The organism is Microcoleus sp. S36b_A4, assembly GCF_036700645.1.
In the GTDB taxonomy this organism is placed as follows: Bacteria; Cyanobacteriota; Cyanobacteriia; order Cyanobacteriales; family Microcoleaceae; genus Microcoleus.
In genome coordinates, this window is the sequence record NZ_JAUBPI010000057.1 from 1 (window position 1) to 41,126 (window position 41,126).

The following is a 41,126-nucleotide window of genomic DNA, read 5'->3' on the forward strand; positions in this document are numbered from 1 at the left end:
TCTGACCAGTTTTTTTTCAACAATTCTCTAAAAGCCTCTTGACAAAAGACTTACAGTCTTAACTTGTCACCAATGCTTGGTAAGGGGAGGGTTGGGGTGGGGTAAAAAAATTACGATTCCTACAATAATTGCTATATAAATATTTTTTTTACGAACCGCGAAGGCGCTAATAAAGCGAAGAGAATTAAGAGGGAACTTGACAATTACTAGCTAGGTTTTCCAATCAACGAAACGGGCGTAAATATAAGCAATAATTTCTCCGATCACAGTCCGAAAACCTTCGCTCGATTTCCACCATTCTTGTGGGTTGTAATCTTGCGATTCAGCAGCTATAATCCCGACTTTAATGCCAGGATTCAGGACTTCTTGGAAAACAATCCAACTTCTGCGGGCGTGAGGGCCAAAAGAATAAAGATTAATTGATTCAACTTTTATGGCAGAAGCAGCCAGCCAATCGCGAAGTGCGATCGCCGAAGCAGCAGTGCGGTGTTTGACAACACTCGCTGCTGGTACTGCTACTACTTGGTTTGTATCAAATCCTAGCGCAATAAAAGTCGCGGCAGTTAGTTCGGCATAATTTTTATATTCAGCAAGATAGAAGCCTTTACTTAAAGGAACTCCTGTGGTAATTAATTGGCGGTATTCGCCTTTTTTGAATTCGGCGATCGCACTTTCGATCGCATAATCCGGCAACCACCCTTCGACAACCAAGATATCTGCTTTAATCGGCGCATTTACCGCCAAAAACGGATGGATATTTGTGAGAATTAAGATCATTGCAATTATTAATCCCATCAGAGCAATTACCCAACCTTCCTTGGTAACTGCCCACATTTCTCGGCGGCGGATTAGACGAATTCTCATTTTAACTCGATCTAAATGTTTTCTTCGGGTATGGAGACCGATTCGGCGAGACTGGGGAAGAGGGAAATAGTGGGAAAGTAATAGAATTTCCCAATGCCCAATGCCCCATTCCCAATGCCCCATTCCCAAATTATTGGTGTTTAAGATACTCAAAAACGCTTTTATCCCCAATATCCTGCGGCATCGGTTGAAAAAACTTGCGTACAGCAAAGATAATAAACAAAGCCGCCCAAACTGCCAGCAAAAATTGTTCATTTTCGGCTGACAAAAATCCAAAAATATGTCCTAAAATTAACAAAGGAACTCCCGGAGTCAAAAACTTAGTTTCGAGGCGATTAAAGCAGAATGCTTCCTTAAAATAAATGCCATTTAAGGCTGCAAAAGTAAAGCCAATTCCCCACAACGTCGCGGGATGTTCGTACACTGCTAAAGCTAGAGGTTGGCTGCTTTGTAGGGCCACAAACAATGCTGCCGCGCCGCCGATCGCCCAAAACGCCTGTAGTGTTCGGTGCAGCGCAATCATGTAAATGTGAATAGTTGCCAAGCTGACGCCTAAAGCGATCCAGAAACAAGCAAAAACAGGCGTTACAGCTTGGATTGCCATCGGGTTATCGCCCTGTTGTAGCACCAGAGTAGTGCCGATCGCAAAACACAGCGCCGCCACCCCCAATCCAGCGCGGTAAATCAACACTCCCGTGCGATCGTTTTGAGTAATCGTAAATTCGCCGAATTGTCCTTGATAGACTGGCGATTCATCAGGTGATTTCAGTAGTTGCATTACAGCTTCCTCCTATCAGACACGAATGTACTTCTGCCAAGATATACTTTATTGATAAACCGATCCAGCGAGACCGAGCGATGCCTAAATTTAACAAGCCTAAAGTTAACCAGCCTAAAGTTAACAAGTCTAAAGTTAACAAGTCTAAAGTGGACGATCGCCTAGAGCAAAGCAAATCCCTTTCTTCACAATCCGAACTTCCTCCAGTTCAGCTTGATGAAACCATTGTAGCAGGCAGAAGACCGAAACCGGTCAACGACTTTCAGAGCCTGCTGGAGGAATTATCCGAATTGAGAGCGGGGTTCGATCCAGAAATGTTAGCGCATCTCGATAAAAATATGCCATTTAATACCAAGCAATTTGAAACTAAAATCAGTAAGATTTTGGGATCAAAAAATATTGATTTCAACCTAAAAAATTCACTCAAATATCTAGATTACATCAAGGAAAATATTCAACTCCCCTGCCACGTTACTGGCATAGAAGAGTTTGAATGGGAAGAAGAATATACAATGGGTTCGGGCAGCAAAAAAGAATATGCACGGCTCAAAAAAACTCAACCTTCTTATACTGATAGATTCACAATTAATCGGTTGGAGGATTTGGTGCTTCAGGAAGAAGGCATATTTGTGGAAGTGCAGCGCGTCAGCGATCGCCAAAAGTTTATGTTGCCTTTATCAGAGTTAGAATCAGTTGATGTAACCTCCCGAAACAATCAGTTATTAGATGATTATGCCATGTGGTTTATCAATTATTAAGGAAGAGTGAAAAAGTGGAAAACTGGAGGAGGGGAAGAGGGGAAGAGGGGAAGAGTGGGGATGGGAAAAATCTCCCTTCTTCCTTCTTCCGGACATCCGTTACAGAATCCGTTGCCGAACTTCCTTCTTCCTTCTTCCGGACATCCGTTACATCCGTTACAGAATCCGTTGCCGAACTTCCTTCTTAATTAAATTGAAGCTGGCAAGTGCGATCGCGAAACCAAAGCCAAAGCTTCAACCAAACTGCGAACAGCCGCAATCATCGCCACTTCGCTATTCAGTTGGCTGACAGCAGAACCGACACCAACACCTGCAGCACCGGCTCCAATAGCGAGCGGTGCGGTGACGCTGGAGATACCGGAAGCGCAGAGTACGGGGACGGATACGGCGCGGGAAATTTCAAAGGCTGCAGCCAAAGTAGGCGCTGCTTTTTCAATTAATCCCAATGTGCCGGCGTGAATTGGTTGAGCGCTTGTGCCACCTTCGGTTTGAATGATGTTAGCCCCAGCTTTGACTAATTCAATTGCTAACTGCACTTGTTTGTCGAGTGCCAAAATGTGGGGAACTGTTACAGAAAGAGTGATGTTTGGAAACAGCGATCGAGTTTCGCGAGTCAACTGCAAAACTTCCTCAGCTTCAAAGCGGCGGCCTACTGCGTAGAAAGCATCAAAGTTACCAATTTCAATCAAATCAGCGCCAGCTTCTACCGCAGGCACAAACTTTTCTGGTTCCACAGCCGATACACAAATTGGCAAATTTGTCAACTGTTTTGCCATCAATACCAAATCGCGATCGGCAGCAATATCAACAAAGGAAGCACCGCCGAGATCCGCTGCTTTGACGACAGCCGCAACGTTGGCGGCGTCAAAATTATTTAAACCGCTGATAATTTTCAGGGCGCGACCTTGCTCAAATGCGCGCTGCAATTTAGAATTTACACTCATCGTTAGTTTTCCAACTCAAAAAATTTCTTAGACTCATTTTGACACGAATTAGAAAAATTTTTGGTTTTTAATTCTTAATTTTTAATTACTACGCGGCTGGCGAAATTTGTAAACATCTTTGATAACTTGTGCCCAGCCGTCAGAGAGAGATTCGAGAATACGAGATCCCTTTTCTTTCGTCGCCACCGTCGCATCGCCCAACACACCGCTTTCAGTCAACTCTCGCGTCAGCCAAGCAAAAGGCAAATTCCCTTCCATACTCAGCAAACTGTCTGTTGGTAAACCCTGCGGGTATTCGCAAATAGCCAGTTCCATTTTCACCTGTTCGGGCAAAATTGACAACATCAAACTCGTTTCTGCATCGCCCGCGTGAATTCCAAACTCCAATTCCTTTGCAGTTAATAATTCAGCAGCCACATTCGGAACGCCCCAAACAAACAGCGGAAAAACAGAAAAATCCTGATATTTATGATGAATATCCCGCGCCGCAATTTCCATTACCTGTGGCTGTCCGCCGTGACCATTCATTAACACGAATTTTCTAAATCCAGCTTGATAAATACTGTCCGCAATTTCACTGATTACTGCTAAAACAGTCTGAGCACTGAGCATAATTGTACCGGGAAAATGGCAGTGTTCGTTCGACTTGCCATAGTACAAAGGTGGCAAAGCATAGGCGGGAATATTTGCCTCTAACTTTGCCAGGGCTTTGCCTGTCACCGCTGTGCTAATTGCCGCATCTACAATTAAAGGCAAATGGGGGCCGTGCTGTTCGATCGCACCTAGCGGCAGAATTATCACAGTATTTTCCTTATCCGGCATAGACTGAATTTCTCTCCAAGTCAGATAGGGAAAAAAGCGCGATTCTGGAATGAAATTGTGCATATTGTGGCGACAATAGTAAAAGTAAGCAAGGCAATCAATTAACCTGAAAACTAAAAATAAATTCCCTAGATAGCTAGTAGAGAAATGATGCTGTCTCTCCGTAGATGCTATAATTTATAGCAGATGCTTTAAGAGGGCGCTGATGTACGCTCGCCAGCTCAGACCGAAAGACATAGATACCACTAATTGATGGAAGCTTGGCCAACCCCACAAACTAATTTAACCGACATTCCGATCGCCGAGGAACTGTCGCGCCGCATCCCTCGATCGCACGATCACAAAGCAGAAAACCGAGCGCTGCAAACGCTGGCCCGACAATTGGCAACCTCACCCCACAGGCTGCTCAAAACACTGGTGGCGATCGCGAAAGATTTGTGCGGCGCAGGAAGTGTCGGAGTCTGCTTACTAGAAGAAAATGCCCGTTCCGAACAAATCTTTCGGTGGGAGGCATTGGCGGGCGCGTGGGAAGCAGCAGAAGATACAAACACACCCCGCAAATTGCGTTTGTCGGGAACCCCGATCGATCGCCAAACTCCTCAGCTTTACTTCGCTCCCGAACAATATTTTACCGACTTACAGCAGCTAGAATTGCCGATCGCCGAAGCGTTAGTCGTGCCACTGGAAGCAGAAAATCAACCGCTGGGGGCAATATGGATTGTATCTCACGATTCCGCTCGCCAATTCGATGCCGAAGACTTGCGGATCGCGATCGCCCTAGCAGACTTTGCCGTTGCCGCCGTACAAATCGATCGCGCCCATCAAACCAAAGAAGCTTTGCGAGAAAGCGAAGAACGCTGGCAGCTAGCCTGTGCCGGCAACAACGACGGCATTTGGGATCAGAACCTGAAAACGAATTGCCAGATCCTGAGCGATCGCTGTTTAGAGATTTTGGAACGTCGGCCCGAAGAAGTCAAAAACTTCAGCCAATATTTGAGCTACATTCATCCCGATGATTTGGAGATGATGCAAAGCAATTGGCAGCAGCACTTGCATCGAGAAACCTCACATTACTGCTGCGAGTACCGCGTTCGTTGTCCCGACGGCCGCTACAAATGGATTTTAGCCAGAGGGCGAGCAATTTGGGACGAGTCAGGCAATCCCGTGCGGGCTGTGGGTTCCGTGACAGATATCACGGATCGCAAACAAACTGAAATTGCCTTGAAACAAAGCGAAGAACGTTTGAGCGTCGCCATCGAAGGCTCAGGCATGGCAACCTGGGATTTAGACGTGCGAACAAATCGAGTAATTTGGTCGGCGACCCATTTCAGCATTTTGGGCTGCGAACCAGTACCAGACGGCGAAGTAAGCGTAGCTGTGTGGGAAAACTGCGTGCATCCAGACGACTTAAAGCAAGTCATGGAAGCAGCCAAAACAGCTCGGCAAACGAGATCGCTCTACTCCCCGGAATACCGGATCATCCGGGCCGACACACGAGAAATCCGCTGGTTGAGAGCGTTCGGGCGCTATCTCTACGACGCCGCAGGCGAAGCAGTGCGGTTTATCGGAGTATTATTTGATGCTACCGATCGCAAAAAGGCCGAACTCGCCCTACAAGAAAGCGAGCAAACCGTGCGCCGTCAACTTGTAGAGATAGAGTCGCTCTACCAAACAACTCCCGTGGGTTTGGCTGTTTTAGACACAGATTTGCGGTTCGTGCGGCTCAACCAGCGGTTTGCCCAAATGAACGGCTTGGCCGTAGAAATGCACATCGGTCATACCCTGCGCGAAATTGTCCCCGACTGGGCAGACACAGCCGAACCTTTGTTGGGCCACCTTCTAGACACCGGAGAACCGATCCGAAATTTTGAACTCACGGGTGAAACCAGGGATCAACCCACTGTTGTTCGCACTTGGCTCCAGAATTGGTGGCCACTCAGAGACAGGGGCCCAGAGATTGTCGGAATTCATATGGTGGTACAGGAAATTACCGCTCGCAAAATGGCCGAACTCGCCTTGCAAGAAAGCTACAACCGTTTCCAATCAGCTACAAGGGCGATCGACGGCATGGTGTTTGAGTGGGATTTGGCAGCAAACTCAGTTTACCGTTCCCAGGGACTGTGCTCGATCGTCGGTGTCTACCCAGAGGATGCACCCGCCACAGCAGAGTGGTGGAGAGAACGCATCCATCCCGTCGATTTGGCACGTATCCAAGCCGGGGGGCAATCAATCTTGAATATTCCCGATCGCTATGAAATCGAGTACCGAGTCCGGCACCAAGACGGGCGCTGGATCGATGTTTCGGAACGCGGCTGTTTAATCCGCAACCAGCAAGGCGAAGCAACCAAAATAGTCGGCTTCACCAGCAACATTACCCAGCGCAAACAAGCAGAAGCAGCACTGCGCGATCGTGAAACCCACCTACAGTTGATTCTCGACAGCGCCAAAGACTACGCCATCTTCACCATCGACACCGACGGACAGGTTACCAGTTGGAACGCAGGCGCCCAGAGATTGCTGGGCTATACCGAAGCTGAAATCCTCGGCCTGGACGGACGCATCATCTTTACTCCAGAAGACTCAGCAGCCCGAATGCCGGAAGCAGAAATGCACATCGCCCTGACTCAGGGAAAGGCAGAAAACGAGCGCTGGCACCTCCGCAAAGACGGCAGCCGCTTGTGGGGCAGCGGGCTGGTGATGCCCCTGCGCGACGCAGACGGCGAGGTGCAAGGTTTCCTGAAAATTATGCAGGACAAAACCGAGCGCCGGCAAATAGAAGAAGCACTGCGGCACAGCGAAAATCTCTATCGCACCCTCGCCGATGGTGTCCCGGAATTAATGTGGATCAACACCGCCGACGGCAGGTTAGAGTTTTGCAACCAACACTGGAAAAGCTACACCGGGATGATGCCAGAATTGCCGATGCTTGCGCCGGTGCTGCAATTATTTCATCCTGATGATCTGCCAACAGTTGTCGCCACGCGCACTCCTGCGATTGAAGCAGGGGAAGCCTACGAATTCGAGTGTCGGGTACGCAGGTTTGATGGTAATTACCGCTGGCATCTAGCGCGACTTGTACCCGTCAAAGATAGGAAGGGAAAGGTGTTGCAATGGGCTGGTATCGGCATTGATATTGACGATCGCAAACGAGCCGAAGAAAGCTTAGCAGAAAGCGACCGCCGCTTCCGCTTTCTGGCTGAGTCGTTGCCTCACCTGATTTGGAACGTAAGCTCAGCCAGGGAAATTCGCTTTACCAATAAACAAAGATGGTTGGAATATCTGGGGATGTCTTACGAGGAAGCCGCTCAAAGCAATTGGGAATCCCTAGTCCCGCCCTCGGATTTGGCAGAATCTTGGGCCCGCTGGGAAGAATGTCTAATCAGCGGAGAAGTTTATCAAGTTGAGCTGCGCCTCCGGCGGGCAGCAGACCAAATGGAACGCTGGCATTTGTCCCGCGCGGTGCCAATTCGCGACGCAGGAGGCCAGATTGTCGAGTGGATCGGTACGAATACTGATATTCACGATCGCAAACAAGCCCAACTTAACGAGCAGTTTCTCTCTGATCTCGAAGTCCGCTTGCGACAGCGCATCAACCCCGCAGAAATGTTGTCGGAAGCGATGAACAGTCTGGGAGAATATTTAAAGGTCGATCGCTGCATCTGGCACGAAATCGATGTAGAAGCCGATCGGGCAATTGTCCACCAAGACTGGCATCAGTCCGACCTTGCCAGCGCCGTCGGCACTTATCAAATCTCAGACTTTAAGACCCCAGAACTGAAAGCTCTGTCTATGGCTGGTCAAACACTTGTCATCTCAGATATCGCTAATGATCCGCATACAGCGCATTTATTCGATAACTACGGTGCCGTGTCGATTCGTGCTTTGGTCGATGTTCCCTGCCTTCAGGAAGGGCGCTGGGTGGCTCTTTTGGTGGTGACATCAAAGGTGGTTCGGCACTGGCGGCCCGATGAAGTTTGGCTGATGCAAGAAGTGGTGGCTCGCCTCTGGACGGTGATCCTGCACGCGCGAGCCCTGCATGAGCTGCACGAAAGCGAGGCTCGGTTCCGCGCTCTAGCTGACAACATCGCTCAGTTGGCCTGGATGACAGATCCCACTGGCGCGAGCTTATGGTATAATCAGCGCTGGTTTGACTACACGGGCACAACCCTAGAAGAAATGCGAGGCTGGGGCTGGCAACTGTTACACCACCCGGAACACCTCGAGCGCGTTGTCGAAAAATTTAGGCGCTGCATTGAAACAGGCGAACTCTGGGAAGATACTTTCCCCTTGCGCGGCAAAGACGGATCGTACCGCTGGTTTCTCTCGTGCGCCGTGCCGATTCGCGACGATCAAGGCAACGTGCTGCGCTGGTGTGGCACTAACACCGATATTACCGATCAAAAAGTTGCAGAAGCGGAACGGGAACTCCTTCTAGCGCGGGAAAAGGCAGCGCGGGAAGAAGCAGAACAGGCTAACCGCGTCAAAGACGAATTTTTGGCTGTTTTGTCTCACGAATTGCGGACTCCCTTAAACCCGATTATGGGCTGGGCGAAGCTGCTGCAATCGAATCTTCTGACACCGGAAAAGCAGCGTTATGCCTTAGAGACGATCGAGCGCAACGCCAAACTACAAACTCAGCTTATCGAAGATTTGCTTGACGTGTCGGGGATTCTGCAAGGTAAGGTTAGCTTGAATATTGCACCTGTGGATTTAGCTGGGGTAATCAGCGCCGCCATTGAAACGATGCGTCTGGCGGCGGAAGTCAAGTCGATTCAAATCAGCACTCAATTTGCACCGCATCTGGGCCCGGTGTTGGGCGATGCGGGCAGACTTCAGCAGGTAGTCTGGAATTTACTGTCAAATGCCGTCAAGTTCACCCCGCCCGGAGGCAAAATTGAAGTCGTTCTCGATCGGGTGGACACCTTGGCCCAAATTACTGTAACTGATACGGGAAAAGGTATCGAACCTGATTTTCTGCCCTATGTATTCGACTACTTCCGGCAAGCTGACAGCTCGATAACGCGCAAGTTTGGCGGATTGGGTTTAGGATTGGCGATCGTCCGCCATCTCGTCGAACTCCACGGTGGCACGGTAAAATCCGACAGTCCGGGCGAAGGAAAAGGTGCAACCTTGACCGTCAGGATACCTCTGATGCCCGTGCCCTCTCAGACCAGCCCTGCGGGAACTGCGTCGCGGGACGAGTCCTTCAATTTGAGCGGTATCAGGGTGTTAGCGGTGGATGATGAGGCCGATGCGCTAGATTTAGTGGTTTTTCTGCTTGAGGAGTGTGGGGCAAGTGTTACAGCAGTTGCTAACGCGGCCGATGCCTTGGCGGTTTTAACTGAGTCTGTGCCGGATTTGCTGTTGAGCGATATTGGAATGCCCGACACGGACGGTTATATGTTGATGCGACAGGTTCGGGCTCTGGCGCCCGACAAAGGGGGACGGATTCCGGCGATCGCCCTCACGGCTTATGCTGGAGAGATTGACTATCAGCAGGCCATGGCTGCGGGGTTCTGGCGCCACATTTCCAAGCCTTTAGATCCCGACAAGTTGGTGCAGGCGATTTGGGAGGTACTCGATCGATCGGGCAAAAACCTTATTTAAAGTGTTTTTGTGTCGGAAAAGTCTTTATTTAACGAACCGCGAAGATGCAAAGAACGCGGTCGGCGAAGCCGTTCCCGAAGGGTAGGAGGAAGGGAAGAAGATAGGAAGAAGTTAATAATCTCAATTCCGCTTATATCTGAGATATTGCACCCTTTTCAATCAGCGTTTTATTGACTGGCTAGGAGCAATGGCGCACAATAAAATTAACTTTTTGTGGAACAGGCATCTTGCCTGTTCATAAAAAGCTTATTGAAAATGGTGTAACATCCCAGATGTAACCAATTTTATTGTCGTTTGCTCGCGCATCATCTCAAACAAAAAAACCTCACAGATGGAGGTTTTTTGATTATTTTTGGTGCTAGTCGGACAGGTTAAAACATCCTGTCCCTGCATAATGCCCACAGCCCTAAGACTCGATTCTTAGCGGTAGTCACTTCGCACGGCTGGCTCGCGATCACTCGTTGTAGTTGTATAGCGGACATTTTCTTCGCGTTTGCGGGGAATCAAACCCAACAAACCAGACAAGCCTAGCAATCCCAACCATCCCCAATCAAAATCGCGATCGGTCTCAGCATTGTAGACATCGGAGCGAGGAGTTGTGGTGGTTGTAGTGCTGTTAGTACCGGAAGTAGTACCGCCCGTTGTATCTGTCTGAGCTGAAGCAGGGAGATGAGCTGGTGCTAGGGCTAAACCAGCAGCTATAATACCTGCACCGATTGCTTTGGATAAATCAGAACGTTTCATAATTCAAATGCTCTCTGTTGGCTAAAATCTTTAACTATCAAAACTATATCAATGGGCTTTTAAAGTTAAATCCATCTCTAGCAGTAAAGATGGTTATGTTCCACCTATAACTACAGATTGATATCCAATTTTTAGCAGACACACAAAATGAAATATTGCTCGCGGAGGCACTCCGGTACTAGACATAGGGGGTCTGGCACCTCAGTCGGTTATGAGGCACTCCGGCAGTCCCGACAATAGACAAGGTGTTGTTTACAAAAAAAGGTAAACTCAGATATTGCACAGATAAGTGTTGGAACTCGATCGACGGAGATCAAAACTTTTGGGTATAGAGTTACGCAGCTACGTATTTCTAGACAACTTGCAGCCACAGCACGCAGCATACATCGGCACAGTCGCCGCCGGATTCTTGCCGCTGCCAGGGGATGCGTCGCTGTGGATAGAAATCTCGCCCGGTATCGAAATTAACCGAATTACCGATGTCGCCCTCAAATCTGCCTCCGTGCGCCCAGGGGTGCAGATAGTCGAGCGCTTGTACGGTCTTCTGGAAGTACACTCGAGTCAGCAGGGGGAAACGCGGGCAGCAGGCAAAGCAATTCTAGAATTCATCGGAGTCCGCAGAGAAGAATGTATCAAACCGCGAGTGATTTCCAGTCAAATTATTCGCAATATTGATGCCCACCAAACACAATTAATCAACCGCACCCGGCGCGGACAGTTGCTGCTGGCGGGACAAACGCTTTACGTCTTGGAAGTAGAACCGGCGGCCTATGCAGCGCTGGCGGCTAATGAAGCAGAAAAAGGCGCATCTATTAACATCTTAGAGGTTCAGGCTGTAGGTAGTTTCGGACGGCTTTACCTCGGCGGCGCAGAACGAGATATTATAGCAGGTTCCCAGGCAGCAATTGCGGCGGTGGAAAGCGTGACGGGTCGAGAAAATCCAGCAATTTTTGGTCGCAAGGAATAGCCGTTAAAGGAGATGCAATTATGGCAAATACACAGCATTTAGCGCTGTTAAAAAAAGGTGCAGTCACTTGGATTAAATGGAGAAGTCTCAACCCAAATATAGAACCGGATCTCAGCGAAGCTAACCTCGCGGAAGCAAATCTCAGAGGTGCACATCTTTGGCGATCGAACCTTTTTAAAACAGATTTGTTTAAGGCTAAATTAATTGCGGCAAACCTGGCAGAATCTAATTTTAGTTTAGCAAATCTTGCGGGAGCGCAACTGCTGGAATCTAATTTAATTAAAGCTAATTTAACGGGAACCAACCTGCAAGCGGCTGACATCAGGGGATCTGATTTGAGCGGTGCTAATTTAATTGGGGCTGACCTCACCGCTGCTAATCTCCAAGAAACAGATTTCGGTGATGCGAATTTAATCGGTGCGGTGATGTCTGGAGTTAATGCGATGGGCGCGAACCTCAACTGTGCTAATCTCTGTCAAGCTAATCTCACTCAAGCCGAATTGATTGAAGCACATTGCTATGCAGCTAATTTCTCTAAAGCTAACCTCGGAGAAGCTCACTTCACTGGAGCATATCTTTTCCGGGCAAATCTATGTTTTGCACAGTTGATTGCGGCAGATTTCCGGTGGACAAACCTTGGCAAAGCTGATTTGAGAGGGGCTAATTTGACCGGGGCAAATCTCAGGGGAGCGAACTTGGCGGGAGCTAATTTGGGTGAAGCTATTTTGAAAGGAACAATCATGCCTGATGGCAGCATTGTTTGATAAATATTGGATAATATTTAGTCCTGTGAAATAACGGCGATAGTTAAAAAAAGCGAGTTGCGGGTTTACCGAAAGGATTGCCAAAACATGAGCTTTTGGGGCGGGTTGAGGCTTTCTCTCGAATATAACAAAGCCGAGATTGAGTAAACTCGCCTCGGCTCAAAACTCGCAACTGTCGATCGATTAATTTTGGCCAGGGGGCGATATTTGATAAAGTCCTCTAACGGGCCCTGGATCACTCGGTGAATTTTGCTGCTGCGTTGGAAGTGTAAACTGATCTTGGAGTCCGGCGGGAGTGGGGAAACAGCCGCTTGGTTGAGGTCCTAGCTGGCAAGCTGCAGGCAGTGCCATGATTGAGGCATCGAAGGGATTGACGGCATCTGGCACGCGCAGAATCGGGTCGCTGGAAACTTGCCGCTGCATTACTCGGCGGTAGAAGCCGTTGACGCGACTAGCATCCCGCTCAATTTCTTTTTCGGGAAAGGCAACGACGCCGCTGGGGGAACCGATGCCTAAATAGTCGCCCAAGTAACCTTGCAAGCTGACGTTGTGGTAAAAGTCTCCTGAAGCTTGAAAAAATTGTCGGTTGAAGTCGTCGGCAATCGGGTGAAATCGCTCTGTTTGTGCTTGAGCTGGTTTGACCGATGCCAGTGCGGCAGAGGCGACAGCGAGAATTAATGCGCCGCTCAGGCTTTTTAACTTTTGACTCATATATTTGGGCCTTTTTAATTAATTCCGATTCCACTATAAACTGATTATCGACGGATTATTTGTGTTTTTTACACGGTGTGAGTTATGGATGCTGCGGATTTAAAGGTGTTGCGCGATCGACTTCTAGATTTGTTGTGCGAGTTTGCTTATCGTGAAGGCGATTTTGTGCTGTCTTCGGGCCAGAAAAGTTCTTATTACATTAACTGCAAACCGGTGACGCTGCACGCTGAAGGTGCTTTGGCAACGGGACGTTTGCTGTTGTCGATGTTGTCGTCGGATGTGCAAGCTGTAGGTGGTTTGACATTGGGCGCTGACCCGATTGTAACTGCGGTGAGCGTAGTTTCGGCTTTGGGCGATCGACCTATACCAGCTTTAATTGTCAGAAAGGAGACGAAGGGACACGGGACAATGGCGTATATTGAGGGGCCGCTGTTGCCAGAGGGGACGAATGTGGCGGTTTTGGAGGATGTGGTGACGACGGGTAAGTCGGCGATGCAGGCGGTGGAACGGTTGCGGGCGGCTGGTTATAAAGTCGATCGTATTTTGTCGCTGATTGACAGAGAGCAAGGTGGAGGGGAATTATATCGCGAGGCCGGATTGGATTTTCAAGCCATTTTTACCATTCAGGATCTTAAGGAATGGATTAGTAGCAAAAAATAACCGGGCGCGCATCTAATTGTGACAATCCTATTTCTTGAAACTCTTTCTTGTGCGCTGGGCTAGAAGCCAACCCCGAAAAGTCCTCTCGTTTCTCTCGTCTCTGGTTACCAGGTTCTCTCGTTACCAGGTTCTACCTGGTAACAAAGATCCAGAGGCTCTGCCTCATGTTAACAATGGTGCAAGATATCAATCTTAACAAGCCAGTTTAAGGCTATGAAAACCATCCGTTTTATTGACTTATTCTCAGGAATAGGCGGCATGAGATTAGCCTTTGAATCCGCCGCTCGTTCCTTGAATCTGGAAACAGAATGCGTATTAAGCAGCGAAATCAATCCCGACGCTCAGTTAGTTTACCAGAAAAACTTTGCCGACACACCTTTAGGCGACATCCGATTAATTGACAAACTGCCTGAACATGAAATTTTACTAGCGGGATTTCCTTGTCAGTCTTTCTCCTATGCTGGCAAAAAAGAGGGCTTTGGAGACACCAGAGGCACCCTATTTTTTGAGATTGCAAGGTTAATTGATACCTTTAAACCTCAAGCATTTATTTTCGAGAACGTGCGGGGGCTTGTCAGCCACGACGGCGGCAGAACCCTCGAAACTATTAAGGGCGAAATCAAAAGCCGAGGTTACAGCTTCGATTATTTCTTGCTTAACAGCTCTAACTTTAGCTTACCTCAGAACCGTGTCCGAGTTTACCTAGTAGGAATTTTAAATGCTTCGCCCCAATTTGGCTTAATTTCTGACTTAGGCCCAAAAGATTCGCATTCCTCTAGTCATCAACAGCTATCGTTCTTTTCCCCCTTAAGTCAACCTGTCACAGTTGCAGATATTTTGGAAGACAATCCCGATCCAAAATATGATTGTTCGCCAGAATTTGTTAATGCCTTGAAACAAATAGTTAACAATGATTTTAGCCGACTGCACGGTAGGCGGCTAATTGACTATCGTGGTGGTAATTCGATTCATTCTTGGGAACTGGGTTTGCGAGGCGAGTGCAGTTTAGACGAAATTGAATTAATGAATCTTTTTATCTTGAAAAGGCGCAATAAAGAATTTGGAGCTGACCAAGATGGCAAGCTATTAACTAAAGAGCAAATAGGTACTTTTTTTGCTCATCCCAATCTCGATGAAATTCTGGATTCCTTGGTAACAAAAAAGTACCTGCAACGGAACAACAATCAATACAAACCTGTATCAGGTAACTTTTCCTTTGAAGTCTATAAATTTCTCGATCCGCAGAAAATTTCTGTAACAATTGTTGCCAGTGATGCTAATAGATTAGGAGTTTACTATCATAACCGAGTTCGCAGGATTACTCCCCGCGAGGCGGCGCGGTTACAAGGTTTTTCCGATAGTTTTATGCTGCATCCTAATGATGATAAAGCTTATCATCAACTAGGTAATAGTGTAAGTATTAATGTAGTTAAAGCGGTTGCTCTAGAAGTTATCCAGAATGTTTTGTGTTCTACCAAACAAAAAGTTAGCTCCTGGTGAATTGGGAAGGGTGAGCCGAGTATTTACCCCCCCCGATCAATTAGCTTTGCGCTACAGGTTCCTTAGCCAAAAACTTCTCTAATTCCGCCAAAGCATCGCCATCAACCTTAGATCGGTGTTTTATTGGGTGGCATTAGAAACTATGCCTGCTCTAATTTTATCAAAATCAGCTTAGGCACTGGGATCACAAAGGAAAATAAAGTTTTCGGTGCTAAACAAGCGCAAGCTTTCAGGTTCAAAATCTATACCAATCGGCTGATTTTAGCAGAGGCAAATTATAACCTGAGTGAGACATTAACTAGAGAAGACTATTCTAAGATGTTAGATGACGCGCAAGGAGAAGCAGTAATGATTTTACCTGCATCTGTTAAAAAGAAATGGAAACTACTGGCAACAGCCTTTATTTGTCCTCTAACACTAATTGGTGTTGGCATTCAGCAACAACCGCTTCAAGCACAACAAAATCCATCTAAGACTAATGTTGCTGCTTTGCCAGATGGTATTTACCTGTACGGAGATTCGCCACAGCCCAACCAAGTTCTTCAAAACTATATCGTGTTTCAACGCCAGAACGATCGCGTCGTTGGTGCAATCTACGCGCCGCGATCGGATTTTGCGTGCTTCACTGGTAAAATTCAGGGAAATACACTGTACGGGAAGGCAATCTCAGCCGGAAAAGTTCAAACAGTTGAACTCAATACTCAGTTAACAAATCTGCATTCTATCCGCACAATTAGCTCAAACGATCGGCGCATTCTTTCAACGTGCCAACAGACAGCGCGAGCTAACATCTCCAGGTAAATCTTTTACTTAGCTAAAATGGTGCATGAGGCTGGCGGTGCGTTAAACTGCGTTAACCCACCCTACGAATTGAAAATTTCTCGTTTCTCGTTACCAGGCAGAGCCTGGTAATGAAGATCTAGAGGCTCTGCCTCCATTAAAAAATAGTACAAAATATGAGTTTTTACCGCCAACTTAAGGGCGCTGAAAAAAATCCGTTTGATTGACTTATTCTCAGGAAGAGGCGGCATGAGATTAGCCTTTGAATCCGCGGCTGGTTCCTTGAATCTGGAAACAGAATGCCTCTTAAGCAGCGAAATCAATCCCGACGCTCAGTTAGTTTACCAGTACAGGGTAGGTGGCTAATTGACTATCGCGGTGGCAATTCGATTCATTCTTGGGTACTGGGTTTGCGAGGCGAGTGCAGTTTATACGAAATTGAGTTGATGAAGAGTTTTATATTGAAAAGGCGAAATAAATAATTTGGCCATGACGCAGATGGCAAGCTATTAACTAAAGAGCAAATAGCTACTTTTTTTGCTCATCCCAATCTCGATAAAATTCTGGATTCCTGGGTAACAAAAAAGTACCTGCAGGGGAACATCGCAATTCTCCTTTTCGGAAACTCCTTTTAATATAACCTTAAGTAAGGTACGCCATCAGCACCCTAGTTTTGGGCGGGCATCCTGCCCGCCCCACAAGAAGCCAAACAGCTTTACGATAAAGTAAGATGAGCAATGCCCACCCTACTAATATTAGCTTTGGGCTACAGGTTCCTTAGCCAAAAACTTCTCTAATTCCGTCAAAGCATCGGCATCAACCTTAGTCTGCATCGGACAGAACTTAGGCCCGCACATTGAACAGAATTCAGCAGTTTTGTAGATATCCGCCGGCAAAGTTTCGTCGTGATATTCCTTTGCCCGTTCTGGATCTAATGACAGCTCAAATTGACGGTTCCAATCGAAGTTGTAACGCGCTTTCGAGAGTTCATCATCGCGATCGCGCGCACCCGGACGGCCCCGTGCAATATCTGCAGCGTGAGCCGCGATTTTGTAAGCAATCAGCCCGTTTCGGACATCCTCAGCATTCGGCAATCCTAAGTGTTCCTTCGGCGTCACGTAACACAGCATTGCAGTACCGTACCAACCAGCCATCGCCGCCCCAATTGCTGAGGTAATGTGGTCGTATCCAGGCGCAATATCTGTCACCAACGGCCCCAAAACATAGAAGGGTGCTTCCGAACACTCCTCCATTTGTTTCTTGACATTAAACTCAATTTGATCCATCGGCACGTGGCCCGGGCCTTCCACCATTACCTGCACGTCATGTTCCCAAGCTTTGCGAGTTAATTGTCCCAAAGTTTTGAGTTCAGCTAATTGAGCCTCATCCGACGCATCGTGAGTGCAACCGGGGCGCAGAGAATCTCCCAAACTAAACGAAACATCGTATTTTTTGAAGATTTCAATGATGTCGTTAAAGTGAGTGTAGAGGGGATTTTGTTTGTGGTGATGCAGCATCCACCGCGCCAAAATGCCGCCGCCACGAGAAACAATTCCAGTGAGTCTATTTTTTACCAACGGCAAATGCTCAATCAAAATTCCGGCGTGAATGGTTTGGTAATCAACACCTTGTTGAGCGTGTTTGTCAATGATGTGAAGAAAGTCATTCGCTGTCAGACTTTCCATATTACCGTGAACACTTTCTAGTGCTTGGTAAATTGGTACAGTACCGATCGGCACTGGTGAAGCTTTGATAATCGTAGTGCGAATTTCATCCAAATTGCCGCCGCCGGTGGACAAGTCCATCACGGTATCGGCGCCGTATTTCACTGCTAGTTTAAGCTTGTCAACTTCTTCTTCCATATTGGAAGAGTTGGGAGATGCACCGATATTAGCATTGACTTTGCATTTAGAGGCAATACCGATCGCCATCGGTTCTAAATTCGTGTGATTGATATTAGCCGGAATAATCATCCGTCCCCGCGCTACTTCGGCGCGGATAAGTTCTGGCGGGAGATTTTCTCGCTTAGCAACAAAGTGCATTTCCTCAGTAATTACACCTTGGCGGGCGTAGTGCATTTGAGATACATTGGTGTGCCCCTGACGCTTAGCGATCCATTCGGTACGCATATTTAATTTCCTTGATAAACAGCTTCCCTCCGCTGGTATTACCCAGACTCAGGTTCTAAGGGTGTTTTCTCAGCCCGGATATTCGGGCACCCCTAGCTAAGCTGTTGATTGTATCACCGATTTCTGTGCGCCACGGCAGCAACTAAGGAAATCTTAATATTGAGAAATAGATGAGGGGAGCGAGAGCCCTTTTGGGGCTTCTGATATTTTTGATGTTTAAAAAGTGCGATCGTACCCCATTTAATAATCTAAAAATAATCACATTTCAACTGCATCAAAATTAGACAGGACAGTTTTTTTTATTTTGCTACTGCCCATTTTTGCTGTTTTTCACCGCTACAGTAAGCTGGATTTTTAATTTTATTTGGACTTGAGATATTGCCTACTGATGTACTGTCCCATATGATACCTTTACTCCACAACAGCTTGTCAACCATTGATGTACATCTTTATAGCTACAAAATCCTGCTGGTTCTGGCAATTCCTTCTCTAATTTCTCTACAGTTTCACGATTGATTATTCTTGGTCTTCCCGAAGTTGGTTTTTGGGATAATAATTCTTCCCTTCCCCGTGACGATAGCTAGACAATTATCTTTCATTGCAGGCTAAATACGATGTTTCCCGACGCGCAGAGAAGAAAACGATACAGTTTGTACCGTTTGGGTTTTGGGCAAATACAGAGATTGCTGTTGTTCTTGTCGGTGAGCATTTTTAACTCTGAGCGAGCAGAGCTTTCAGTTCAGATTCTGTTTTCCCCATTTGAATCTTGACAACTCCTGACATTTTCGCTCTTTATATTTGGGTAATAACTCACAAAAATGACATCTACTAACTGTAGCAGTTTTTTAGAAAGTTGGTTAATTTATGAAACTCATTTGAAGCTTTGTCAATTTATTTTTTATGACATTTAAGAATGTTAAATTTTCTTTACTGATTGATACAAAAATATAATTAAATGATATCCGCTTGAGCGCAATCCGATAGAGCCAAGGAGAGTAAAAGCCAATAAATAAATAAATAAATAAATAAATAAATAAATAAATTACACTTTATTAACTTTTAATATGTTTTAAGATTTTTAGGGCATCCTAGATAGATCAGCATAGTTCGCTAAAAGCAAGCATAGCCTTTCTAAGATAGTGAACTTTTGGCTGTAGAAAAAGCCTTTCTGACTCGCTGCCCTGGTATCCTCTACGCTTTGTAGAAAATTCCCGGCAAAAACTGGGCTAACTTTTGTTGAGTAAATTACTATGTTACAATCAACTCTAACAATAATTAAGTTTTAAAACCGGCCTTAACCTTACGCTCAATTCCTTTGCGATCGCTAGAATAACAATGACTATCAACTTAGCTGGCTATCAATTCGTTGAAACCCTCCACAGCGGGATAAGAACTTCAGTCGATCGCGCTCGGAAGGATGCAGACTTTTCCAGCGTGATCGTCAAAAGGCTAAAGGCTGAGTATCCCACTCTTTCTGACATCACCCGCTTGCGACACGAATATCAAATCCTGCACAGCTTGAACGTAGAAGCGATTGTCAAAGCCATTAGTTTAGAAAGCTATAAAAACGGTTTAGCACTGATATTAGAAGATTCAGGCTCCGAGTCTCTCAACGATTGGATGAAGGGTAAAAAACTCACAACCATTCAATTTATTTCTTTGGGTCTCCAGCTTGTCTCTGCCTTAGCAGAGATCCATAAACATAACATTATTCATAAAGATGTAAAGCCACAAAATCTTATCATCAACCCAGCCACTGAAAAAGTTCAAATTATTGATTTCAGCATCGCTTCGCGCCTGGAGCGAGAAAATTCGACCCTCAGCCATCCAGATTTGCTCGAAGGCACCCTCGCCTATATGTCGCCCGAACAAACTGGCCGGATGAATCGGTCAATTGACTACCGCACTGATTTTTATTCACTCGGCGTTACCTTCTATGAAATACTCACAGGTGAGTTGCCCTTTAATTCCACAGACCCGCTGGAATTGGTACACAGCCATATTGCCAAAACTCCCATTCCCCCTCACCAGCTAAATCCTGAAATCCCACCCCAAATTTCAGCGATTGCGATGAAGTTATTAGCTAAAAATGCTGAAGACCGCTACCAAAGCACTGAGGGACTCAAATTTGACTTAGAAACTTGCTTGATAAAGCTACAGGCTAGCGGATATATTTCCAACTTTGTTGTTGGAAGTGCGGATAAAGCAGGGCAATTAAATATACCGCAAAAGCTCTACGGTCGCGACCAAGAAATTGAAATAATTCTAGCAACTTTCGATCGCGTTGCCAGTGGCACTAGCGAATTAATGCTGGTTTCAGGTTATTCCGGGATAGGGAAAACAGTTTTGGTGAATGAAGTTCACAAACCCATTGTGCGGCAACGAGGCTATTTTATTGCGGGGAAATTTGACCAGTTCAAGCGCAATATTCCTTATACTTCTCTGATTCAAGCATTCCAATCCTTAACTCAGCAACTTCTAACCGAAGGCGAAGTAGAAATCCAAACTTGGAAAGAAAAACTGTTATCCGCTTTAGGCGATAACGGACAAGTCATCATTGATGTTATCCCTGAAATCGAATTAATTATTGGCAAACAGCCACCCGTAGCTGAGCTAGGGGCAACTGAAGCTCAAAACCGTTTCAGTCGCGTCTTTAAACAATTCATTGGCGTATTTACAACTATTGACCATCCCTTAGTTATCTTCCTCGATGACTTGCAGTGGGCGGATTCGGCATCGTTGAAATTAATAGAATTGCTAATAACTGATTCTGATAGCAAGTATTTATTGCTGATTGGGGCATATCGGGATAACGAAGTTTCTCCAACTCATCCGACTATTCAAATGATTGACAAGATTCGCCAAACTGGTGCGACGGTGAATAATATTGTCCTTCAACCATTACACCTGGTTCATGTCGAAGAATTAATTGCAGATACTTTAAATGAATCGGGCGGTTCGGAATCCCTGTCTGTAAAGACGCGAAATTTCGCGTCTCTACTTTTTAATAAAACGCAGGGCAATCCTTTCTTCATAAGTCAACTCCTCAAAACTCTCTATCAAGAAGATTTGTTGACTTATAACTTCACCCCCCTAATCCCCCCTTACCAAGGGGGGACAAAGGGGGGTTGGCAATGGAATATCGAGCAAATTCAAGCGATAGGCATCACCGATTACAATGTTGTCGAACTGATTGCTAGAAACATACGCAAATTGCCCGAATATACACAAAAAGTATTAAAATTGGCTGCTTGTATTGGCAACACTTTTAACTTAGAAATTTTGGCAATTGTCAATCAGGAATCATCCTTAGTCACGGCGGCGCAATTGTGGGAAGCTCTTCAAGCTGGGTTGATTTTACCTTTGAGCAATGAATACAAAATTCCCCTGGTATTTAATCAGGAAGAATCGGGCGGTTTTACCTTGACTGATGTGAAGGTTGACTACAAGTTTTTACATGACCGAGTGCAGCAAGCTGCCTATTCTTTGATTCCCCATGAACAGAAAAAAGAGACTCACTTAAAAATCGGTCAACTGCTGCTGCAAAGTACAACGCCAGAAGACCGAAAAGAAAATATTTTCGCTTTAGTTAACCAACTCAATTATGGTACTGGCTTACTTACCACTGAATCCCAAAAATATGAACTCGCCCAATTGAATCTGATTGCAGGTCAGAAAGCGAAAGCTGCTACAGCCCACGATTCCGCCGTCAAATATTTGCAAGTAGGTTTATCTCTGCTAGCGGTAGATAGCTGGGAGAATCGGTATGAACTGGCATTAAGGCTGTATGAGGAAGCAGCAGAGTCAGCATATTTGAGTGGTGATTTTGAAGCAATGCAGAGATTCGTTGAGATAGTACAAAATTGCGCCAAAACGCTGCTGGACAAAGTGAAAGTGTACGAAGTCCAGATTCAAGCTTATATGGCGCAGAACAAGCTGGTCGAAGCATTGAATACGGGGCTGCAAGTCTTAAAGCAGTTGGAGGTAGAGTTTCCCGACTCGCCAAACCCATCTGATATTGGCCAGGCGCTGGGGGAAACTGCGGCAATTTTGAGCGGAACCCGAATTGAGGACTTAATCGATCTCCCTGAAATGACTGATCCTTATCAATTAGCAGCGATCAGGATTTTGTCAAGTATTTTTTCTGCTTGCTATTCTGGGATGCCCGTACTGGTGCCTTTAACGGTCTGCAAACAGGTCAATTTATCCGTTCAATATGGCAATGCTTCTGTGTCTCCCTTTGCATATGCGGTATATAGTCTTCTTCTTTGCGGGGCGGTAGGAGATATTGAGCGGGGCTATGAATTGGGCCAATTAGCTTTACGTCTAGTGTCAAAGTTAAATGCCAAAGAAATCGAAGTCAAGACTTGCCACTTAGTGTATGCAGCCGTTCAACATTGGAAAGAACACGTCCGGAATACCTTAGAACCTTTCCTGTCAGCTTTCTCTAGCGGGCTAGAAACTGGAGATTTAGAATATGCTGGCTATGCGGTCATGGTATGGAGTCATTACTCGTTTTTTGTTGGCAAGCAACTAATTCAACTCGAACGAGAGATAGCAACTTACACAGATGCCCTTGATAAAATCCGCCAAGAAACAGCGCTTAATAATACAAAAATCTGTTGGCAAGCCGTCTTAAACATGATGGGAAGAAGCGAAAATTTCTGCCTGTTAAAGGGGGAAGTATACGACGAAGAGAAAATGCTGCCACTATATCAGCAAACCAACAACCAACTAGCAATTCATTACTTATACTTGCACAAAGTTGCGCTGGGTTATATGTTTGAGAATTACGCGGAATCTTTAAAAAATATCCCTCAAGTAGAAAGTTCTTTCGGATCGTCTACAGGGCAGCTAACTGTTGTTATCTTCTATTTCTACGATTCTCTAGTACGGCTAGCTGTGTATTCTGAAACTTCGCCGTCCGACCAACAGGACATTCTTAACCGAGTACAAGCTAATCAAGAGAAATTGCAAAAATGGGCACATTATGCCCCAATGAATCATCTGCATAAATTCTATTTAGTAGAGGCCGAAAAGCATCGTGTTTTAGGCGAAAAAATAGAAGCGATCGAGATGTACGACAAAGCGATCGCTCTTGCCAAACAAAACGAGTATATCAACGAAGAAGCATTGGCTCACGAACTCGCTGCTAAATTCTATTTGTCATGGGGTAAAGAAAAGATTGCCCGCACCTACATGACCGATGCTTATTATGCCTATATGCGCTGGGGAGCTTTAGCTAAAGTTAAACATCTAGAAGAAAAATACCCGAAATTAATAGCGCGATCGCCTGCGGTCACCGAAACCCCTTTCAACCCTACGAGGACAATTCCTCCTTTGACCATTACAGGCGGTCAAACAGAGTTGCTAGACTTGGCAACTGTAATGAAAGCATCTAGTGCCATTTCTAGCGAAATTGTTCTACCTAACTTGCTCACCAAGTTAATGAAAATTTTGATAGAAAACGCCGGCGCTGAAACTGGAGCACTTATTCTCTCAAAAGAGGGTCAACTTGTTATAGAAGCGGCGGGGACTAAAGATCGAGTCCGAGTGCTAGAATCTTTACCAGTATCAACTTATGGGCAAGTGCCTATCTCGGTACTTAATTACGTCACCAGAACTCAGAAAGATGTCGTTTTAAATGATTCCAGCCGCGAGGAAATCTTTAACACCGACCCCTACATTACCCAACACAAACCAAAATCAATTTTGTGTGTACCTATCCTCTCTCAAGGTAAGTTAAGTGCCATCCTGTACCTAGAAAACAACGTGATTGCTGGCGCTTTCACGCCGAAGCGGGTTGAAGTGTTGCGGATGCTATCGGGACAAGTTGCGATCGCCTTAGAGAATGCCAACCTCTATCACACTTTAGAAGTCAAAGTAGAAGAGCGAACCGAGGAATTAAAAGCCAAAAATATGCGCCTAGAAGTAGAAATTCAAGAGCGACAGCAAGCCGAGCAAGCGGCCGAAGCCGCCAACCGCGCCAAAAGCCAATTTCTCGCCAATATGAGCCACGAACTCCGCACACCGCTCAACGGTATTTTAGGTTATACCCAAATCCTCAAACGAGATACAGGTTTAAGCAGTCAGCAAATTTCTGGTATTAATATCATTCATCAGTGTGGCGAACACCTCCTAACTCTGATCAATGACGTTTTAGACCTCTCCAAAATCGAAGCCGGAAAAATGGAACTCTATCTCACCGAGTTTCACCTGTCAGACTTTCTCCAAGGCATTACTGAAATCTGCCAGATTCGCGCCCACCAGAAGGGAATCTCTTTGATTTACGAACCGCTAACTCCACTTCCTACTTGCGTCCGAGCCGATGAAAAAAGGTTGCGGCAAATTCTCATCAACTTACTCGGCAATGCCATAAAATTCACCGAAAAAGGAGGCGTTAGTTTTAAAGTAGACAGGCTGGAGACTCAGCAATCTTTGTCATCACCAATCGCCAATCCCCAATCCCTAACAGCGAAATTTATTTTCCAAGTAGAAGATACAGGCATTGGCATCGCGCCCGACGAACTCTCAAAAATATTTTTGCCCTTCGAGCAAGCCAGCGGTTCAGTTAGCCAGATAGAGGGGACAGGATTAGGGCTGCCAATTAGTCGCCAATTAGTGGAGATGATGGGCGGCGAACTGAAAGTACAAAGCTCTTTAGGTAAAGGCAGTATTTTCTGGTTTGAGTTAGAGTTGCCTATTACCGAAAGCTGGGAAGGGTATCAAAAAGAACCTGAAAAAATTATCAGGGGTTTCTCAGGCGATCGGCAAAAAATTTTAGTCGTTGACGATCGCTGGGAAAATCGATCGGTTCTAGTTAATCTTTTAGCTCCCATTGGGTTTGAATTAATGGAGGCAACGGACGGTCAAGACTGCGTGAAGAAAGCGCTGTTATTTCAACCTGACTGTATTATAATTGACTTAGTAATGCCAGTGATGGACGGCTTTGAAGCGGTGAGGCGGCTCAGAAAAATCCCTCCATTAAAGGATGTAATCGCGATCGGAACTTCTGCTAGCATTTTATCCGGCGATCCCCACAGCATTTTGCATGCTGGTTGCAACGCTTTTCTCCTCAAACCAATTCGGGCAGAAAAGTTATTAGAATGCTTGGGCCACCATTTACGTTTAGAATGGGTTTATGATGAGCGAACAACTTTCAGTTCAGAAGGTATCTTCACCGAACTCCCTTCCCAAATCCAAGACCAACCACTGATTGCTCCCCCTTCGGAAGAAGTTGCAGTCCTGTTCGATTTAGCCATGAAAGGTGAACTCCTCAGTATTGAGCAGCGAGCCAGCAAGCTGAAGGCAATAGATATGCGTTATGCACCTTTTGCCAATCAGTTGCTTGAATTAAGCAAAAACTTTGAAGAAGACAAATTAGTAGAATTTGTTCAACAGTTTAGATGAGGACTAAAAATGACTAGCGAATCTTTAGACAGAGGCACCATTTTAATTGTGGATGATACGCCCACTAATCTGGGTTCAGTATTGGATTTTTTGACCGCATCTGGCTTCACTGTTTGGGTAGCTCGCAGTGGGTCGAGCGCTCTCAAAAAAGTGCAATATTCCCAGCCTGATTTAATTTTGTTGGATGTTCTGATGCCAGAGATGGACGGATTTAAAACCTGTCAAAATCTGAAAGCGAATGACTTAACTAAAGATATCCCAGTCATTTTTATGACCGCGCTGGACGATACAGAAAGCAAAGTCCAAGGCTTTAATGTGGGGGGAGTTGATTATATCACTAAGCCCCTTCAACACGAAGAAGTTTTAGCTCGCGCTATCACGCACCTGAATCTGCGAAATCTAACTAAAAAGCTTCAGGCGCAAATTGTCGAGCGCGAGCGAGCGCAAGCCGATCTACAAGTTTTGGCACAACAGCTAGAGACGCGAGTAGAACAGCGCACCGCTGAACTTTCCCAAACGAATGAACGCCTCAAGCAGGAGGCTGCTGAACGCAAGCTTGCAGAAGCAGCTTTGCAAGCATCGGAAGCGCGAGAGCGGCACAAAGCCCTAGAGCTCGAAAATTCCCTGGACGAACTCAAGCAGGTGCAAAGCCAGCTAATTCAGAGCGAAAAAATGTCCGGGCTAGGCCAACTCGTAGCTGGCGTAGCCCATGAAATCAATAATCCAATTAATTTTATTTATGGAAATCTTTCCTATGCTCTGGAATATTCAAAAGCTTTGGTCACTATCCTTGACCTCTACGAAAAGCACTATCCTCATCCGCCTCAAGATATACAAGCAGAAATCGTGGCAAGCGAGCTAAATTATCTCAAAGACGACTTGCCTAAATTGTTCAAATCGATGTACTTAGGAGCCGATCGCATCCGCGAAATTGTTTTATCTTTGCGCCTCTTCGCACGGCAAGAAGGATATGAAATGAGAGCGGTCAACCTTCACGAAGGCATGGACAGCACGCTGATGATTTTACAGAGCCGACTAAAATTTAACTCAGACCGCCCCTCGATTGAAGTGGTGCGGGACTATTGCCCAAACCTGCCCGAAGTGGACTGTTATGGGGGAGAAATGAATCAGGTATTTATGAATGTACTGGCAAATGCGATCGATGCTATTGACGAGTGGAACACCCAGAGAGCGCTAGAAGAAATTAAAGCGAATCCTAGCGTGATTCGGATTAGCACAGAAATAACCAGCAACAATTACGTAGCTGTCCGAATTGTGGACAATGGGCCAGGGATATCGGAAGAGGTTCGTCGCCACGTATTTAACCCGTTTTTTACGACAAAACCCCCCGGTAAGGGCACAGGGATTGGGTTGTCGATTAGCTGGCAAATTGTAGTGGAAAAACACCGGGGAAGCTTGGGGTGTATTTCTGCACCAGGCGGGGGAACAGAGTTTATTATTGAGATTCCGATTCGGCAGGAGTCTCCTGTCTTGTCGCTGTCAGCTTGATAGAATGTCGGGTATCTTCATCCATAATTGTGCGCTGTGATGGGCAATCGCGGGGTTTCTGCGATTGCCCATCACAGCGCACAATTACCAACAAGAAAATTCGGGTGTGTACGTAGCGGTGTAGGTAACACCTAACTAACTGTCCGAAGATTCATCGGATTGTGGCTGTTTTTGAGGATCTTTTTCCCCGGCAATAAATCCTTCTGTATCCTGCTTTAATTCTGATACAAGTGCGCCTCGATCACGCCAAGCTGCGGCATTATCAGGCTTGATGGCAATAGCTTGATCGTAAGCTGCCATTGCTTCCTCGTACCGCTTTAATTCAGACAAGACTATCCCCAGATGACGCCAAGCGTCGTAGGAGTCTGGCTTAATAGCAATTGCTTTCTCATAAGCTGCGATCGCTTCTTCATTGCGCTGCAATTTTGCCAATGATTCGCCTTTACAAAACCAAGCTTCGTAACACTCGGAATTAAGGGTAATTGCGGATTCGTAAGAGGCAATTGCTGCTTCGTGCTGCGACAGTTTGTCGAAAGCTGCACCTCGGTTGTGCCACACTTCAAAATCCTGCGGTTTAATCGCTATTGCTTTGTCGTAGGATTCGATCGATTCTTGATATCGCTGCATTTTTCCGAGCACAGCGGCTCTATTGTACCAAACTTCGTGTTTGTCGGGCCGGATGCCGATCGCCCGATCGTAAGAATCAATAGCATCGCTGTAGCGGAGCAGTCTCCACAGCATATTGCCTCGATTGTACCAAGTTTCGTATCTGTTGGGATTGAAAGCCAGAGCGCGATCGTAAGAATCAACTGCTGCTGCGTACTGCTGTACTTTGGCCAGCATCGCACCCCGGTTGTGCCAAATTTCACTGTCGGTTGCTTTGATAGCGAGGGCGCGATCGTAACTGGCGATCGCTTCTTCGTAATGCTGCAATTGACCCAACAAAGCCGCTATACTGTGCCAACAAGCGTATTTTCGAGATTCGCTCGAACTTGCTCGCTCGTAACAGGCGATCGCCTCTTCGTACTGCTGCAATTTTGCCAGCAAATGCGCTTTATTATACCATGCTTCGTAGTTATCCGGTTTAATCGATATTGCTTGGTCGTAACAGGCGAGTGCTTCTTCCGGGCGCTGCAATTTTATTAACACATTTCCGCGCCAATACCAAGCCTCATTCAAAAATTTATTCGCTAAAACAGCTTTTTCCAAACACACTAATGCCTCATCATAATTGCCTTGAAAATAAAGCCCTTCGGCTTGCTTGATATAATCGTCAGCAATCAAATTATCGTCGTTAGCGGGTGCCGTTTGCGAATTTTGGGAATTGTTTAAGGCCGATTGAGGCGCGATTTTGAGAGCTTCTTTGGCAACAACTGCGGGAACTTGGGAAATTTCTTGAACAATTTGATATTTTTTATCGTCAACTTCTTTCAGCAAAACTTGCAGGTGCATGATAAATTGAGATTTGAGAGTCTCAATTTGCTCGACGGAAGATTTGGAGAGTTCAGTTTCTCTAGTTAAAAAATCAAGGGATTGTTTAGCTGCACCCATTTGCGCTTCTAATTCATCCCTCAACTTTTGAGTTAGTTGGCTAGAATTTCTGAGCTCGGATTCCAATACACCAATGCCCTGCAATCGTTTATTGGCATCAGCAACCAACTGTTTGATTATCAGCCGTCGCATCATCCAAAAAAATGCAATTGTCATCGGTGGAAATACCGTACCAAGAATCAGCAAAATATTGAGCAGAGTTATGGTACTGTTAAAACCATATCCAGATTCAGCACTGCCACTAGACGGGGAGATAAAAGCGAAAACCTCGCGAACTTGAGGATTGCTTTCAGCCCCAGTTTCGATTAATTTAGCCAGCCAGGTTTCTTGTAAAGATTTTGTTAGTTCATCGCCGGATGCAGCAGGAGTATTCGCCTTGGTTTTTGCACTAGCAGATAAATCGGGTTGAGCGGCCGCTACCAACAAACCTGTCGGCGATTTTACAGCAATTCGCGGGGAAAATTGTTCGTGAGCGATCGTCTCAGGCTCGCTAATTGACTCAGCCCGACGGGATACGGTAGTATTTGGGGAAAATTGTTCGTGGGTGATCGTCTCAGGCTCGCTAATTGACTCAGCCGGACGCGATTCAGTATTATTTACAGCATCAACAAAGTTGCTAGCTTGCGGTGTCTGAGGAGAAATAGGAGGTGCAGCAGGATTGGTGCTAGTATTAGCAGTTAAATTCTGGGATGCGAGGGCTGCCAGAGTCAAGAGAGCTAGATTAGAGACGCGCATAAACGTCAACTCATTTAGGAGAAATTGGTGCTTGGTTGTCAGCGATCGGGCGATCGACCTCATACTCTCAGCAGTTAGAATAGCTGACTAGAGGAATGCTGACTTACTATCTCCAAAATACGCGCGCAGCCTGACTTTTCAGGAAAAGTGCCAATAATTCTGGCTGTGGAACTTTTGTCCAAAAATATATTCTCGCGCCTAATCCGGTTGAATAACCCTCGAAATCATCGGGGCGGGTTTACCAATCTGCACAATTAGCCCAATATCCGGGTGAACCCGCCCCAACAGACCCAATTTTTAGCTTTAAACCCTAGCTACAATTGCTTCTGGCTGCTGACGTTCAGCCGCCACTTCCTCTAAATCAGCACCGAAAATTTCACAGCTATTATTCGGACTTTCAATCAGCTTAATCTTGTGCAACTGGGCGCCCAATTCCCGAACGGGCGATCGCAATAATTGCCCGATCCGAACAGCAATATTCTCCGCAGTCGGCACAACATTCTCAAAATAAGCAATATCCTTATTTAAAAAAGTGTGATCGAACGGTTCAACCACATAATCGTCAATAGCTTTTTGCAAAGCTCCCAAATCAGCAATCATGCCAGTCCGCGCATCAATTTCCCCTTTAACAGTCACCTCTAAATGATAATTGTGACCGTGACCGTTGGGACGAGCACATTTGCCGTAAACTTCCGAGTTTTCTTCAAAGCTCAAATCGGGACGAGCCAACCGATGGGCGGCACTAAAATGAGTGGACAAAGTTAAATAAGCTTCCATTCCGTTTCCTAAATATTCAGCCCAAAGTTCGGGATGTTCAAACAATTGAATTTTGCTCAGAGGTAAATGAGGGGCTAGCCGCAGCCAAATTTGCCGTGCTATGTTTTCGGTAGTTGGCAGAGTCTGTTCAAATTCCGGCCACGCTTCGTTGAGAAAGGAAAAATCGAGATCCTTGATAACTTCCCGCTTGATGACGTGCTTGACATCAGACAGGTTGAGCACCATGCCGTACTCGTCGAGTTCGCCTATCATGGAAACGTAAATGACGTAATTGTGCCCGTGTCCCGGTGCGCGGGCAGTTGGGCCAAACCGCTCAAAGTTCTCAGCTTCGCTTAACTCCGGCAGCCAGTACCGGTGACTCGCAGAAAACTGTGCCCGACGATTGATGATGCACTGCATAAAAGTCAATTAGGGTAAGCTTGTTAAGTTCTGTAAAGGACTCGCTTCTTAAGGATAAACTAATTTTTGCTGGAATTTTTCAATAATTTGAGGGTGCTGTCAATGAATTTCTACCAATTTTCCAGATATTGGCAACAAGTCGCTGATCGATCGCGCTGCCGGGCCCATTTTACGCCACAACACAGATATCCGGCAGAAAATACCGCTACAAAATAGTTTTTCGCCATCAGTTACTAACCCATCAGTTACGAGTCTTTGAGAGAGTGGGTGAAGCTGAGCTATTCCGTTGGCGAAGCGTTCCCGAAGGGTAGGGAATCGACTTTTTTGCCACACAGGAGACTCCACAGTTCGAGTTTTTCGCCTAAGCTCTGCAATAGTTAGCCGTTGGCAGTTCAGTTGCTCTCAAAACTAATCACCAATTACCCATTACCCAATATTAATGAATTCGATTACTGCACGAGCCGATCGCTTTTTTGAACATTTCTGGGGTGCGATGACAACCCCGCTATTCTATATCGGGGACACTCATCTCTCCATCAGTGCGATCGTTAAACTGATAATCTTAGCTATATTTGCCTTGATTATAGCTAAGATTATCAGTGAAGGAATCAAGCGCAGCGTGCTAGTTCGGATGAGATTGGATCGCGGTAGTCGAGAAGCAATTTCTACGATCATTAGCTATATTTTAGCCACTATTGGCTGTATATTCGTCCTGCAAGGTTCCGGCATCAACCTCACTTCTCTCACCGTCTTAGCTGGGGTTGTCGGCATTGGTTTCGGCTTCGGCTTGCAAAATCTCGCCAGTAACTTTATCAGCGGGCTCACCCTGCTATTCGAGCACCAAATTAGAGTCGGAGACTTTATTGAAATAGACAAGTTATTAGGAACAGTAGAAACAATTTCTATCCGCTCTACCATTATTAAAACAATTGACGGTCTATTTGTAATCATACCAAATATTAAGTTTGTCGAAACTAATATTATTAACTGGAGTTACAGAGACCCCAGATGTCGCCTCCACATTCCCATCGGCGTTGCTTACGGATCTGACCCCGTAATAGTTACGGAAGCGCTGTTAATTGCGGCGCGGATGGAGTCGAATGTTCTGTCCCATCCTTCTCCTAAAGTATGGTTTCACGGTTTTGGAGATAATGCTTTAAATTTTGAACTTTTGGTTTGGATTGACCAGCCACAGGAAAGCGATGCTATTAAAAGCGCGGTAAATTTTTTAATAGATTACGAATTGCGCCACCGAAATATCGAAATTCCCTTTCCCCAACGGGATTTGTGGCTGCGAAACCCGCAAGAGTTAACTCAACTTTTTCACAATAACAAAGATGATAATTCCAACGGGAAAGTTTTTCCGCAAGATGCCAAACATTCAGCAGATTTACAATCTAATTCCACCCTTTCTGAACCTAAAAAGCCAGCGCCTAAATCCCCCAATAATTGGACGCTGCGAGATTTGTTGAGGCGAGTAACTTATTTTGAACAGTGTACGGATTTAGAACTGCGACAGTTGATTGAATACGGCTACCGACAACTGTTTCCAGCAGGACAGGTTGTATGTAAAGAGAATGACCCTGGCGATTCTTTTTATATTATTCTTTCGGGGACTGTAGAAGTTCTTTCTCAAAAAGCCGGTCAGTATATTGCTACGCTTCACGAGGGCGAGTTTTTTGGGTAAATATCTTTGCTGTTGGGAACTCCGAGAACGGCGACTGTTAAAACTAGCGAAGATGCAATTTTGTTTGTGGTGGAACGCCACGACTTGCAAAAACTTTTAAGAGAACAACCCAATTTAGCAGATCAGATTGCTCAAAAATTGTCGGAACGCCAGCAAGCTTTGAGAGATTTGGGATTGTTAGATGGCGACTCTCTGGAACAAACTCCTTTTATTAAAATTCGCAAGCGAATTCAAGTTCTTTTTGGAATTTGAAAGAAGGAAGTTCGGCAACGAGCAATGTACAAGATGTAACGGATGTCAGGAAGAAGGAAGAGGGAAGAGGGAAGTTCGGCAACGAGCAATGTACAAGATGTAACGGATATCAGGAAGAAGGAAGAGGGAAGAGGGAACAATCTGCTTTTTTAACTTTTAATTTTTAATTCATCCTGCGCTTCCCGCCGCAGTCTAGCGGCAATTCTAAACAGTTCTTGACCGGTGTGCAAGTGGCGATCGTCATAATTGAGGGTAAATAGCTGCAATTCTTCTATTCCGTCTCCGACTTGATTGATGCAGTAGTAGAGATGGGCCGCAACTCCGGCTACATTAGATGGATTGGGCATTGATGTAAGAAAGTTATGAGCTTTTTTGAGGAACTCGCGGCTGGTTTCGATATAAAGTTGAAACTTTTCTATCAGTTCGTCATCAAATGGATCTGCTGACAATTCGTCTATTTCTTTTTTAAGCGGCTTCAAGATGCTGTTGAGCATTTTATTGACTGGTTTGTATACTTTAATCAGCCACTGTTCCATTTGTTCATCAGCGTCCCTAGCTGTTTGTTTTTGCTGGCGGCTGACGTTTGGTGCGCTGGGTGATTGCTGTTGAGTTTCCTGGGAAAGTTGGCGATCGTAAGATTGTCTGTGCTGGGCATCTCCTAATATTTCATAGGCTGCATTGAGGCGGACAATTTCTTCGTGACCCGCTGTGTCGCTGCGGCTGTCGGGGTGAAATAATTTGACTAAACGGCGGTATGCTTGTTTAATCTCGGCTTGTGTTGCGGTTGGGCTAATTTTTAGGGTTTTGTAGTGATTGGTAACGGAAGACACGCTCTTATTTCCTTGAACTCTAGATAATCTGTGAAAAAGTGCTTGACAAAAATATCATGATTTGCTATTTTTTTGAGAATTTATCTGATATAAATGTCAAAAATTGTCAGTAAAAAACGTCAGTTTTCAACTTATCATAAATCTATTTTAGAAAAACATTGAGGCTTTGGAAGTGGTAAGCCGATCGACATTGAGGACTCCTATAGCGCTCCTCCCGCAACAGTTAGCTCCTTCTTTTCTTGTATCTTCCCTCCCCACAACAGCGCTCAGCCCGCTTCGTTAACACGCCCAAAGCGGTTGAAAAAAAGCGCATTCAAAAATTCGGCATCCTTCGCGATCGAGAAAGCTACAATCTATCACCATTCTTTAATCTACTAAAAAGCAAAGCAGAGCGTACAGTCTACGCCCTGCTTTGTGTTTCTGGGACTTGGGCTGGAGGTTAGCCTAGTTGATGGCCATCGCCAGATTGAGTTCTGGATCTTGGAACAAGGGAGTGCTGAGATAGCGTTCGCCAAAGCTAGGCTGAATCATCACAATCAATTTCCCTGCATTTTCGGGACGCTTGCCGACTTTCACCGCCGCACATAGTGCCGCACCGCTGGAAATACCCGACAAAAGTCCTTCTTCTCTGGCTAAGCGACGGCCATAGGCGAGCGCGTCATCATCCGTAACAACTATAATTTCGTCTATCGAATCCACATTCAGCACCGGCGGCACAAAACCAGCACCGATACCTTGAATTTTGTGAGGCCCGGGCTTTCCGCCCGACAGTATCTGACTGTTGGCCGGCTCAACGGCGATCGCCTTAAACTCGGGTTTCCGGGACTTAATCACCTCTGCCACGCCCGTAATCGTACCGCCAGTGCCGACTCCCGAAATCAGGAAATCCACCTCGCCGTCTGTATCTTCCCAAATTTCCTCAGCCGTTGTCGAACGGTGAACCTGCGGGTTCGCTGGATTCCGAAACTGCTGTAACATATACGCATTGGGAGTTTTGTCCACAATCTCTTGAGCGCGGCGGATGCAGCCACTCATGCCCTCAATTCCGGGAGTCAGTTCTAGTTGGGCCCCGTAAGCTCGCAGCATCGATCGGCGTTCCGTGCTCATCGTATCCGGCATGGTCAAAATCAACTGGTAGCCCTTAGCCGCTGCCACCATTGCCAGAGCAATTCCGGTATTGCCAGAAGTCGGTTCCACTAAAACCGTTTTGCCTGGACTAATCAGCCCTTCTGCCTCTGCTTGATTGACCATATTGACACCGATGCGGTCTTTCACCGATGCTGCCGGATTCATGCCTTCGAGTTTGACCACAATCCGAGCCACGCAGCCTTCGGCTTGGGGAATGCGGTTAAGTTGCACCAGGGGCGTCCGCCCTACCAATTCTGTAATGTCGCCAGCAATACGCATAATCTTTGTCAGTTTGTGGTTGAAAGTAAATCTTAATTCCTAGTTGGTAATATTTTAACTAGATGTAATACATGATATCGAGCTGCCGTCTGCCATTGCGCTTTTCGCACAGATCCTGTAGAGTATATTTTTGCAAAACTGAGTTGGCAATCGATCGAGCTTCTTGCCAAACTTCCCAAATCACCGCACTTTCTACAGTTTGAGCAGGCGAGTCTTTTTCAGAGCGATCGAACTCTGAGCCCTCGAGACAGTTGATAATTTCTAGGAGGGTAATTTTCCAGGGTTCCCTCGCCAATATATAACCTCCCTTAGCTCCTCGCTGGCTGCGAATCAGCCCGCAGCGTCTCATAGTAGCGAGCAACTGCTCTAAATATCGATCGGGAATATTTTGCTGAGCCGCTATCTGGCGAATTTGCAGAGGCTCACCTTCTTCGTAGCAATCGGCCAGCTCCAGCAAAGCTAAGATTGCGTATTCGCTTTTACAGGAGAGTTCTACCATAATTGCTTCCAATACCAGAATTATCAACTCCGAAGTCAGATGTTAAAATTCTCCTCAATGTTGAGTTCCCAATTCTAACTCCTAACTTTACCTTTTATTATACCCCGGTTTTCCACTGAACTTAATCGACTTTCATCACTTCATCGTTGGAATGATCCGCACTCTCGCTTCTGTGAAACCCAGTTGCTAGTTTTGACTCTCTCTCCGCTTCCACGACGGCATTACCTCAAGAAACCGGCTTTCTGCGTCTATGACTAATAATTTTTAATTTTTAATAGATTCTCGGCGCCCCTTTGTCCCGTAAACAAAAAAGCCCTGCAGTAGGCAGGGCTAAACTGGGCATTTAGAGTTGTCAGCAGAGAGGGTATGACCCCCTCCCATGCCTCATCTAACCCGCTCTTAGAACGTGAAAGTAGTTCTCAGAGTACCAATGATGATGTCATCATTACGGTCATCTTGATTAGGATTTGTCACCCAAATCACGCCCGGAGTAACAGAAATGTTGTCCGAGAGCTGAAACTTGTAGAACCCTTCAACGTGATAGGAATCATCGTTGCGGAAGCTCCGCAAACTGCTTGCAGCTTCAAGTTTATCCAAGTAAGGCTCACGACCTACCACGAACCCTAGCAAGTTGCCTTCTTTCCCTAAATCAGGCAAAGCCAAGGTAACAGCGTAGTTCCAGATTCTCGCATCGCCGATGCCGAGAATGCGGGCATTGGTTAAACCAGCCCAGCCACCAAGGATAAATCTCGGGCTCAGTCGCAACGAAGCCTGAGCACCGTAGGAGTTGGTGACAACTTTGCGAGCACCGAAGCCGTCAAAACCCTCGCTCAAACCGTTGAGAGAATTAGCCACGCCGGTACCGGTGAAACCGCCGAGGTTGTCGATTCCATTTCCCAAACCGTTGTCAAAGCCAAAGTTACCTCGATTAAAGTAACCGTGGTTATAGTTGAAAGCAACTTGCAAGTTGCGTCCAGGAGTAAAAGTCAACTGACCCATCGCGGCGTAGTCGCCGTTCAACAAGCCAGCACCCTTAACCGGACTGGCTGCATTTGACGCCAAATAACCAAATGACAGAGAAGTTGGGCCGAACACGCCGCCCAGTAAGCCCCTGCCGCCAAAGGCATAGTCAAAGCCAATACCTGCGCCACCACCCAAACGGTAGATGGGGTTACGCTGTCCAAAGGCGCTCAGTGCTCCGTTGCCGCCGTCAAAGTCTTCAAAGTAAGGGTTGACAGTCGGCATAATGTCGTCCCAAACGCCAGCGTTGGCTATCAGGCTAACGTTGAGTCGCTGACCGACGGGGAACTTGTATAACAAGGTGTCGAGGGCAACAACGTTATCGGTTCTGCCGACTACGTTCCAAGTTTGAGTGCCTTCGCTTGTAGCACCAAGGTTGAAGTTGCGACCGTTGCCGACTTGAAGCCTGGTCAGCAGTAAGTCTCTGCCGGTGAAGCTAGTATTTAAATTCAGGCGCACCCGTTGTTGGAAGACAGCTTCGTTGTTGTCGCTGCCTAATCTTCTTTCGTCTCTGCCAAACAAGCCAACGTTGCCACCAAAGTCATCGCTGAGAGCGAAAATTGCTTCCCCAGTCAGCTTAGTAGTGGTGGAGAATTGGTTGGCTTCGAGTTCGGATGTCCGAGCTTCCAGAGCATCGACGCGACCGCGCAGGGTTGCCAGTTCCGCTGCAAATTCTTCTTGGAGCCGTTGGAGGGCTGCCAAGTCATCTCTCGTAGCGAAGTTGCCCGTGCCGCCTCTAATTAGCTCGCTCACTTTGTCTAAGCAAGCATTTAAACCGGCTGCGAATTCGTAGCGAGTCATTGCCCGGTTGCCGCGGAAAGTTCCGTCGGGATAACCGGCAATACAGCCGTAGCGCTCGACTAGGGATTGCAGTGCTTGGAAGGCCCAGTCTGTGGGCCGCACGTCGGAAAGTTGGGAAACAGAGGTAACTTGACCTTGAGTTTCGCCGCCGGCAGCACCTTCGCTGCTGTACTCGTTGAGCTGTTCTAATGTGGCGGCTGGGTTTTGCTCTTGTGGTGCGGCAGTTTGGGCTAAAGATTCAGCCGGTTGTGGCAAACTTTGTTCTGCCGACTCTGCCACTGCCGGGGCTGGAGTTTCTAATTGAACAGCACCGATTTGCTCTGGGAGAGCGGTAGCTGCCGGGGCTGGAATTTCTAGTTGGGCTGCCGGGGCAGAATTTTCTACTGGTTGAGCTACTGTTGGCTCAACTGCGGCTAAAGATTCACTTGTAGGTTGTGATGCCGCTTGGGGCTCTGCCTCAGCAGGGGCTGTGTTTGCTCCGACGATCGCACTTTCAGTTGCAGCCGTGGCCGAATCTTCAATCGCTGCATGGGTTTCGCTGCCAGCGACTGGGGAAATTTCTTCTACTGGCTCGGAGGCTGCAGTTGTTTCGGAAACAGCAGCTAAAGCATTTAGTTTCGCTTCGGAGGTTTCAGCGGTTTCAGCTTTTGCGACAGCCGGATTGACCGCATCAGCAGCCTGCTGAGCGTCTGCTGCCATCGCGCTCGAAGAAACTACTAGGGTAGCTCCTAAGACTGCTGGGCTGATTAGTAAGTAACTCCACAAAAATTTCGACATATTCACTCTCATCCTCACACCGATTACAGAGAAACTTTTCTAGTCTTCTATGTGGTCAGTCGTTGCTCAACTAGCATACTCTAAAAAGAGACCTAAAATTCACTTTTTCTTTGGATTCTTTTGGGCTGACCGAGTATATAGATGTGACTGACGGCTGCATAAAGCCTGTTTTTAAACCTTTACTCAACGGCGTCAAAACCATACCCGGTTTGGGCTGTGGATTGATTTGACTGCTGACACTAGACAGCGCCCGATCGCCTTATTTACTTTTTAGCACAGCACGCCCGACTCGTCTAGGCTGATTCGACTTTAACCTCCAAGCTGTGCCCGAGGACGCTAAAGACTTGGCGATGATCGAACAATTCTAACAAATCAGCGTTGATTTTGTTGTGAGCTGCTTCTTGCCGCAAAATTTTCATCGCTGCCTCTGTTCGCAGAGCTCGCTTGTAGGGGCGATCGCCTGCTGTCAGGGCGTCGTAAATATCGGCGATCGTCATCAATTGCGCTTGAATTGGAATTTCTGACTTGTTTAAACCTCGCGGATAGCCTGTACCGTCGAGTTTTTCGTGATGTCCGTAGGCAATGTCTGGAACATTTTTAAAATCTTTTGTCCAAGGAATTTGTTTGAGAAACTCGTAAGTGTGAGTTACATGAGATTCTATTTCAGAGCGTTCTTCCGGCGTCAGGTTGCCCCTCGACACCATCAATTGCAAGATCTCGTCTGGGTTCAGCAGGGGTTTCTTTGCCCCATCTATATCTCTGTAAGTTTGTCGAGAAATCTCTCGCAGTTGAGCTAGGGGTTCTGCTGCCAAAATGTGAGGCTCGTTTGCCTCTAGCAGCACTTCCCAGTATTCTGCTAATCTGGTTTTTGCCTCTGCTAGCTTAGTGTCTAGCTGTTCGATTTCCTGGCACTGAGCGCACTCTGGCTCCTGGGTCGGGTGTTTTCGGTAGGCTGAATGCTCCAGCAAGTATTTATATTTAGACTGGACGCATTCCATTTCCATTGTCCGTTGAGCTAAGCCAAAGCGATGGCGAATGATTTCTAGCTGTGCGGGGTAGAGCTTTTTCTGTTTGGTCAAAACTGCTTCGGGGACTCCAATTTTGCCAAAATCGTGCAGCAGGGCGGCGTAGCGAAGTTCTTGAATTTGGCGGTTGTTAAAGTAAATAGAGCGCAGTTCTCCGCTGTTGACGGTGTTTACTTCTTCTGAAAGGCGTACTGTGAGGGCTGCTACTCGTTCTGAATGGCCGTAGGTACAGGGGTCTCTAGCTTCTATGACTTGCACCGAGGCTTTGACGAAGCCCTCGAACAAATGTTCTATGCTGTCTTGGAGTTGATTGCGCTCGATCGAAATTGCTGCTTGAGAAGCGAGCGATCGAACTATCCTTTCTTCCCACTCCGAATACTGCTGCGTCGATTCCCAGGCATTGTTTGCTGTCAGCACCGTATCTGCCTTTGTTTTGCGGTTGATCAATTGCAGTACACCTATTGTCTCCCCCTGTCGGTTTTGCATCGGCAGTACCATTACCGAGCAAGTGCGGTAATCAATATCCCTGTCAAAACTGGTATCTAGCCGGTAGGGTACGCCCGGGGGTAAGTCGTAGGCATCAGACAGGTTCAAACTTAGACCTGTAATTGCCACGTATCCCGCCAAGCTTTTGTCTGTCAGTGGCAGGGCAAACTCTTTAAACGACAGTTTCGGTTTAGAAGCATTTTGGGCTACCTTGAACAGCAGCTTAGGTGTTTCGTCGCTGTGATCTACTAAGTAAACACTGCCAGCATCGCTGTAGGTGATTTCTCTACTTTTGGATAAAATTAAGTGTAACAAGTCGCCCAAATCTTGGGCGCTCGACAGAGCCGCGCCAATATCTAAAAGCTTTTCTATCAGATCGGTTTTTTCGGCAGCAGACTCGTTCTTGAACTCTGGCTTTTCAAATACGATCATGGTCGGATGATGGGGAATAGCCTTTTATACATTGAACGTTTGGTCTCTCGACTTTTTAGCACCCGATTCTAACCCCAAGTGGATTTTTTATTTGCGAGCTTTTATCTAGCGGGGACTCTTGTTGGGCCAGCGGGTACTTTTTTAATCTAGCGTAGAAGAAATCTCTTGGGCTAGCGCAAAGTCTTTCTCAGTTAAGCCTCCGGCATCATGAGTTGTCAAGTTAAGTGTAACTTTGTTATAGGAAATTTCTATGTCGGGGTGATGTGCAGCAGCTTCTGAGGGGGCGACCAACTTATTCACAAAGGCGATCGCTTCGATAAAATCTTTAAATAAACGGGTACAGCGCAGTTGTTTGCCTTCAACCGTCCAGCCTGACAATTGACTGGCGCGCTCTTGAATTTCAGTATTGTTAAGTAGCTCAGCCATATTTTTTTTCTTTGGGATTAGCAATGGCAGATTAACTGCCCACATGTAGAAACCCTGACCAAAAACTATCCGCTCTCACCAATAGCGTTTAGTCTCAAGTTTTAATACTTAAGATTTAACACTATTTGAGGTGAGAGCGGTCTAGCGGGTCTTCAGATTAGAACCTGACTGCCGGGAGAATCCCTAGCTCAGCCTGGTTCCCCGTGGAAGTCGTTTCCCGTTGGAGACGACGGCTGACTGCTAGTGAGCGGCCCCGGCGCACAGCCGGTAGTTTCCAATCTGATGACCCATGCGTTTACTACTTTCTATCATGGGCATCACCTCCAGGTTTAGCTAAATGGCTTTATATTGGAACGCACATCACCTAAATACAAGATTTAAGGTGATGATTTGTGCGCTAGCCATTGCCAGCGTTACCGAAAGAACTTGCGTTCTGAGTATCATTCCAGTAGTCACAATTATTAGAATAACACAAGGAATTAGAAGTGGGGGATGCAAATTGAGATTTTTGTGAGATCAGGGGAAATTACTGCAGCAGCAAGGTCTTCGATCGATCTCTACAGCAAGCGGACGATCGCAGTTTTAGCCATTTGTCTATATTTTCTTCAAAATCCGGGCTGTGCGGTTATCAGGTGCATTGCAAATCTGGCGGCGCGGAAAGGTCGATCGATTTCTTGCCATATAGATAGGATAGTTCACGAGATATAAAGACACAAGTTGTTCTAGCTACAGGCAGAGTTGGTTTTTGTACAAAATCAACTTTTTTTAGGGCGCTAATTCGATCGACTCCTGCAAACAAAAAGCTCCTGCCTGGTGGCGGGAGCTTTTTAACCATTAAGGGTAAAGCCTAAACTGCTTTATCTTACCCTTTTAAAATGTTGGAAATTTTGATATTTCGCGCTGATTACAGAGCGTTACCGCGAGGCAGAACTTCTTCAGGGAAGATGAAGTTTTCGTGGGGTTGGTCTGTCGGAGCCATCCAAGCACGAATGCCTTCATTAAGCAGAATGTTCTTAGTGTAGAACGTTTCAAACTCAGGATCTTCAGCAGCGCGTAATTCTTGTGATACGAAGTC

General features: G+C 46.3%; 28 protein-coding genes, 1 pseudogene and 1 riboswitch. Of the genes and pseudogenes, 12 read left to right on the forward strand and 17 right to left on the reverse strand.

Going from position 1 to position 41,126, the window contains the following annotated elements; genetic code table 11:
* Positions 1-210 precede the first annotated feature (210 nt).
* Positions 211-864: a YdcF family protein gene (locus tag QUA03_RS18315; RefSeq protein WP_333213724.1), complete on the reverse strand. Its 654-nt coding sequence runs from the start codon at positions 862-864 to the stop codon at positions 211-213.
* A 130-nt stretch (positions 865-994) separates the two neighbouring features.
* Positions 995-1,642 (reverse strand): DUF2301 domain-containing membrane protein, encoded by a 648-nt coding sequence (locus tag QUA03_RS18320; RefSeq protein WP_333055172.1) that lies wholly within the window; start codon positions 1,640-1,642, stop codon positions 995-997.
* 80 nt (positions 1,643-1,722) lie between these two features.
* Between QUA03_RS18320 and QUA03_RS18325 the strand changes: the two genes are divergently transcribed.
* Complete coding sequence (locus tag QUA03_RS18325) at positions 1,723-2,400, forward strand: calcium-binding protein (protein ID WP_333213727.1); 678 nt, start codon at positions 1,723-1,725, stop codon at positions 2,398-2,400.
* Positions 2,401-2,588: 188 nt separating this feature from the next.
* On the opposite strand, the gene QUA03_RS18330 is transcribed toward QUA03_RS18325, so the two are convergent.
* Positions 2,589-3,344: a DUF561 domain-containing protein gene (locus tag QUA03_RS18330; RefSeq protein WP_333149087.1), complete on the reverse strand. Its 756-nt coding sequence runs from the start codon at positions 3,342-3,344 to the stop codon at positions 2,589-2,591.
* Positions 3,345-3,425: 81 nt separating this feature from the next.
* A complete protein-coding gene (locus QUA03_RS18335; protein WP_333213729.1) occupies positions 3,426-4,229 on the reverse strand; it encodes a creatininase family protein in 804 nt (267 codons plus the stop codon).
* Positions 4,230-4,418: 189 nt separating this feature from the next.
* Here QUA03_RS18335 and QUA03_RS18340 point away from each other — a divergent pair, with 189 nt between their 5' ends.
* Complete coding sequence (locus QUA03_RS18340; protein WP_333213731.1) at positions 4,419-9,773, forward strand: PAS domain S-box protein; 5,355 nt, start codon at positions 4,419-4,421, stop codon at positions 9,771-9,773.
* A gap of 420 nt (positions 9,774-10,193) precedes the next feature.
* On the opposite strand, the gene QUA03_RS18345 is transcribed toward QUA03_RS18340, so the two are convergent.
* Positions 10,194-10,517, reverse strand: coding sequence for a WGxxGxxG family protein (locus QUA03_RS18345; RefSeq protein WP_333213733.1), 324 nt, complete (start codon positions 10,515-10,517; stop codon positions 10,194-10,196).
* 322 nt (positions 10,518-10,839) lie between these two features.
* Between QUA03_RS18345 and QUA03_RS18350 the strand changes: the two genes are divergently transcribed.
* Together QUA03_RS18350 and QUA03_RS18355 are read left to right on the forward strand one after the other, a co-directional pair.
* Positions 10,840-11,484 carry a hypothetical protein gene (locus QUA03_RS18350; RefSeq protein WP_333084286.1) on the forward strand — a complete coding sequence of 215 codons (645 nt, stop codon included), beginning with the start codon at positions 10,840-10,842 and terminating at the stop codon, positions 11,482-11,484.
* Positions 11,485-11,504: 20 nt separating this feature from the next.
* Entirely contained in the window at positions 11,505-12,248 is a 744-nt protein-coding gene (locus QUA03_RS18355; protein WP_333213735.1) for a pentapeptide repeat-containing protein, read from the forward strand.
* Between the two features lie 183 nt (positions 12,249-12,431).
* On the opposite strand, the gene QUA03_RS18360 is transcribed toward QUA03_RS18355, so the two are convergent.
* Entirely contained in the window at positions 12,432-12,959 is a 528-nt protein-coding gene (locus QUA03_RS18360) for a hypothetical protein (RefSeq protein WP_333213737.1), read from the reverse strand.
* Between the two features lie 84 nt (positions 12,960-13,043).
* Here QUA03_RS18360 and pyrE point away from each other — a divergent pair, with 84 nt between their 5' ends.
* The 4 genes from pyrE (at position 13,044) to QUA03_RS18380 (ending at position 16,265) form a co-directional block, all read left to right on the forward strand.
* Entirely contained in the window at positions 13,044-13,619 is a 576-nt protein-coding gene (gene pyrE, locus QUA03_RS18365; RefSeq protein ID WP_333213739.1) for an orotate phosphoribosyltransferase, read from the forward strand.
* Positions 13,620-13,832: 213 nt separating this feature from the next.
* A complete protein-coding gene (gene dcm / locus QUA03_RS18370; RefSeq protein WP_333213741.1) occupies positions 13,833-15,119 on the forward strand; it encodes a DNA (cytosine-5-)-methyltransferase in 1,287 nt (428 codons plus the stop codon).
* 318 nt (positions 15,120-15,437) lie between these two features.
* Positions 15,438-15,920: a hypothetical protein gene (locus tag QUA03_RS18375; RefSeq protein WP_333213743.1), complete on the forward strand. Its 483-nt coding sequence runs from the start codon at positions 15,438-15,440 to the stop codon at positions 15,918-15,920.
* A 228-nt stretch (positions 15,921-16,148) separates the two neighbouring features.
* Positions 16,149-16,265: a hypothetical protein gene (locus QUA03_RS18380; protein WP_333213745.1), complete on the forward strand. Its 117-nt coding sequence runs from the start codon at positions 16,149-16,151 to the stop codon at positions 16,263-16,265.
* A gap of 389 nt (positions 16,266-16,654) precedes the next feature.
* Here the strand turns inward: QUA03_RS18380 and thiC are convergent, their stop codons facing one another.
* Positions 16,655-18,028 (reverse strand): phosphomethylpyrimidine synthase ThiC, encoded by a 1,374-nt coding sequence (thiC, locus tag QUA03_RS18385; protein WP_333213747.1) that lies wholly within the window; start codon positions 18,026-18,028, stop codon positions 16,655-16,657.
* A 7-nt stretch (positions 18,029-18,035) separates the two neighbouring features.
* A riboswitch (TPP riboswitch) is annotated at positions 18,036-18,132 on the reverse strand.
* 1,231 nt (positions 18,133-19,363) lie between these two features.
* Between thiC and QUA03_RS18390 the strand changes: the two genes are divergently transcribed.
* Together QUA03_RS18390 and QUA03_RS18395 are read left to right on the forward strand one after the other, a co-directional pair.
* The gene (locus QUA03_RS18390; protein WP_333213749.1) at positions 19,364-25,438 is read left to right on the forward strand and encodes an AAA family ATPase; all 6,075 of its coding nucleotides are present in this window, start codon (positions 19,364-19,366) and stop codon (positions 25,436-25,438) included.
* Positions 25,439-25,447: 9 nt separating this feature from the next.
* Positions 25,448-26,947: a response regulator gene (locus tag QUA03_RS18395; RefSeq protein WP_333213751.1), complete on the forward strand. Its 1,500-nt coding sequence runs from the start codon at positions 25,448-25,450 to the stop codon at positions 26,945-26,947.
* 135 nt (positions 26,948-27,082) lie between these two features.
* Here the strand turns inward: QUA03_RS18395 and QUA03_RS18400 are convergent, their stop codons facing one another.
* The 3 genes from QUA03_RS18400 to QUA03_RS18410 form a co-directional block, all read right to left on the reverse strand.
* Positions 27,083-29,296: a tetratricopeptide repeat protein gene (locus tag QUA03_RS18400; protein WP_333213753.1), complete on the reverse strand. Its 2,214-nt coding sequence runs from the start codon at positions 29,294-29,296 to the stop codon at positions 27,083-27,085.
* Positions 29,297-29,536: 240 nt separating this feature from the next.
* Positions 29,537-30,409, reverse strand: a complete 873-nt coding sequence (locus QUA03_RS18405) for a 6-carboxytetrahydropterin synthase (RefSeq protein WP_333213755.1) — start codon at positions 30,407-30,409, stop codon at positions 29,537-29,539.
* A 99-nt stretch (positions 30,410-30,508) separates the two neighbouring features.
* On the reverse strand, positions 30,509-30,754 hold the full coding sequence (locus QUA03_RS18410) for a hypothetical protein (RefSeq protein WP_333213757.1): 246 nt from the start codon (positions 30,752-30,754) through the stop codon (positions 30,509-30,511).
* Positions 30,755-30,848: 94 nt separating this feature from the next.
* Here QUA03_RS18410 and QUA03_RS18415 point away from each other — a divergent pair, with 94 nt between their 5' ends.
* Together QUA03_RS18415 and QUA03_RS18420 are read left to right on the forward strand one after the other, a co-directional pair.
* Positions 30,849-32,096 carry a mechanosensitive ion channel domain-containing protein gene (locus tag QUA03_RS18415; protein ID WP_333213759.1) on the forward strand — a complete coding sequence of 416 codons (1,248 nt, stop codon included), beginning with the start codon at positions 30,849-30,851 and terminating at the stop codon, positions 32,094-32,096.
* 6 nt (positions 32,097-32,102) lie between these two features.
* Positions 32,103-32,348: a hypothetical protein gene (locus tag QUA03_RS18420; protein ID WP_333213761.1), complete on the forward strand. Its 246-nt coding sequence runs from the start codon at positions 32,103-32,105 to the stop codon at positions 32,346-32,348.
* Between the two features lie 149 nt (positions 32,349-32,497).
* Here the strand turns inward: QUA03_RS18420 and QUA03_RS18425 are convergent, their stop codons facing one another.
* The 7 genes and pseudogenes from QUA03_RS18425 to QUA03_RS18455 form a co-directional block, all read right to left on the reverse strand.
* Positions 32,498-33,178, reverse strand: coding sequence for a J domain-containing protein (locus QUA03_RS18425; RefSeq protein ID WP_333213763.1), 681 nt, complete (start codon positions 33,176-33,178; stop codon positions 32,498-32,500).
* 444 nt (positions 33,179-33,622) lie between these two features.
* On the reverse strand, positions 33,623-34,585 hold the full coding sequence (gene cysK / locus QUA03_RS18430) for a cysteine synthase A (protein WP_333213765.1): 963 nt from the start codon (positions 34,583-34,585) through the stop codon (positions 33,623-33,625).
* Between the two features lie 58 nt (positions 34,586-34,643).
* A complete protein-coding gene (locus tag QUA03_RS18435; RefSeq protein ID WP_242716025.1) occupies positions 34,644-35,084 on the reverse strand; it encodes an Rrf2 family transcriptional regulator in 441 nt (146 codons plus the stop codon).
* A gap of 399 nt (positions 35,085-35,483) precedes the next feature.
* Positions 35,484-37,682, reverse strand: coding sequence for an iron uptake porin (locus QUA03_RS18440; protein ID WP_333213767.1), 2,199 nt, complete (start codon positions 37,680-37,682; stop codon positions 35,484-35,486).
* 293 nt (positions 37,683-37,975) lie between these two features.
* On the reverse strand, positions 37,976-39,625 hold the full coding sequence (locus QUA03_RS18445) for an HD domain-containing phosphohydrolase (RefSeq protein WP_333213769.1): 1,650 nt from the start codon (positions 39,623-39,625) through the stop codon (positions 37,976-37,978).
* Between the two features lie 141 nt (positions 39,626-39,766).
* Positions 39,767-40,051: a 4a-hydroxytetrahydrobiopterin dehydratase gene (locus QUA03_RS18450; protein WP_333213771.1), complete on the reverse strand. Its 285-nt coding sequence runs from the start codon at positions 40,049-40,051 to the stop codon at positions 39,767-39,769.
* A 904-nt stretch (positions 40,052-40,955) separates the two neighbouring features.
* Positions 40,956-41,126 (reverse strand): annotated as a pseudogene (locus QUA03_RS18455) (photosystem II D2 protein (photosystem q(a) protein)); the annotation flags it as partial.

Excerpts from the sequence above, each read along its gene's own strand:
- QUA03_RS18315 (WP_333213724.1), bottom strand. The coding sequence starts at position 864 with ATGAGAATTCGTCTAATCCGCCGCCGAGAAATGTGGGCAGTTACCAAG.
- QUA03_RS18320 (WP_333055172.1), bottom strand. The coding sequence starts at position 1,642 with ATGCAACTACTGAAATCACCTGATGAATCGCCAGTCTATCAAGGACAA.
- QUA03_RS18325 (WP_333213727.1), top strand. The coding sequence starts at position 1,723 with ATGCCTAAATTTAACAAGCCTAAAGTTAACCAGCCTAAAGTTAACAAG.
- QUA03_RS18330 (WP_333149087.1), bottom strand. The coding sequence starts at position 3,344 with ATGAGTGTAAATTCTAAATTGCAGCGCGCATTTGAGCAAGGTCGCGCC.
- QUA03_RS18335 (WP_333213729.1), bottom strand. The coding sequence starts at position 4,229 with ATGCACAATTTCATTCCAGAATCGCGCTTTTTTCCCTATCTGACTTGG.
- QUA03_RS18340 (WP_333213731.1), top strand. The coding sequence starts at position 4,419 with ATGGAAGCTTGGCCAACCCCACAAACTAATTTAACCGACATTCCGATC.
- QUA03_RS18345 (WP_333213733.1), bottom strand. The coding sequence starts at position 10,517 with ATGAAACGTTCTGATTTATCCAAAGCAATCGGTGCAGGTATTATAGCT.
- QUA03_RS18355 (WP_333213735.1), top strand. The coding sequence starts at position 11,505 with ATGGCAAATACACAGCATTTAGCGCTGTTAAAAAAAGGTGCAGTCACT.
- QUA03_RS18360 (WP_333213737.1), bottom strand. The coding sequence starts at position 12,959 with ATGAGTCAAAAGTTAAAAAGCCTGAGCGGCGCATTAATTCTCGCTGTC.
- pyrE (WP_333213739.1), top strand. The coding sequence starts at position 13,044 with ATGGATGCTGCGGATTTAAAGGTGTTGCGCGATCGACTTCTAGATTTG.
- dcm (WP_333213741.1), top strand. The coding sequence starts at position 13,833 with ATGAAAACCATCCGTTTTATTGACTTATTCTCAGGAATAGGCGGCATG.
- QUA03_RS18375 (WP_333213743.1), top strand. The coding sequence starts at position 15,438 with ATGTTAGATGACGCGCAAGGAGAAGCAGTAATGATTTTACCTGCATCT.
- QUA03_RS18380 (WP_333213745.1), top strand. The coding sequence starts at position 16,149 with ATGAGATTAGCCTTTGAATCCGCGGCTGGTTCCTTGAATCTGGAAACA.
- thiC (WP_333213747.1), bottom strand. The coding sequence starts at position 18,028 with ATGCGTACCGAATGGATCGCTAAGCGTCAGGGGCACACCAATGTATCT.
- QUA03_RS18390 (WP_333213749.1), top strand. The coding sequence starts at position 19,364 with ATGACTATCAACTTAGCTGGCTATCAATTCGTTGAAACCCTCCACAGC.
- QUA03_RS18395 (WP_333213751.1), top strand. The coding sequence starts at position 25,448 with ATGACTAGCGAATCTTTAGACAGAGGCACCATTTTAATTGTGGATGAT.
- QUA03_RS18400 (WP_333213753.1), bottom strand. The coding sequence starts at position 29,296 with ATGAGGTCGATCGCCCGATCGCTGACAACCAAGCACCAATTTCTCCTA.
- QUA03_RS18405 (WP_333213755.1), bottom strand. The coding sequence starts at position 30,409 with ATGCAGTGCATCATCAATCGTCGGGCACAGTTTTCTGCGAGTCACCGG.
- QUA03_RS18415 (WP_333213759.1), top strand. The coding sequence starts at position 30,849 with ATGAATTCGATTACTGCACGAGCCGATCGCTTTTTTGAACATTTCTGG.
- cysK (WP_333213765.1), bottom strand. The coding sequence starts at position 34,585 with ATGCGTATTGCTGGCGACATTACAGAATTGGTAGGGCGGACGCCCCTG.
- QUA03_RS18435 (WP_242716025.1), bottom strand. The coding sequence starts at position 35,084 with ATGGTAGAACTCTCCTGTAAAAGCGAATACGCAATCTTAGCTTTGCTG.
- QUA03_RS18440 (WP_333213767.1), bottom strand. The coding sequence starts at position 37,682 with ATGTCGAAATTTTTGTGGAGTTACTTACTAATCAGCCCAGCAGTCTTA.
- QUA03_RS18445 (WP_333213769.1), bottom strand. The coding sequence starts at position 39,625 with ATGATCGTATTTGAAAAGCCAGAGTTCAAGAACGAGTCTGCTGCCGAA.
- QUA03_RS18450 (WP_333213771.1), bottom strand. The coding sequence starts at position 40,051 with ATGGCTGAGCTACTTAACAATACTGAAATTCAAGAGCGCGCCAGTCAA.